Below are 57671 nucleotides of genomic sequence, written 5' to 3'. Positions count from 1 at the left end.
GAGGTCATCGATCCCGCTATCGTGTGGGAGACCATCGAGCACAAACTCGCCTCCAAGCCCAAGCTGCTGCCCCTCAACAAACAGGCCTTTGAAAAGGGCCTGGAGCTCGGACGGGGACAGCGGTAATCCGGCTGAATCATGAATGTGCCCCCTCTGTCCACGGCAGAGGGGGCACAAGAGCTTTTCGATCAAGCGGAAAAGCCGCTTTGGAGGATTGAACTGCCCCAGGTTGTGCGGACCGTACAAAAAGGGGCCCTGGCAGGAACTATTGAGTTTTATGTGGAGAGGCGACGCGCAAGCGGCGCCTCTCCAGTCTTTAGCTGAATGTGCTCATGGTTGTAAAAGTGGATATAGCGGTCAATCCTCTCGTTGGCTTCAGAGAAAGCCGCCGGTTTGCGGCGGTAAATGCACTCTGTTTTAAGAAGGGAGAAGAGATTTTCCGCCATGGCATTATCATATGGGTTGCCTTTCCTTGACATGGAAAGCGTAATGCCGTATGCTTGAGTCAGATTGAAGTATGCTTGTGGGGCGTACTGAAATCCCTGGCCGCTGTGGAGGCAGAGTCCCGCAGCGACCCTCTTTTTCTCTTTCTTCATCGCCGGACGAATGGTGTCCAGGACCAGATTTACAGTCTGCCGCCTCCCGGTCTTGCAGGCTGCAATGCCGTTATCGCAGAGGTCCCGAATCATGGAACGATACAGCACCCCCTGTTTGGTGTGGATATAAGAGATGTCCGTTACCCTGCAACTTCCCACTGCGTTTTTCCCTCTGCCGGCATAGCCTTGATTTCAGGCAGCAACGCTTGAACGTGTGTGTAATTCCGTTTCCCCATAACAAGACCCCCTGATGTAGTTTATTTCCCTACATCAGGGGGCCTTCTGTCACTGTCCGTTTTTACTGGTCCTGTTCACGTATCTCAGCTGGTCTTTTCTTTCAAACAGCGCAGGATACCGGGCAAGGCGCGCTCTGCGTTTTCCCGCAGGGCGGCGATGATGGCATCCGGATCATTCTTGAGTACACCCTGATAGATCCGTTCAAAGTCGGCCTGGTTCTTCCCGTGTCCCGCACAGGAGCAGTAAAGGTAACGCAGCAGCAGCTGCTGGCCCTGAATGGCGATCATGCTGTTGTCCAGACGCTTGTTGCCGCAGTTGTGGTAGAACACGCCCACCAGCTCGTGGACCGCTCCTACTTCTTCCTGCGGCGTTAACGCCTGCTCATAGCGCCGGATCTGCTCCCGGATCTCCAGCGCCATCCGCTGCCGGTCCCCCTGCCGGAGCGCCAAACGGACCGCCGTGACCTGAAGGGTGGCGGCCAACTCTTGGATCTCCCGTACATCGTGCTCGTCTAACATAAGGACCCGGGCGCCCACATTGTTTTCATATACCACCAGTCCCTCCTGCTGCAGGCGGTTGATGGCCTCCCGGATGGGGGTGCAGCTCACGCCCATTTGGCTTTGCAGCTCGTTGACATTGAGGTGGCTGCCCAAGGGGAGCTGCATCGTGATGATATTCTCTCTCAACCGCTGATAGATCTGATCCACCAGGGATTGCTTCTTGATCGCTGCCATGGATTCGACTCCTTTTCCGGACGGTCTGCCCTCGATGGATAAAAGACGGCACGGTCTGGCGGCGGGTTTCCCATCGGGCCGCGTTGCCCCGGTGGACAAAGGCCGAGCCTTTCTCACATCCGCCCTGCCGGGCGCTGTTCTCCCCAAATTTTCTCGGAGCTGCCGTGCCTGATCCGTTGAGGGTAATATCTTGCAATATATAAATTTATCATAACAGAACCCTCCGGAAAATGCAAGCTTTCCCCCTTCCCCGCTCCGTGATTTCCTCGGTAATTTCCCGAAAAAGAACTTGCAATTTTGCTGAAATGTGATATGCTTAATGCAGAATAAATCTTGCAAGATACAAGATGCCGGATGCATCATCTGAAAGGACTGATCAATATGGTTTTTAAGACGTTCGACGAGTTGATTGCAAAACAGAAGGGACACCCCACCATGGCCCGGATGGCGGTGGCCGCCGCCGGGGACGAACATACCGTCGAAGCCGCCCTTATGGCCCGCAGGGAGGGTATTGCCCACCCCATTCTGGTGGGTAGCAAGGCGGCCATCGACCGTGCGCTCGCCCACCTGGGCGAGCATGTGGCCGACGAGGATATCTTTGACGTGCCCGATCCGGCGGAATCCGCCCGCTATGCCGTAGGTCTGGTCCGCCAGGGCAAGGCCGACTTTCTAATGAAGGGCAAGCTGGACACCTCGGTGCTGCTCAAAGCCGTGGTCAACAAGGAGGAGGGGCTGGGCAAGGGCGGCGTTATGAGCCATTTTACCGCCTTTGAGTGCAGCGGCTATCACAAGCTGATCGTTCCGGTAGACGGCGGTATGGTCACCTATCCCTCGCTGGAGCAGAAAAAATGCATCATCGAGAACACCGTAGGCGCTCTGCGGACCATGGGCTACGACATGCCCAAGGTGGGCGTGCTGGCCTGTGTGGAAAAGCTCAACCCCAAGATGCCGGAGACGGTGGACGGCGATGCGCTCAAGCAGATGAATCAGCGCGGTGAGATCAGCGGCTGCATTGTGGAGGGCCCCATCTCCTATGACTGCGCCATGTCGAAGGAGATCGCCGACTTCAAGGGCTATCAGAGTCCCTGTGCCGGCGACTGCGACGTGCTGCTGGCCCCCAACATCCACGCCGGCAATATCATGGGCAAGATGCTCACCGTCACCTGCGGCGCCAAGATGGCCGGATTCATCGTGGGCGCCAAATGCCCCATCGTCATGACCAGCCGCGGCTCCTCCGCTCAGGAGAAATACCTGTCCATCGTCATCTCTGCCGCCGCGGCCCGCTGAGGAGGAAGCAACTATGGAAAAACTGCTGATCCTGAATCCCGGCTCCACCTCCACCAAGATCGCGGTGTTCGAGGACGAAACGCCCCTCTTTACCGAATCCATCACTCATACGCCCGAGGAGCTCGCTGCCTTCGACTGTGTGGCCGACCAGTATGAGTTCCGCCGGGACCTGGTCATCGCGACGCTGAAAAAGCACGGCGTGGCCCTGGAGTCCCTCACCGGCATCGTCTCCCGGGGCGGCCTGCTCCCCCCCATCGAGGCGGGCGCCTACGAGGTCAACGACGACATGGTATGGCAGCTCAAAAACAAGCCCCAAAACGAGCATGCCTCCAACGTAGGCGCCATGATCGCCCGCGCCCTGAGCAAGCAGTACGGCATACCCGCCTTCATCTATGACGGGATCACTGTGGATGAACTGCTGCCCATCAACAAGATCACCGGCCTGCCCGGCATGCGCCGAAAGGGCATGGGCCACAACCTGAACACCCGCGCCGCGGCCCTGCGCTACGCCCGGGAGAACGGAAAGGCCTATGCGGACGTCACCGTCATCGTGGCCCATTTGGGCGGCGGCATCTCCGTCAATCTCCATCACAACGGCAGGATCGAGGATTTTATCAACGACGAAGAGGGGCCCTTCTCCCCGGAGCGTGCCGGGGGGCTGCCCATGTTCGACGTGATCAAGCTGTGTTTTACGGGCGCGTATGACTATAAGAGCATGATGAAGCAGGTCAAGAGCCGCGGCGGCCTGATGGCCCACCTGGGCACGACCGACAGCCGCAAGGCGGAGGAGATGATCGCCGGTGGCGACGAGCATGCCAGGCTGGTCTACGACGCCATGGCGCTGAACGTCTGCAAAAACATCGGCAAGATCGCCCCCGGCGTGTGCGGCAAGGTGGACGCCATCCTGCTCACCGGCGGCATCGCCTACTCCAAGTATGTCACCGATTACATCACTGAGCACGTTTCCTTCCTCGCGCCCGTGGTCGTCTACCCCGGCGAGGACGAGATGCAGTCCCTGGCCCTGGGCGGCCTGCGGGTCCTCCGCGGCGAAGAAACCGCCAAGCGCTTCCATAAGTGCGAGAATTGAATCTCCCTTCCGCCAGAAAGAGGCTTTATCCCACAAAGGGATAAAGCCTCTTTCTGCATCGACCGGGGGGACGCTATTCCTGTACTGTGTATTTTCCGTTGATCAGGGCGACATAATACTCGATCGGGGCATCGCTGGCATCATAAACTTTGCTTTCACAGCGCAGCAGAGCGGTATGCTTTCGAATCTCCAGCTCCCGGATCTGCTCTTCCGTGTCCGCACAGCTGCATTCAAACGTCCGCACGGCATGATGCGGTATGATGCCGTACCTTTCCTCCAGTATCTGATACATGGAGGCATTGGTAAAGTGCTCCTGTTCGATCCCCTCGCAAATTTTGTAGGGCAGCCAGTCCTCCACAAACGTGTTGGCTTCGTCCCGGATATAGCGGATACGCCGCAGATAAAAGGCCCGCTCCCCCTCCTTCAGCTGAAGTGCTTCCCGCACCGGCTTTGGAGGGATCACCACAGCTTTTTCCAGAACCTTGGATGTCAGCGGGATCGTTCCGCCTTGGCTGGAGATCGCCGTAAACCCTTTTACACGGTCCTTGTAGCCCACCGTGTTGCTGAAATCCTTGACAAAGGTCCCCTTGGATTTTTCACGCACCACATAGCCGTTCCGGGCAAGATCCAAAATCGCCTGGCGCACAGTGGCCCGGCTCACATTATACTCCTCTACCAGCGACACCTCGGTCGGCAGCATGTCGCCCGGCTGCAATTCTCCCATCTTGATCCGGTTGAGGAGGATGGTATAGAGCTGATAATACAGCGGGATCGGAGAGTTTTTTTCTAATGTCGCCATCAGGCACCGCCTTCCCAAAAGAGCAATGGCACTGCCCATCTACAGACGAACCACGATGGGTACAGTAACAGTCTATTGTTATTTTATAATATTTGGAGAAAAATATCAACCTAAAATTATCCCTTACATATGTTCGTACTTATGGCGTCAGGATGCCTCCGTTGATCTCAAACGCCTGGCCTGTGATCCATCCGGACGCCCGGTCGGCCAGAAAGCTTACCGCACGCGCAATGTCGGCCGGCGTGCCCAGACGCTTGACGTGCATTTCCTTGAGCCAGATCTCCCGCTTTTCCTGCAGCGTCTCCCGGATCATATCGCTTTCCACGATCCCGGGACAGACCGCATTCACCGTCACGCCGTTTTCTGCGATCTCCTGCGACAGCGCCCGGGTAAATCCAAGCAGCCCCGCCTTGGAAGCACAGTAGTGTACATGCCTGCGTGAGCCACGCCGGGCGCTCATACTGGCGATATTGACGATCCTGCCGTATCCCTGTGCCACCATGCCGGGCACCAGACATTTGCAGGTACAAAACGCGCTCTTCAAATTAATCGCCAGCGTCTCGTCCCAGAGTTCCTCCGTCAGTGCGTCAAAGCGGCAGTGGGTCTGAATGCCCGCGTTATTGACCAGAACCGTCACCGTCCCGAACTGTTCCCGCACCGCGCGGCAATGTTCCTCCACCGCGGTAAAGCTGGATACGTCGCAGTGGCGGTAGTACAGCCGCCCTCCCGCAAACACCCGAAGAAACTCCGCCGCGCTGACGTCGTCCACATCGAAGAAAACCACGCGATAGCCATCCTTCAGCAGCGCTTCACAGCAGGCCCGGCCAATACTGCGGGCGCCGCCCGTTACCAAAGCCAGCATCTGTTCCATCATAATTCCCCCACACTATCGACCACATGGCGCAAATGGTCGGCATCCACGCCGCAGGCCCGCCCGATCTCCGCCGCCAGGCCGGTCTGGAAGGTCAAGAGCGCCAAACATTCCTCCACACTGCGAACCGCCGCTTCCAGCTTTACCGCCAGCGTCCCGGCGGGCGGCTCCGGCCCGCACCAGAGCACCCGGCAGCCATAAGACACCAGTTCTTCCGCGACGCGGCGGTCATAGGCCAGGGTCCGTACTCCCGGCACCGCTGTGACCAGACAGTCCCGGTCCGCCCAGGAGCGGGGTCCGTGACGGAATTCCAGCAGCCCCCAAACCTCGCTGAATTTCTGAGTGATCTCCCCGTTTTTCAGCATCAATTCCTTTAAAAGCGGCAGGTAAAAGGGCGCGCCCAGACAGATCATGCGGCGGATCTCCATCCCCGTCAGCGCGCTGCGGTAGATCGCTTCCGCCTGTTCGAGCGCGGCCCGCGCCAGGTCGGGCGTGCGGGGGGATACCTTCAGGCCGCAGCAGAGCGCCAGGCATAAAAGCTGCGCCGTGGAGGAATAGCTCTCCAGCACCAGCGCTTCCCGCGCAAACGGGATCACTCTGGAGCTGCCGCAAGCCAGATCCAGCGGCGAACCCGCCGTACACCCCAGGTAAAAGGTCGAAAAGCCCGCTTCCTGCGCCGCACGCTGAGCCAGCACGGTCTCCCTGGAAGCCCCGCTGCGGGAGAGAAATAAAAAAAACGCCCCCTGCTCCCTGATCCGGATTCCATCCTCCAACAGCTCTGCAGCCTCTACCGCCAACGCCCGTCTTCCCTGAACGCCGCAAAGGCCTGCCATTTGACTGCAGAGATAAAAGGAGGTCCCGCAGCCGCAGAAGACCAGAAGCGGGGCGCGGGTCAGCGCGGCTTCCTGCTTTTCCTCCATGACCCGCTCCAGGATCTGAGGGGTACGCAGCAATTCTTCCCGATAGTCCATAGTGCTCCTTTCAAAAATACCCGCTCCCGTCCGGCGGGACAGGAGCGGGTATGGGTCCGTTTGCCTCAGGCCTCAGGGTACAGCGTGGTCCAGGCGTCCTCAACCGTCATAATGGCGGGCGCGGAGAACCATGCGTTGGGATCGGTCTTCTCGATCAGAATGATGGGGGCATATGCCTCGCCGGGCACCTGGTTCCCGTTCGCAGCACTGACGGCCATCTCCACCGCCCCGGAACCAAGCCGGTCGGGGTACTGGCCCACTACCGCGGTCAGCGGAGAGTCCTCCTGCCGCATTTCCTCCAGCACGACCTGGTCGGCATCGGTGCACACAACGAATATCTGGTCCTGGAGCCCCAGTTCCCGCACAGCCTGGGAGGCGCCGACGGCCGCCAGGCCCCAGGAGCAGTAGATGGCGTCGATATCACTGTTGCCCTGCAGGTAGGATTTGACTTCTTTGTAGTAGTTGTTTACCGCATCCTGTGTACCGATGGAGATGGTCTGCACCACATTCAGATCCGGGTAGTCCATGATGACCGCATCCAGCATGCGCAGGCGGATCTCCAGCGAGTGCCAACCCGGCGTATCCAGCGCCAGAATATTGCCCTTTCCGCCCAGTTTGTTGGTCACATACAGCGCCAGCTGCTCGCCTCCGTTGAAGTTGTCGCTGGTCAGGTTGCAGGTGGAGTATTCAGAGGTGATATCCACCGTAATACAGGGAATGCCAAGTTCGGCCATCTTCTGCATGACAGGCGCAAACGCGGGGCCCTCTCCGCCGCCGATGATCACGGCGTCCACATCCATGGTGAGGAAGTTTTCGATATCGGATACCTGCTTGTTGGAGTCGCCCTGGGCATTTGCAGTGATCAGCTCAGCGCCCAGCTCGGCGGCCTTGGCCTCTACGCCGGCCAGGATGCCGCGGTTAAAATCGTTGGTCAGATGCTGGGAGGACAGGGCGATCTTCAGCCCCGCTCCGCTGGTGGAGGCGCTGCTATCCGGCGCGGCGGAGGGCGTCTCGTCCGAGGCTGGCGCGGAAGGTGCGGCGGATGGGGCGGAATTGGCCGTGTCTCCTCCGCAGCCTGCGAACAGGCCGAGCATCAGGATAAGCGCGATTGCCAGTGCAAAATGCCGTTTCAGTTTCATTTCTGTTCTCCTTTCAATCCGTATGTATTTTCTTCCAACGATGGTTGCTGGCTTACCCGACCAGATCGTCCAGCGTGAGGCTGAGTCCCTCGACGGTCTCCCATTTGCGGATGTTCTTTTCCGGCCCCATGGGGGAATAGATAAACAGGAAAACGAATTCCCCTTCCCCCGTGTTGAGGAGCTTATGCGCTTCTCCGGCCGGGACATAGGTGATGTCGCCCCGCTGAAGCTCCACCTCGCTGCCGTCTTCCATGCGCATGATTCCCTGTCCCTTGAGGTAGATCATTACCTCTTCCTCCCCCGCATGGGTATGGAACTCGGATGCCTGTTCTTTGTTGTACACGCCGATCCCCACAGAGAGATTCTGCGCCCCTTCCTGGGCGTCCACCAGGATCAGGTTGTCCCGCACGTTGGGCGCCGCGGCCCGGTAGACGGGCAGCGCGCCGATGGACAGTTTCTTCACATTTTTACCTCCGTTCATAATTATGTTTATTCGTTTAAATGTATGTACATTTCAACGCAGCAAAAATTGTTTACACCATCAGCAAATGCGGATTGCTCGCGCCCAAACGCGTGGCCCCGATATCCAGAAGCTGCTCGGCAAACTCCCGGGTACGGATACCGCCGGATGCTTTGACCTGCAGGGAATCCCCCGCCTCCTGCACCATGAGCCTGACATCGTCCAGCGTCGCGCCGGCGGCGGCAAAGCCGGTAGAGGTCTTTACGAAGTCCGCGCCCGCCCGCTTGACGATGCGCACTCCTTCCCGCTTCTGCTCGTCCGTAAGGTAATAGTTCTCCAGAATTACTTTCGTCACCTTTCCGCCGGCGGCGGCCACGAAGCGCTTGAGCTCATCTTCCAGCTCGGCATACCGTCCGCTGCGCAGCCAGCCGATGTTGATCAGGATATCCGCCTCCGTGGCGCCCTTTGCAAAGGCGTCGATGGTCTCAAAGACCTTGGACTCCGTTGTAGAATAGCCGTTTGGAAAGCCGATCGGCGCGTCGATCCCCACGTCGCTTTCCGCCAGCAGCTCCTTGGCATAGGGGATCCAGGCACAGCCGATGGCCACCGTTTTGAAGTGGAACCGCCGTGCCGCTTCCAGGTGCTGGCGCATATCCTCCTGCGTCACGTTTGGCTTCAGCAGGGTCGCGTCAATGTAGCGGGCAAATTCCTCATTCGATCTCATAAGTCTGATCTCCTTATTTTAAAATTAGAGCTTGTTTCAATCCTGGGACCGGACTGCGTCTTTTAACAGGTCCGCGGCGATGGAAGGCGCTTTTTGCCGCTGGACCGCACAGCCTCACATCTTGCTTCCCCCGCCCGGCACCGCCGGGCGGGGATGATCCGAAACGAGTGCGCCGGCCTGGCTCCTCCCCTGCCGTGAAAACGCTCTTTTTCAGAAGCGCGCTCATTTCACGCAACTGCTGCCGGGCTTGCGTCGGAAAGTCTCCCCCTCCTTCAACCAGGGCCCAGGGCGCTCAGCGCAGCTTCCATGGGTTGGCCTTCTGCGTTTCGCTCCGTGTAAGGGGCGGCTGCCACATACTTTTGACCAGCCCGCGCTCCAGCAGGTCCAGTCCGTTCTCATACAGCGCCCGCCACCGGGCGTATTCCTCCAGATAGACGGCGTGGTTTCCAAGATCCGGTTCGTAGACGCGCTCCTGCCGTACCAGCGCCTTCACCGCTTCGTCCGTGCTGTGGTAGAGCCCCGCCCCCACGGCGGCGTAAATCGCCGCGCCGATCGCCGTTCCCTCCTTTTCCACTGGCGTGATCACGGGCTTTCCCAGCACGTCGCTGAGAATTTGACACCATACCGGGCTGTGGGCCGCTCCGCCCGAGAGTACGAGCTGCCGCGGCAGGTCCGTCCGTCCGGTGATCCGCCCCACGTTTGCATACTCTCCAAAGGCCTGATAGCAGGCGTTTTCCAGGATGGCCTTGAAAAATACGCCCCGATGGCTCTTTGCGGGATCCAGGATGTCCCACCCCAGGAAGGTGGGGGCGCACATCCGCCAGTTTTGTTGGTTGGCCACATCGGAAAACAAGACCTGCAGGCCATAGCTTCCGGCCGGTACATCCAGGGTGAGCCGGTCCAGCAGATAGTAGGGATCCAGTCCGCAGGCCCGTGCGGTCTCCTTCTCGTAGGCGCCGAACACGTCGCGGAACCAGCGAACGGTGAGTCCCACATAAAAGCCAACGCCCTCATAGATCCACTCGCCCCGTTCCGAGTGGCAGCTCAGGCGGGTCCGGTACTCCGGGTCGGTATGCGCCTCATCCGCGATGTGGCAGTCCAGCCAGTAGGTCCCCCCTACGATCGCCGAGGTCCCCACCCCCATCGCGCCAACGCCCACCAGGCCGGCCTGGGTATCGGCCACGCCCGCCGTTACCAGCGTACCAGGCGCAAACCCGGTCTGCTCGGCCACCGCAGCCCCTACCCGTCCAAGCACCGTTCCAGCATCCACCACCGGCGGGAAGATCTCCTTCGGAAGGCCGCAGCGCTGCATCAGCTCCTCCGACCACTGGCGGGTATGCAGATCCAACAGGAGCGTGGAGGAGGCGTTTCCCGGCTCCACAGCGATCTCGCCGCACAGCCGATAAACCACCCAATCCGAGACCAGCATAAATTTTCCCATCCGGTCAAACGCCTTGGGATCGTGACGCTTGATCCACATCAGCCGGGGCAGGCCGTGCAGGGTGGGCCAATCCCCTGCCCGGTCGAACACCTCCCGTTCCAGACCGGCTTCCCGCAGTTCTTCGCCGTCCATGCGGCTATCCATATTGAAGCAGCCGTAAAGCACTTCCTGGCCGCTCTGGTCCATACAGAATATCCCATGGCGAAACCCGGAGGCGGTCACCGCCACCACATCGGCAGGGTCTACCGACGCCAGCGCTTTCCGGGTGCATTCGCACACCAGGGGCCAATTAAGTCTGGAATCAAAGTCATAGGCCCCGGGGATCGTACTGTTCTGAGGCACGTACCAGTCGCGGGACGCCACGCCGATCTGCCGGCCGGTCTGCATATCAAACAGGATGCAGCGCACATTGGACGAGCCGCAGTCGATGGTGGCGATATACCGCCCGGCCATCTCAACTGCCTCCTCTGCGCTTTTGCCGGACCAGCGCCAACAGGAGGATGATGACCAGCAGCGTCCCCTTGCACACATTGAGGGCTGTAACCGGGATGCCGATCATGGACAGGCCGGTCTCAAAAGAGCGCAGAAAGAGGGCGCCGAATGCGGTCGCGTAAATAGATATTCTTCCCCCTACCAGCGTTTTGCCCAGCAAAACGACCAGCAGGGAATCCATCAGGAACGAGGAGCCGTGATCCGGGGACACATATGCCTGGGAGGCGCCCAATACCAGCCCCAGCACCGCGGCCAGCAAGCTGCACAGCACATAGGACAGCAGCGTAAAGGAACGGATCTTTACGCCGGAGAGCTCACTGGCAAATTGGTTGAGTCCGGTACCCCTCAGATAGCGGCCCGCCGGGGCATATTCGGTCGCCAGAACCAGTGCCGCCAGGAGCACCAGGAAGAGGACCAGCGGCATGGGGAACGGTCCCAGACTGCCGGAACCCAGGAACTTATAGGTCGCGGGAAACCCATAGGAGATGGACATGCCCCCCTCACTAAATAAATACTGGAGCCCCTGGGCCAGGAACATTGTGCCCAGCGTCGCCACGAAGGGCGCGATGCCCAGGCGGGAGATGCAGATGCCGTTGATCAGCCCGAAGGCCAGAGCGATTCCAAGAGCGATCAGAATCCCTACCGCCAGAGGCAGCTCATCGAACACTACAGGCCACATGCCCGCCAGTGTCGATACGCCGGCCACCGCACCCACCGACATATCCACGCCGCCCGTCATCATCACCAGCGTCATTCCGCTGGAGATAATCCCCAGCATGGCGGCCTGGATCAGGATGGAGCGAAAGTTGGTCAGAGTCAGGTAATTGGGCTTGAGCAGCGTGAAGATCAGTACCATGGCCAGGTAGATCAGCAGGGTGCCAAGCTGCTTCAACCGGCCCAGCCGTCCTTTTATCAGGTCTGTTTTCATCCCGCTCCCCCCTATCTCAAGTCTTCCTGAAGCATCACGCTGCGGTTGCTGACCGAGAGGATGGCGGCAAACAGCAGTACGATGCCCTGCGCGATGAGCGTATAGTAAAACTCCATGCTGAGCAGCGTGAACGCCGTGGAAATGGAGGTGAGCATCAAAGCCCCCACCAGAATACCGGGGATATTGGCCCGCTTCGTCCCCAAGATCGTTTTGGCGATGTACGTCACGGCCAGTACCGGCAGCAGCAGCCGTTGACCGGAATAGATGATCGAACCGCTGGAGCGCAGTGCGTTGAGCATCCCGCCCAGTGCGTAGAACACCCCCGCCAGCACAAACATGACCAGTTTGATCCGCTTGACCGAGATCCCCGCAAACTTTGCCGCGTCCTGGGACAGCCCGACCGCCTGGATGTGCAGCCCCAGCTTGGTTTGATGCATCACCAGGTAGACCGCCGCGAAGAGCACCAGGGTCAGAATCACCATCACCGGCACCGGCCCCACCGAGGCGGTGACCACCTTGACCACCGGGTGATCCCGTACCCACAGGCTGCTGCCGCCGCAGTACGCATACTCCAGGCCCTGGGTCAGGAACATAATCGAGATGGTCGTAATAAAGGAGCTCAGTCCCGCGCAGGCCACCAAAATCCCGTTGAGCAGTCCGAACAGCGCCCCCGCGCCGATGCTGACCGCCGCCGCCAGCAGCGGACTGCTGCCGTTTGCAATAAAGCCGCAGAACAGGGAGGCGGAAAGCCCCACGATACCGCCCAGCGAGAGATCGCTCTCACCGCTCATGTTGACGAAGGTCACGCCCAGGGCGATAATCAGCGTCGGCGCACTCTGTGTAAGAATATTGATCAGATTGGTCCCCGTCCGGAAGCTGCCCGAGAGCAGGCAAAACACGGCGATCAGGACCGCAAAGGTAAGCAGCGAGCCCCACACATCAAAGAACTTTGCCAGCGTCATGCCGGTCCTGTCCGCTCTCTTTTTATCCATGCTCCCGTCCCCCCATCGTCAGGTATACGATCTCCTCCCGGTTGGCCTGACAGGACACCTGCCGCGATACGACCCGTCCATTGAAAAGGATCACCATACGGTCGCTGATGGAAATCGCCTCGTCGATTTCGGATGACGCCACCACGACGGCCTTTCCCTGACCCGCGAGTTCATGGATCAGGGCGTAGATCTCACTTTTGCCCCGTACGTCGATCCCAACCGTGGGTTCATCGAAGAAATAGATGCCGGAGTCCCCTACCAGCCATTTGGCCACGACTACCTTTTGGATGTTTCCGCCGGAGAGCGTTTTGACGGGGACCTCGGTCCCGGGCGTTTTTACCTGAAGCTTGGCGCAGAACTCCTCTACGGACGCCCGCTCCCGCTTCTGCCGGATCAGGCCCAGCCTTCCGGTGAATCTGCGCAGAAAGGCGATCGTCGTGTTCTCCCGCACGGTAAAATCCGGGACGATCCCGTTTCTCCGCCGGTCTTCCGGGATCAGGCAGATCCCATGCCTTTTGGCCGACCGGGGGCCGGTAAGCCGGATCTCCTTTCCATCGAGGGTGACGGTCCCCGCATCCGTCCCCCGTATGCCCATGATGGCCTCGATGATCTCCGTCTTGCGGGAACCGACCGCTCCGGTAAGCGCCAGGATCTCTCCCGGCCTTACCGCAAAGGACACGTCTTCGATCAGTCCGCGCACGCTGAGATGCTCTACCTTCAGCACAGGCTCCTTGCCTTCCAGCGCGGGGTCCATCGGCCGATGCTCCCCGCTTCCCTGTACCACGCCCACCATTTTATAGACGAGTTCTTCCTGTGTGATTTCTCCCAGCGGCCAGGTGCCGGTGTAGACGCCGTCCCGCAGTATCGTGACATGGTCACAAATTTTGAACAGCTCCTCCAGCCGATGGGATATGTAGATGATCGTGATCTCCCGCTCCGCCTTGCACCGCCGGATGGCGTCGAAAAGCGCATCGGTCTCGGAGGCGCTCAGGCGGCTGGTCGGCTCATCCAGAACCAGTATCTTGGGGTTGCGGTACAGGGCACGGACGATACAGACGATCTGCTGTTTGGCCACGGACAGCTCGGAAATCTGGGCTGAGGCGTCCACAACGCCGGGCATGAACCCATCCAGCGCCTTCTGCGCCTCGCTGGTCATCCTTGTCCAGTCGATCAGGCCGGCTTTGCTGCGGGGCTCGATCCCGATCATGATATTCTGCGCCACAGTAAAACCGGGTACCAGCTCCAGCTCCTGGAAAATAAAGTCGATCCCATAATCACGGATATTGCCTGCCGTAGACTTGGACAGGCTCTGTCCATGGAGCAGGATATCGCCGGAGGTCTGTTGGTAGACCCGAGCCAGAATCTTGATCAGTGTGGACTTTCCGGCGCCGTTGGCTCCCATCAGTGCATGGATCTCTCCCTGGCCGATCGAAAAGGATACGTCGCTCAGGGCTTTTACGCCCGGAAACTCCATACCGATATTTTGAAACTCCAGGCACGCTTTTTCCGAACTCACGATGAACCTCCTCTTCTATTATCTGACCCAGTCGAGCGACCGCTTGACCGCTTCCCTCCAGCCTGCAAGCAATTTCTCCCGCGCCGCCGGGTCAATATCCGGCTCGAAGGCTCGATCCAATACCCACAAGCTCCGAATCTGTTCCTTATCCTGCCACAGCCCGGACGCCAACCCCGCCAGATATACCGCCCCCATGGGCGTTCGATCGGTGTTGGCGGGCCGCTCGATCCGGCAGCCCAGGATATCCGCGAAGCTCTGCAGGACAAAATCACTTTTGGCCACACCGCCATCCACGCGCAGCGTGTGGATTTTCAGTCCGAAACGCTGTTTCAGCGTATCCATCACATCGTTGGTCTGCAGAGCAATGGACTCGATTGCCGCCCGGCAGATATGGCGCTTATCATGGAACCTGGACAGGCCGATGATCAAAGCCCTGGCTCCCGAATTCCAATGGGGAGCGCCCAGTCCCTGAAACGCGGGCACAAAATAGACCCCGCCCGAATCCTCCACCTGCATGGCCAGCGCATCGATTTCTTTGGGACTGTCCGCGATCCCCAACTGATCGGTGAGCCATTCATTGATGGAGCCTGCTACATAAACGCCGCCCTCCAGCTCATACGTCAGCTCTCCGGACCGGTTTGCCGCGATAGCGGGAAGAATGCCGTTGGCCGGCGGTTCGTAGCGGCCCGTATAGGTCACCAGATTGAGACAGGTGCCGATGGTGCACTTGGCCTCCCCCCGCCGGAAACACGTCTGTCCAAACAGGGCGCTCATCTGGTCCCCGATTGAGGCCATGACCGGCAGCGGTTTTTGGAACGCTTCCCGCGGCTCTACCGCAAGGCCGAAGCAGGCGTCACAGGGCCGCACTTCGGGCAGCATCTGTGGCGGGATCCCCATTTTTTCCATGAGAGCGTCGTCCCACTGGTTTTTGCGTACGTCAAACAGGAGGGTCCGTCCCGCGTTGGCCGAATCCGTCAGATGCTCCCGTCCTCCGGTCAGCTTCCACAAAATCCAGGTGTTGATATTGCCGAAACAGATCTCTCCCCGTTCCGCCCGCGCACGCAGGCCGGGGTCCTGTTCCAGCGCCCAGGCGATTTTGCTGGCGGAATAGTAGGCGTTGTTCATCAGGCCGCTTTTTTCCGAGATCTTGTCGGCAAACGGCTCCCACCGCTTTACGATCTCCCCGCTGCGCACACATTGCCAGCTGATGGCGGGCGTCAGCGCCCTTCCGGTCGCCCGCTCCCAGAGGATGGTGGTTTCACGCTGATTGGTGATGCCGATCGCACGGATCTGTGCAAAATCAAATGCTGCCGCCGCCTCCAACAGCCCATCCCGGACCGAAGCCCAAATCTCTTCCGGATCGTGCTCCAGCCAGCCCTCGTGGGGATAGTAGCTGTTGATCTTTCGATAGGCGCTGCACACCACCGCTCCGTTCCGGTCCACCACGATGACCTTCGAACCGGTCGAGCCCTGGTCAATCCCCAGGATATAGTCCCCATCCATAGTCGTGCCCCCTTCGTCCAAGTGCTTTAATGTACGTACATTCTATCTTTTGGACATATAATATCACAGTCGCCCTTTGTTTGCAAGTATCTTTTTTATATATTTTAACCAAAGCTGGCATATTTCTTGCTTACTTGTCCACTGCGGTTAGTCCTGTGCCAGGACGCAGCGCTGCAGCGGGCCTGCAGGTCCGTCCGCTGGCCCCCGCAGGCCCAACTGCAGGTACAGTCCCGGCTCGCATCACAAAAGGCAGCCCCGGCGGTATCGAACCGCCGGGGCTGCCTCAGTGTGCCGAAAATAACGCCTTCTTCGATGGCGTGTGCGCCTGCGAAAGCTCAAAACGGACCGCCGTTGGCGGCTTGTCGCCTTACGCGGTCTGCAGGGGTCGCCGTTTTTAAGGCCGCCTCAGGATGCGCCGGACACCCGGAATTGGGCCAGACGGGTCAGTTCGTTGACCAGCAGGGGGACCGCCGGGTTCTGGGTCGCCTTACGCCAGACCAGGATCACCTCATGGCTGGAGTCCAGCGTGATATACCGGAACGCGTCATTGGTCACCTCGCGCGCCCAGCCGTCCATGACGGCCACCCCCATGCCGTTTTGCACCCACAGGACCATGGACTCGATGGTCGGAACGATCTGGAGCTTTGGGATGAAGCCGTATTGCGCGCAATACTCCCGCACCAGCGCGCAGGTTCGGTTGGCGTCGTCGTCCACTACCACCACAAAGGTCTCGTCCCGAAAATCCGCCGGTTTGGGGCTGGCCAGCGCCGCCTGGGGGCTGCGTGCGGAGTAGAGGATGATGCGCGGGATTTCCGTCAGCCGCTGCACCGCCAGGGCCGGGTTCTTCTCCGCGGCATGGTCGATGGTCATGACCACATCCAACCGTTCTGCCTTGAGGGCCTCGATCAGCGCCAGGAAATCCCGGCTCTCCATAGTCAGGCCCACATTGGGGTAGGAGGATCGAAAGCGCTGAATGAGTTCCGGAAAAAAGCCGGATACGTCCCAGCCGGAGGGACACCCCACCGCCACCACTCCAGCCTGGGCATTGTTGGCCTGGCGCGCCTGCTCCACCGTAGCGGAGAACGACTCCCGGCAGCGGGTGAAATAATTATAAAACAAGATCCCCGCCGCCGTCAGGCTGGTCTTTTTGCTGGTACGGTCAAACAGGGTAAAGCCGAGTTCGGCCTCCAGGGAGGAAATCTGCCGGCTGATGGCAGGCTGCGTCACATAGAGCTCCTGGGCCGTACGCGTAAAGCTCCGGTTGCGGGCCACCGCCAGAAAATATTCGATTTGCAGCTGATTCAAGACGCTTCCTCCCCTCCTGTACCTGTCAGGCCGGATGCCGCATGTATCCTCCAAACCGCAAGGCAGGTCGTTTCTTCCTCCGTATTATAACAGAAAACGCTCCGTTGGCAAACCCCTCCGTTTCCCATCAGCTTCCCAGCGCAAGGTTCTGCCGCCGGACCGCCGCGGCCCGGCTTGCGCGGTCATGGGCGCAGAGCTCATGGACCAGATAGTCCGGTGCGATTCGTTCCACCAGTCCCCGAACCGCCCCATCGGTCCAGGGCCGGTGGGTATCAATATTCAAAATATGGCGGTAGCTGGCCGCAAACCGCTCCAGATAGTCCTCCGGCAGAGGCGGCAGCGCACCTGTGTGGGCACGGACATAGGGACCGCTGAGGGACTGATGCAGATGGACGCCCTTGATATACCGGCACAGCGTTCCGTGGGCGTCCAGCATACGGTGGATATAGGCCGCCCCCTCCGCCTGGGTACGCAGGTTCCGGTCCGTGTTCATCAGGTGTCCCGTATCCAACAGGATCCCTTTGCGCGCAAAGTGGATCTTCTCCAGCAGGCTACCGGTCAGGGCCGGGTCTGTGAAGGTGAATCCGGGCCACCACTGGTTTTCCACCAGGAACTGAAAAGGCCAGTCCCGGCCGTCCAGCAGCCGGTTGGCAAGCTCCGCCGCCGCGTCGATCACCGCCGCGTGGCTGTGTTCCCAGCGGTAGGTATATCCCTCCTCGATGGATACGTCGGACACATGGAAGACCACATACCGCGCCCCCCACGCCAACGCCCGCTTCAAATCCGCCCGATAAAGGTCCAGCAGAGTCTGCTCCCCCTCCGCCCCGCCGTAAAACGCCCTCCAGACCGGCTCAGAGCCGAATTTCCGCATCAGCGCCGCCCGGTCCCCCCGCCAGAAGTCCAGCCAGTCCGGATAAAAGGTCAGATGATACCCGAAGCGCAGTCCTTCCGGAATGCTCCAGGGCGGCTCCACGCCGCCCCATACGCCCTCCAGGCCGTCACAGCCGCAGGCTGCGACCGCCGCGGGCAATTCCGCCGCGTACTCCTCCAGTACATCCGCCGCCAACGGGAGGCTCATGAGCGTATACACATCAGTTGCCCGACGGGAAGAACGGCGCCAGCGCGGCCGCCACGCCGCTGACCGGCATGGTCTGCAAAACGATGCGTCCCGGCCCGGTGACCACGGTGTTGAACAGGCCCTCGCCGCCGAACAGCGCGTTCTTTACCCCCTTGACAGACTGGATCTCAATGGAACAGGCGGCGTCCATCATGGCCAGGTTTCCGGTATCCACCACCATCTGCTGACCGGCCCGGAGCTCGTACTCCACCGCGTATCCGTCTACCTCCAGAAAGGCCGTGCCACGGCCTGAAAGTTTCTGCATGATGAAGCCCTCGCCGCCGAAGAAGCCGGCGCCCAGCTTTTTCTGGAAAAAAACCGAAAGCTCCACCCCCGGCTCTGCGGCCAAAAAACCGCTCTTCTGCACGACCACAGGGTGCTCCGGAGTGATCTCCACCGCCCGGATCGAGCCGGGAAAACTGGAGCCGAAGGCGATCATGCCGTCCCCCTGGGCAGTATAAGTATTCAAAAAGATCGACTCCCCGGAGAACATGCGCCCAAAAGCCTTGCCCAGCCCGCCCGCCGAGGTCTGCATCTGCAGATTGGGGCTCATCCATACCATGGAACCGCGCTCCGTAATCATAGATTCTCCCCCCGCCAGATGGCAGATCACCACGGGCATGGGCTCGCCGACGATCTCATAGTTCATATCGAATGCCTCCTGTTCAAATGCCGCCCGGTCTTCTCCGGACAGTCTCCTGATCCCATGGACCGGGAAGGAAAACGGGCGCCCCCCTCCCGGTCTCCTTCCTGCATTCTAACACAGGCCCCGCTCCGCCGCAAGGGCTTTACAGGAGGGCGGCTGTTATGGTATCATGATACAAAACGGAAGCAAAGGAGCCGATTTTCATGCAGTTTACCCACGAGCAGGCCTGGGACCTGCTGAAGGAATACAACCAGGAGCCGTTTCATCTCCGCCACGCCCTGACGGTCGAGGCCGTAATGGGCTGGTTTGCCGATGCGCTGGGCTATGGAGAACAGGCGGAGTTTTGGCGTCAGGTCGGCCTGCTTCACGACCTGGATTTTGAACAGTGGCCCGACGCGCATTGCGTCAAGGTCCGGGAACTGTTGGAGGCTCGCGGCGCGGACGCCGCGCTGATCCACGCCGTCGTCAGCCACGGCTGGGGCATGACCGGGGCGGATGCCAAGCCGGAGCACCCAATGGAACAGGTCCTTTTCGCTGTGGACGAGCTCACCGGCCTCATCGGGGCCGCCGCCCTCATGCGCCCCTCCAAAAGCGTACAGGATATGGAACTCTCCAGCCTGAAGAAGAAATATAAGGACAAAAAATTTGCCGCCGGCTGTTCCCGCCAGACCATCGCCCAGGGGGCGGAAGCGCTGGGTTGGGAGCTGCCGGAACTGCTGGAGCGGACGCTTCAGGCCATGAAGGCCTGCGAGGCCGATATCGAGGCCAAGTGTGCATCACTGTAAAACCATCAAGGCCCCCGGAGCACGCAGCGCGTGCTCCGGGGGCCTTCTTATTTCTCCACAGTCTGCCTGCGCCGCTTTTTCCGGTGCAGACACAGCAGCATCCCAACGCTCACAGCCGCCAGGACTGCGGCCGCGGCGATGGCGATTTTTCCCCCCGCCCCGCCGTAGCTCACGGAAACGGTCACGGCCGATCCCGCCGCCTGAAATTGAAGATAGGCGCCGAAGTAGGAATACGCCGTATCCTGCCACACACCGTCCTCCAGCACACGGACGGCGCTCACCCGCTCGCCGGGACGCGGCAGATAGCGCACGGTATGTACTGCCGCGCCATCCGCCGGGATGGTCAGCGCCCAGGTCTCGCCGGCATCCTCCCCGGTCCCGCTCCGGACGGCGGAGAGGACGTCTTCCCCGGTAAAGCTGCCCTCCACCAGAAACACGCTGCCCCCTGACTCCCGCTGCCGGCCGCCGGCCAGAGCGGTTACGCATGGGGTATAGACCGCCTCCACCGTCTCGTCGAAGGTAAGCTGATCAAACTCGGTCCGGCTCCAGGCGGCAGAATAACCTTCCTTGGGCGGGACATCCGGAACCTCCTCCGCGGACAGCGAGCCTCCATAGTCGAATGCCACCGTTCCAACCGGCGCGCCGTCCGCCCAAAAACACAGCGAGAAGGTTCCGAACTCCGCCGGAGCTCCCTCCAGAGACAGCAGCGTATCATAGTCTACCGGCTCGGCCCGTCCGGAGTAGCTGAACCGGTCCAGGCCCGCCAGCGTATCCGATACGAACAGGTTGCCGGAAAAGGTCCCGTCCACGCTGCCGGAGATGGCCCCGGCAAACTGCACGGCATCCTCGATCCGTACCAGCGCGCGGCAGTCGGTGACCACACTCCCCGCGCCCACGATCCCGCCGGTATAGCGCCCGCCCGACAGCAGGCACTTGGCCCAGCAGCGCCGGATGGCGGAGGCGGACTGCCCGGCGATACCGCCCAGATAGCTGCCGCTGCCGGAAGAAATGGAACCGTAGCCCTCGCTGTCCACCACGACGCCCAGGGACATGAGCCCCACGATCCCGCCGGCACAATCCTTTTTCACCTCCACCGCGCCCCGGTTGACGCAGTGCTGCACCACCGCCTTGGCCTCATAGCGGGCGTTGAGAATACTGCCGCCATCGGCGGTCAGATCGTCTTCCGGATCGAAATCGTACTCCACCGCCATAGCGCCTACGATCCCGCCCACGTTGCGGTCCCCGGCCACCGCGCCATAATTGACGCAGCCGGCCGCCTTTCCGCTGGCTGCGGCGCTCCAGTCTTCCTCCGAGGTGTCTGCAAAGCGGTCCGCCGACGAGGTAGCTCCACTGCCGCGCAGCAGATCCAAAAAGCGCTCCATCACCACCAGGAATTGCCCGTTGACGGCCTGAAGGTCCTCCGTCAGCGTTCCCGCCGCGGCATGCACCGCGCCGCTGAGTCCATCCATTTCTTCCGATAGGCCCTCCATGGCCGCGTACAGGGCGTTTCCGGATGCACGCATCCCGTCGCTCAACGGCGCAAACTGGATCACACGTTCCTGAGACAAGTCCCGGAACAGGCGGTACCCGTCCCCCACCAGCCTTGTCGCGGACGCGGCCGCGTCCGCAAAGGCCCCTGCCGCGTCTGCCAGGGTCTGTACCGCCTCCTCCAGCCGTCCCGCGGCCAGACAGCCGTCTGCCAGCGTATCCCGCAGATGACCGGCGGCGGCCTCCGTGCGGTCCGCCGCCCGGCTCATCTGTAAAACAGCCGAAACCACATGATCCAGGGCATCGGACAGGCTCCGGGTATCCAGATTCACATTGTCCAGCACGGCGCACACCCCCCGGGCCACGCTATGCAGGCCGTCGGCGGCGGCTTGCAGCGCGGCGGCCAGTTCGTCCCAAGCAGGCTGAAGCGCATCCAGCCGCTCCAGCAGTTCCTTCCAGTCCTCCGTCGGCGCCAAGCCATCTCCGATCTGGCCCAAGGCCCGTCCCATGGCCTCCAGCGCCGTCCCTAGCTCGTCGATTCCCTGCGCCGCCTGCGCCAAGCCCTGACGGAGCGCGCTCTCGTCCTCCACCGTCAAGGCGTTCCCCGCCAGCGCCAGCGCAGTCTCGATCTGCTCCAGGGCGGCCTTTGCGCTCTGGTTGGCGGCATCCAGATCATCCGCCGCAAGCTGCAGATCCCCAAGTCCATCGCCGCCAAGCGCGATCACCGGGACCAGCTGCTCCAGCGTCCGCTGCAGAAATTCGATTCCGCCGTCCACCTGCCCGGATACGTCCTCCAGCTGCTCCAGCAGCGGTACGGTCCGCTCCAGGGTATCGGCCAGCAGCTGGGAAAAGCGATTGATCTCCGTCAAATTTTCATCCGACCAATCCGCCGCCCCCTCCGCCAGTCCTTTGGTCTGTGCAAGCGCGGAATCGGTATAACCGGAGATCTGTTCAAACCGGCCGGAGATGGTATCGGAGCTTTCGTCCATATCCCGCAGGGCCCGGTCCACCATGGCGTTCAGGCGGTTCAACTCCTCCTCCAGGCGCGAAAGTCCGTCCTCGTCGGCCACAAGGATGATATCCGGCTCCATCTGCCCTGCAATGCCGCCCACTTCTTTACGGCCGTTCACCCGGCCGTGGTTGATGCAGCCGCTGAGATACCCGCTGGAGCGCCCCACCACGCCTCCTACGTTGTAGCCTACATGGGGATAGCCCACACTGCCGTAATTGGAATCACTCAGCAGCAGGCCGGAGGAATATCCGGCGATGCCGCCGGTATCGGTGGCGCTGTCCACCAGTTCCGTGGTATCCGTGTCGGTGATCGCTGTGACCAGATCGCTCTCCAGCTCCGACAGGCCGCTCTGCCCGTCGGCGGCCAGCGTGTTCACACTGGCACGGTTGGTACAGCTGGAAATGCTCCCCGCATTTTTCCCGGCGATGCCGCCGGTATAGTGCTCTCCCCGGATGCTTCCGGATACGGTACAGGATCGGATGCTCCCGGACGCCTCATTCTGCCCCGCGATCCCGCCCACGGTACCGTCCCCGGACACTGCCCCGTAAAAGGTGCAGTTCAGCAGCTTTCCGCAGTTGATCCCGGCGATCCCCCCCACCTGCGTCTGCGCCCCGGACGGACAGACGCTGCCCGCCACGATCAGATTGCGGATCAGTCCGGTCTCCGCCACGATGCAGAACAGTCCGGTAATGGAATCTTCCGCTCCGATCCGCAGGCCGCTGATGGTATGGCCCTGTCCCTCAAAGGTGCCGCTGAAAATCGGGATCGGCTCAAATTCCATCCCGCTCAGATCCAGGTCGCAGCGCAGCCGTACGATTTTCCCCTCCGACCAGGTGTCCAGCGCACACTGTTCGGCAAGCTGCGCCAAATCCTGCGCAGAACGAATCTCGATCTCATTTTCCGCCGCCCGCGCCGCGGCCGCAGGCGCAGCCGGTCCCACGCACAGCACAGCCGCCAGCAGCAGGGCAAATATCCGTTCAAGTTTCTTCATGGCGGTCCTCCGTTCCCTCTGTGACCTCTCCGGGCAGAACGTTGACGTTCACGTCGCCCTTTACCCGGGCGTGGACGACACCCACAATCTCGCCGGAAATCGTACCCCGAACCAGGCCGTCCAGCCGCACGCTCCCGCTGGCGCTGCGGGACTGGAGGGGAAGGCTCACGCTGAAGGAGGTCTTCTCGATGACCCTGTCCCCCAGCAGCAGGATCTGCGGCAGCACCAGCATCACCAGGAAAATCGAGATAAAGGTGCCCCGGCCCAGACACTGTCCGATGCCCGCGATGGCAGCCTCGGAAGTCAGCCGGCCGATCAGCGTGCCGGCGATGGCCAGCATCAGCCCCGAGGTGATGATGGTGGGAAACGCCAGATTCATCGTCTCAATGATGGCGTCCCGGTGGTTCATGGTCCGCTTGAGCTCCCCAAACCGGCTGGAGATGACAATGGCGTAGTCGATATTGGCGCCCATCTGGATGGAACTGACGATCAGGTAGCAGATGAAAAACAGAGGCCTCCCCGTCAGGGCTGGCACGGCAAAATTGAGCCAGATGCTGCCCTGGATGACCAGCACCAGCAGGATGGGCTGACCCACCGATTTAAAGGTGAACAGCAGCACCATCAGCACGATGAGGATGGACACCACCCCCACCACGGAATTGTCCCGCTCGAAGGTCTTGCACAGATCGTATTGACTGGTGGACTCGCCCACCACGTAGACCGTGCCGTCGTAATACGTTCCGGCGAGCGCATGCAGCTCGTCCAGGAAGGCGAAGGTCTCCGCGCCCTCTTCCGGCAAATTCAGATAGACCAGCATGCGGCTGTAGTCCTCGCCCTGCAATTGGAGACGGGCGTTGTTCATCTGTTCATAGGCCTCTTCCAGGGTGCCGCGCAAATCGGCCTCCAGGGTGATATAGCCCTGATCCACCTCATCATAGAGGAAGCAAACCATATCGATGAGGGGAACACTGTAGGAGGCGAGCCCGTTGACAATCTTGGCATAGTCTGCGTCGCTGGCGGCATAGGCGGCGTAGAGCAGCTGGGCCGCCTCATAGTCCAGGTCCAGCAGTTCGGAAAACTGCCGGGGGGTAAGCCGGTCGGTGAGCCTATAACCGTCCATGGCTTCCACATTGGCAAGCCCCAGGGCGGAGTCCACCTCTTCCCGGTCCTCCAGCGCGCGCAGCAGCTGCCCCTCCGCCTCGTAATTGCCGGCCGGGACCACCAGCGCCACCATATTGCTGCCGCCGAAGTTGTCCTCGATCATCTGCTGGGCGATCTGGGTGTCGTTCTGGATGGGGGTCGTCAAGGTACTGTAGCCATAGACGTAGGGGCAGTCGCCCGCGATCACCGCCGCCGCGATCACCGCGGCCAGAAAGACCGGCGGGACGATCTTCCGCGTAGCATAGGCCAGCTTTCCGACAAAGGGGATCTTGGGTACGAACACCCGGTGGCCCGTGCGGTCCATCAGACCGCTGAAGAGCATCAGCAGGCCCGGCATCAGCAGGAAGACCGTCAGCAGGCTGATCACGATGGCCTTGATAAGCACGATCCCCAGATCCGGCCCGAGCTTGAACTGCATCAGCGTCATGGCAAACAGCCCGCCAATGGTGGTCAGGCTGCTGGCCGAGAGCTCCGGGATGGCCTTGCTCAGCGCCACGATCACCGCCTCGCGGGCCGGCAGCACCTCGTGCTCCTCCCGGTAGCGGTGGCAGAAAATAATGGCGTAATCCACCGACAGGGCCAATTGCAGCACGATGGTGACCGAGTTTGAAACGAAGGAGATGGTCCCCAAAAAGAAGTTTGTGCCCATCTGGATCACCGCCGCACTGACAAACGTAAGCAGCAGGACCGGGACCTCTGCATAGGTCTCTGAGGTAAACAGCAATACCGCCACCACGATTATGGCCACGTATACGATGATGACGCTCATCTCGTCCGCGATGGTCTCGGAGGCCGTATTGCCCAGGCTGGTGGAGAGGTAGGCGTCATAGCCCGAGAGGACGCCTTTCACCTGCTCCAGCGCATCCAGGCAGCGCATATCCGCTTCATCCCAGTCCAAGGTGATCTCGAAGAGCGCGGAAACATTATGGTAGTGCTCCTGCGTATCGTCAAAGGCTACGGCGGATACGCCCTCGACCGCCTCCAGGCGCTGGGCCAGCGCCTGCGCCTGCGCATAGGAGAGGTTGGCCGCCATGACCTTAGCGGTACCGAAGGTGGTAAACTCGCGCTCCATCACGCTCAGCCCCTGACGGGTCTCAGTCGTGTCCGGCAGAAACGCCGAAATGGAATTTTCCACGCCGACCCAGCCGCGGGAGACCGCCGAAAAGGCGATCGCCAGCGCAAACAGCAGGAAGAATAAATTCCGCTTGTCCACGATAAAGGCGCAGATCTTCATCATGGCCTTGTTCTCCGTGGCGTTCCGATGTTCTCCGCTCATACCGTTTCCGCCACGCCAACCACATCGATCCCGCCGACCCGGCAGTCCATCCGGAACCGGATCCCCGTTTCACTGAGCGTACCCTCCGCGTGATAATGCAGCTCAGACATCAGCGTGACCAGTACGCCCGAAAAAGAAATCGCGCCATCCTTATAGCGTCCATCCACAAAGGGACTGCACCGCTCCAGCAGATTGATGGCTCCGCTGAGGGCCCCGTTGTGCAGTTCCACCGCCATGGAGCCCCGGCGTACCCCCAGTGGAACGGCTGCTTCAATTTTGTAATGATAGGTCCCGTTTTCCATATCGTGAGCCTCCTTTTGACCCGTATACTCTACGCGTTCCGCTTCGGGGATAAAACGGGCAATGTGGATACCGTTGACTAATTTCAGACAGCAGCGGGGTATTTGCCTGGAAAAGGATCAATACAACGCGTCCACTTGACCTTTTTCTCAGACACTTGTATCATAGATCCATGGAAACCATACGCAGGAGGTGCTTCCATGACACATGCGGAACAGGCCAATCGGACCAAGGCTCAGCTTGCCGCCGCACTGAAGCAGAAGCTTCAGACCAAAGTCATCTCTAAGATCACCGTGAGCGAGCTGATCAAGGCGTGCAATATCAACCGCAACACCTTCTACTATCATTTCGAGAGCGTCTATGACCTTTTGAAGTGGATGCTGGAACAGGAGGCCATCCAGGTAGTCAAGCATTTCGACCTGCTGGTGGACTATGAGGAGGCCATTTCCTTCGTCATGGATTACGTGGAGGAAAACGAACATATCCTCAAATGTACCTGCGACGCGGTGGGGCGGGACGAGCTGAACCGCTTTTTTGCCGCTGATTTCCGGGACGTGATGCGCTCCCTCCTGGATCGGGTCGAGCAGGAGCTTGGCGTGCATGCCGAGCCAGCCTTTAAGGAATTCCTCTGCGCCTTTTACACCGAGGCCCTTGCCGGCATGCTTCTTGACTGGCTGCGCAACCGGGAACTGCGGGACCGTGCGAATACCGCCCGCTACCTGGTGCAGGTGCTGCGCTGTTCGCTCCCCGGCCTGCTTTCCTCCTCTGCGGGCGCCCCCGCACCCCCAGCCGCAAAAAACGCGCCGGGTCTCGGTTTGAACCGAACCAGTAAAAACGGACAATAGACAAAACGCCCCCTAATGAAGGAAAATGAAAGTACTACATTAGGGGGTATTATTATGGCAAGGAAGTATCAGCACACCCAGGAATTACTGCCTAAAATCAAAGAAATGCTTGAAGGCGGAATGACACAGCGAGAGGTTGCGGAGAGACTTGGGGTGACAGGAGAGAGAGCAATCCATCATCTTCTTACACGCGAAAGGAAAAAGGAGCTGCATGGCATACCGAAGCAGCGTGGTCGGAAACCCGCAAAGGCCCTGGCAGAGTACAAATACGAAAACAAGCGCTTGAAAATGGAAGTAGAGCTGTTGCGGGATTTTCTCTTGCTCACTGGGAAGGAGTGAAGATCAGCGTAAAATACAAGGTCATATATCGACACAGAAAAGAGTATCCCATCAGCGAAATATGTCGTTTTTTTGAAGTATCCCGTAGCGGTTACTACGGATATGTCAGCAGGATGGATGCCCTGGCCAAAGATTTGCCCCTTGCTGAAAAAATACGAGAGTGTCAGGCAGAGAGCCGGAACACATATCAAAAACAAAACTGACGCCTCTGGAATTGCGCCGCCAGTTTGCTGCTTGAAAATCTCATAGTCCTATATTAGGGGCGTTTTTGTGCTGTCCGCACAATCGGGGGCGGTTCAGTTGAGACCCGGCGCGTCAGCTTGTCGAAAAAGGTTGGACTTTTTAGGCCGGAGGAAGCGCCGCGCCTGCGGACACCCGCGCCTCCGCGATGTTCAGGGCGTGATCCCCGATCCGCTCAAAGTCGGTCAGCAGCTCAGAAAAGATGATGCACGCCTCGTCGGAGCAGGCTCCGGAACGCATCCGGTCCAGCTGGTTCTGCCGGTAGGCGCCCGTCATATCGTCGATCCGCTGCTCCAGCGCGGCCACGTTTTTCAGCAGTTCCATGGGTTCCGCCGTTTCACGGGCCAGCTCGTCCAGCACCGCCAGGCATACGCTCTCCATCTCCTGGAGCTCCCGGCGGGCCGCGTCGGAGAAGTGGATATGCTTTTCCTTGAGCATACCGGAATACTCGCAGATATTCATGGCGTGATCGCCCACCCGCTCAATATTTCCGGTGATCTTGAAATAGGCGCTTACCGCCGCCGAATCCCGCTCGTTGGTCTCGTGAACGATGACCTTGGAGATGAACTGAGAGATCTCCTTATTCAGATAGTCGATGTATTCCTCGGTGGCCTCCGCCCCCTCCAGCAGCTTGGGATTGCGCTCCAGCACCGCCTGGAAGCCCACCTCGGTGTTCTGCCGCGCCATCCCCAGCATCCGATCCAGCTCCTGCCGGAGCTGATTGAGGTACATGGCGGAAAAGCCGATGGGGTGTTCCTGCTTCGTGTGGATGGGGCCCGGGATCAGATACGCCAGGTGCATTCCCTCCTCCCCGCTCTCCTTCCGGTCGGGCAGGATGCGCATGGCCAGCTGCACCAGCTTTCCGCCCAGCGGGAGCAGCAGGAACGTAGTGACAATGTTAAACAGCGTATGCATATTGGCGATCTGGGCCGCCGGGTTCTCCGGCGTCAGGGACTGAACGCCGCCCACAAGAGAGAGCCCCAAAAGCGGCGTTACCAGGCACAGCGTTGTAAACACGACGGTACCGATGATATTGAACAGCAGATGGATAATCGTGGCCCGCTTGGCATTGCGGCTGGTGCCGATGGAAGCCAGCACCGCGGTGATACAGGTGCCGATGTTCTGACCGAACAGGACGAATACCGCGCTGTCGAGTCCGATCACGCCGCTGAGCGCCAGGGCCTGCAGGATCCCCACCGAGGCGGAGGAGGACTGGATGAGCGCGGTGAAGCCCGCGCCCACCAGAATACCGACCAGAGGATTGGAAAACGTGCTCACCAGTTCTACAAAGGCAGGCCAGTCCCGCAGCGGCTCCATGGCCGTGCTCATCATGTCCATGCCGATGAAAAGCACTCCAAGGCCGGCCAGGATGCTGCCGTAGTGGCGGACCTGGGGCTTTTTCACGAAGACCACCATCGCTACGCCCACAAACGCAAACAGCGGCGCCAAAACGCCCACATCCAGCGCGATGAGCTGCCCGGTGATGGTGGTGCCGATGTTGGCCCCCATGATGATCCATACGGCCTGACGCAGGGTCATCATACCGGAGTTGACAAAGCCCACTACCATGACGGTGGTGGCGGAGGAGGATTGGATGACCGCCGTGATGACGGCGCCCACCAGAACGCCCAGAAACCGGTTGGCCGTCAGCCGCTCCAGGATGCTCTTCATCCGGTCGCCGGCAGCGGCCTCCAGGCCGGCGCTCATCATCTGCATGCCGTACAGGAACAGCGCAAGACCGCCCAGCAGTCCCAGCACGATGGTATAATTCACGTTCCATCCCTCATTCTTTAGGCATCACCGGACAATTCCCCACGCACGTCTTGGCGGCCGATTTGCCCCACAAATGCGTTGCAAAACCTTGCAATACAAAAAGTATTCCTGCAGTTTTGCGCCTTTTTGCGGCACAAATTTTCGCGCCGATCCGCACGCGTTGAAGCATGCGGCAATGCCTTTACACAATGATCACAAATCCAAAAGCAGTATAGCGAATGTAAAGTTCCGCGTCAACCGGATTTACAAGAACTTTACAATTCGTTTTCTCCGCCTTTCGTCCCGGTTTGCTCCTTGCGTCTCCGGCCGGCGGCGCGCAAGCCCGGCCCGCCGCCGGCGTTTTGCCCCGGTTCCAACAAGCCTTAATCCAATTTTAATGCAGAAATACCTTGGATCGGTTGCCTTCCCTTCCGAAATCGGCTATACTATGGTTTAAGACCAAACGGCTTCCAACGGGTCAAACGGATTCTTCGGAAGTCCATGGCGTCTTGCGCTGTGCAAGGCTGCTTTCAGCGGCTTTGGTTTGGAGTGCATCGTCAATGGAACGCGCGCCGCACCGGGGCGGCAACCGTCCGCCCCTTGAAACGGATCCATTTTTCCGCTTCCTTGACGCTGCCCGTCATTGGATGGATCCGCATCCGCACCAACGGCAAAAGGAGAATGTATTTATGGATCAACAGCCTGCCAAGAAGCGCCGGGGTCCCAAAAGCAAGTTCGGCAAGATCCTGGTCAACCTGATCGTCACCGCTGTGGTCGGGTTCCTCTATTTTTACGTAGCCCTGCCCGCCATCAATCTCCAGTCCAGCGACTTTTACCTGTTCATCGGCATCCTCTGCGTGGTCTACGTGGTCTGCGCCCTGGTCACCTCCGGGTTCAACCTGGGCGGCGGCGGTCCCAAAGAGTATTTCAAGTTCATCAAGTCCCAGTGCCTGCCGATCGGCATCCTGTTTCTGGCGCTGATCCTGGTGGCCATCGTAGGCTCCGTCATCTCCCTCCCCATCTTCCGTGCGGGCGCCTACCGGGATCTGCTGGACGTGCAGGACGGCGATTTCTCCGCCGATGTGGCTCAGATCTCTTTTAACGAGATTCCCACGCTGGACCGCACCTCCGCGGAGTTTCTGGGGGACCGCCAGATGGGTACGCTCAGCGATATGGTCAGTCAGTTCGAGTATTCCAACGACTCGACCCAGATCAACTACCAGGGCCGTCCCGTGCGGGTGGCTCCCATCGACTACGCGGACATCATCAAGTGGTTCACCAACCGCTCCGAAGGCCTGCCCGCCTATGTGGTGGTGGATATGGTCACCCAGGAGGCCACGGTAGTCCGCCTGTCGGAAGGAATGAAGTATTCCTTCTCCGAGCCGCTTAACCGCAACATCTCCCGGCACCTGCGCTTCCAGTACCCCACCTTCCTGTTTGCCACGCCTCAGTTCGAGATCGACGAAGACGGCCAGCCGTGGTGGATCGCTCCCCGGGTGGTAAAGACCATCGGCCTGTTCGGCGGTACCGACATCCACGGCGCGGTACTGGTCAACGCCATCACCGGAGAGAGCACCTATTATGAGCAGGTCCCCACCTGGGTAGACAATCTGTACACCCCCAGCCTCATTATGGAGCAGTACGATTACCACGGCACCCTCATCAACGGCTTTATCAATTCCATCTTCGGCCAGCGGGACGTGACGGTGACCACCGAGGGCTACAACTATATCGCGCTGAATGACGATGTATATATGTATACCGGCGTCACCTCCGCCAATGCCGACCAGTCCAACCTGGGCTTCCTGCTGTCCAACCAGCGCACCAAGCAGACCAAATTCTACTCCGCGCCCGGCGCCACGGAGGATGCCGCCAAGCTCTCCGCCATGGGCGTGGTGCAGGATCTGGGCTATACCGCCACCTTCCCCCTGCTGCTCAACATCGCGGATCAGCCCACCTACTTCATTCCGCTGAAGGACGCCACCAACTTGGTAAAGAGCTACGCCATGGTCAACGTAGCCCAGTATCAGGTGGTGGCTGTGGGCTCCACCGTCGCCGCCTGTGAGCAGAGCTATATCGCCCTGCTCTCCGAAAAGGGCATCACTACCACCGAGGAGCTGCCCCGCACCGAGGTCTCCGGCCGGATCACCGACATCCGCAGCGCCGTGATGGACGGAAACTCCTACTACTTTATCCAGCTGCGCGGCGACGCGGTATATTATTCCCTCTCCGCCGCCGCCAATCCGATCGCCGTGATCCTGAATGTGGGCGACACCGTGACCATCAGTCACGCACCGGCGCTGGAGGGCGAGTCCTCCTCCATCCTGACCGGCGAAACTGTGACTCTGGATCGCGCGGCCCCCTGACTTCTATCTGCAGGAAAGCCCCCTGGCCCCGGCGCAGCTGCGCCGGGGCCAGGGGGCTTTCCCAATGTGTACGGAGTCTCCGGCCGCGTTAAGGCGCCGCCGCGCCTTGCGCCTGCCCTGACCCCTTGGGGATTTGATGCTTTTGACGATTTATCCAATCCATTCGTAACGCTCTTTTTTCGTTTTGTCTTGAATCCCGTCAGTTTGGTCTTATCTTTTCGCCCTTTTCTCTCTTTTGTTTTCCTTCCCAAGCATTCAGAAGATGCAGCGCTTCCGGTGCGAGCAGCAGCAGCGCACACAGATTGGGCAGGGCCATCAGGCCGTTGAAGATGTCGGCCAGCTGCCACACGGCGGCCAGCTCCCCCACGCTGCCCCCGACCACCATCAGCAGGAACACTGCCCGATAGAGCCGGCGCCAGCGGTCAGAGCCCGTCAGGTATTCCAGGCCCCGCTCCCCGTAATAACTCCATCCCAGCAGCGACGTAAATGCAAACAGCAGCAGGCACAGGGACACAAAGATGCCGCCGAAGCGGCCGAACACGGTGGAAAAGGCTGCGGCGGACAGAGGCGCGCCCACCATGACGGAGGAGACGCGTCCGCTCTGGATGGCGGCCAGGGCCGCTTTTTCATCGTAGACCCCAGTGGTCAGGATGACTAAGGCGGTGACGGAGCACACCAGCAGCGTGGCGACAAAGACCTCGAACATCCCCCACATGCCCTCCTCGGCGGGCTCCTCCACATCGGAGGCGGCGTGCGCCATGGCGGAGGAGCCCATGCCCGCCTCGTTGGTAAACACGCCCCGGGCGATCCCATAGCGCATGGCGGCGGCCACACCGTAGCCCAGCCCGCCGCCCGCCGCGGCGCGGGGTGCAACGGCCCCTGAGACGATGCGCGAGAGCGCGTCCGGGATGGCGGAGGCATGCACAAACAGCACCACGGCCCCGCCGCCCAAAAACAAAAGTGCCATACAGGGCACCAGCTTCTCGCTGAAACGCCCGATGCGCCCGATCCCACCCAGGATGACCGCCCCGGTCAGCAGCGCGGTGATCGCCCCAACCGCCAGCCGGTCCCAGCCGAACGAGGCCTCCAGCGCGGTGGCGATGGAATTGGCCTGCACCATGTTTCCGCCCCCCAGAGAGGCCGCCACACAGCAGACGGAGAACAGCGCCGCCAGAAAGCGGCTGCCCACGCCCCGCTCCATGTAGCACATGGGGCCTCCCTGCCATCCGCCGTCCCGGGCGCGTTCCCGGTAGCGCACCGCCAGCGTCTTCTCCGCACAGCTGGTCATCATGCCCAGAAGGGCGGAGACCCACATCCAGAACACCGCCCCAGGCCCGCCGTAAAAAATGGCGGTGGCCACCCCGGCGATACTCCCGGTCCCGATGGTGGAGGCCAGCGCAGTGGACAGGGCCTGGAACTGAGTCAGCCCGCCTCCCTGCCGCTTCCGCCGGGGCCGGAGGAGGGAACCCAGCGTGGTCCTGAGCCATAACCCGCACTCGAACACCTGAAAAAAGCCGGTACGCAGGGAATAAAACAGCCCCACCAGCAAAAACAGCCCCAGCAGCCACGGGTTCCAAATAAAATCGCCCAGCCGCTCCAGAAAGGTCATCGCCTCACCACCTCAAGCTACTGGTATGCGGACAAGGGACGGAATATGTAATGCCGCAGCCAAACGCAGCGCCCCGGCCTTCCAAACGGCCGGGGCGCGGAAGCTGGTCAGGTATGCCGCTGTGCCGCGGCCGCCGCGCGCCAGACGCTGCGGCGGATGCAGAACAGGGAGCCGAAGACGGTGAGGGCTGCCAGCACGATACACACCAGGATGAACAGGAACACCACGGTATAGGAACCGGTGCTGTCGTAAATAAGTCCATAGATGGTCGTCGTCAGGGCGCAGGCCGTCAGATAGGCGGTGTAGAGGTTGGAAAAAATGGTGTTATAGCATCGGTGACCGAAGGCCTCCCGCACCAGGATAGGCCCTTCCACGACCCCCAGCGCGCGCCCGCCGCCCAGCATCAGCGCAAAGACTCCGGTCAGGATCACGCTTCCGCTGCCGGTCAGCAGCAGTCCCACGGCGCCTACGCCGATGATCGTAAGAAACAGCTCCATCGTCCGCCGGATCCCCCAGCGGACGCTGAGCGCTCCCAGCAGGAACTGCGTCAGCGCGGCCCCCATCTGATAGCAGGCATTGAGTCCGCCCACTGCCATCTCGCCGTATCCCTTGGCACGAAGCATGGCGGGCACATGGGTATAGGCCCCCGATACCAGCGAGACCGCGATGAACATGCCGATGATGAGGTAAAAGACCGGCATGTGGGCCGCTTGGTCCGGTGTGACCCCGGCATCCATGGGCAGCGGGACGCTCTCCCGTCGCCCCGCCCGTACCGTTTTTTTTCCCGTACAGGGCTCCAGCCCCAGCTCCCCGGGCCGGAAGCGGATCAGGAACACCCCGGCGGGCAGCATGACCAACAGGGCGACGGCGGCAATCAGCAGATACCCCGCCTGCCAGCCGCGGCATTGGATGACCCGGGCCAGCACCGGCGAGAAGACGATGCCGCCCAGCCCACCGCAGGCGGTGGCCAGACCGATGTAGCCTCCCGGAGCGGTGAACCACTCGCTGATGACCAGCGGCACCAGGGTGTAGATGCCAAGCCCCGCCGCAAAGCCCAGCAGGGCGGCGCTGAGCATAAAGTGCCAAAACACCGTGGAGCGCGCCGTCAGGACCGCCGCGCCCGCCAATCCCAGGCACACCAGAGCCAGATACTTGCGCAGGTCGTACCGGGGCATGAGCCGTCCGGCCAGAACCGTGCCCGCCATACCGCACAACGTGCGCACCGTATGGGTCAGGGATATCTCTGTGATGGAAATATTTTGAGCGACGCTGACTGGAGAGAGAAACAGGCCGAAGCAATTGATAATCAGGCCGTAGCCGGCAAAATTGAACAGGCATACCCCCAGGAAAACCGCCGTTGCCCGGCGGCGGCTGGCCTGCTGCCGGTTCACAGCCAGTGTTTCTGCACTCATCCGGCGAAGTCCATGACAGTCAGATCCTCCGCCCGGTCCGGCTTGTCATGGTTTTCCGCAAAGATCTGCGGCAGATATTTGGCCAGGCGGTAATACTCCTGGGGCGAGTGGCGGGACAGCCCCTGTACCCGCCGGGGGTCCACGGCGAAGTCGGTGCGCACAGGCTGCTTGTTGACGATCATCCAGCCCAGCCAAAAACGGGTGCGCAGTTCGATCCCGCCCTCCACCGCGCGGGCAAAATGGATGAAGGTGGTCCGGGGGATGTCCCAGTCGGGCGGCCCGCTGTGGGCACAGATGGCCGTCACCGGCTGGGCGTTGAAGCGCTCCATATCGAATCCAAAGGACTCCGGGGAGCGGAAGGAGATGCGCAGGGCCGAGGTGCCCTCCCCCACGTTCTCCAACACGAAATCGCTGGTGTTCCAATTGCGCTCCCGCCAGCTCAGCGCTGGGTCCAGGCGGCGCTGCCGGTGGTCCGGACTGACCCGGGCCAGATAATGGTCGTTGGGGTCCCAGATCTGATAGCGCAGGCTCTCCAGTCCATGCCAGGCGAACCACCACTCGATCATCTCCAGCGTGACGCCGGGCATTCGGGTCAGGGAAGCGATGTATCCGCTGCCGTCCGGCATAACGCACCAGCCCACCTCCCTGGGCAGGTAGCCGGGGTTCAGCAGGTCGTTCCTCTCTTGGATGGGCAGGGCCAGCGCGGGGTCCATGGGCCGGGCCATCTGCTCCAGAATATCTTCGGGCACGGGGGGATATGGTTCATCAAAATATTTGGCGTAGGGCTTGCGCCGCTCCGCCTCGGAAAGGGGTTGTCTCATGGTATGACCTCCGAGCGTTGGATTTTTTGTTGGGGGAACTTCGGTTGCAAACATACCATACCCCAAGCCGGCCGGAAAGTAAAATATCCCCTTTTCATGGCCGTTATAACTTTCCCTCATGGGCCTGCTCCTGTGCGAACTCCACGAACCGCGCCGCCGCAGTACTTCGGTCCGCTCCGGCACGGGTAATGAGCGCGATGTCGATATCTACGATACCGTCCAGCAGCGCCGCGCAGGAGAGGCGGGAGTCGTGCTCAAAACGGTAGCGCCCGCCGGCGATCACGGCGATCCCCTGACCGTCGGCCACCAATTCGGCGATGAAGTCCGATCGATTGGCCACGATCTTCACCCGGGGCGCAAACCCCGCCATTGCGCAGCTCTGCCGGGTCATACGGGTCATGACGAATTCCTCGTTGAGCAGGATGAACTGTTCCTCCCGCAGCTGGGCAAAGCGCACCCCTTCCCTTCCCGCCAGCGGATGCGCCCGCGGCAGAAGCAGGAAAAACTGGTCCCGCATGATCACCGTAGCCTCCAGGCCCGGCTCCGGTTCCGGCGGGATCAGCGTGGCCCCGATGTCCAGCCGCCCGGCCAGCACTTCCTCCCGGATATGGGCCGAACCATGACCGGAGACCACCAGCTCCATTTCCGGAAAGGCACGGGAAAAATCGGCGGTCAGGCGATAAAACAGGATCTGTCCCAGCCCGTACGGAATCCCGAAGTGCAGCCGGCCCCGGTTGCGGCTGTTAGCCTCGTCCACCGCCCCCAGCAGGTCGTTGTATTCCCGGATCAGCTGCTGTCCCCGTTCAAAAAGCACCCGTCCCACATCGGTCGGCTCACTGCGCTTGTCCCCCTGGACAAGCAGCTTGGCCCCCAGCTCCTCCTCCAGATGCTTGACCGCCTTGCTCAGGGCGGGCTGGGAGAGATAGAGCTGCTTGGCCGCAGCGGAATAGGTGCCGCTTTTGACGATCTGAATAAAATACATCAGCTGTCTGATTTCCATCAAACCTACGCCTCCCGTTCCCTTGTTTTTGTTATTCTACCACAAATGCGGCCGGTCTGGAAAGACCTGCACACACTTCAGCGGTATCTCCCCCAATCCCCTGCGGCCCAAGGACTATAACCTTTCGTTCTGACGGATATGAATCATCGGTATAAGCAAAATGTCCTTTGGGGGTTGACCTTTTACAGGATTTCCTGCTATTCTTACCCTGCGTTGAGGGACGCGGCTGCAAAACAGACTGCCGGCGGGTGCATTGAGAGAACCCACCGGCAGGATATGCTGAGGAGGAAATCGTCTTGACGGAACAAAACACAGCGACTGCCAGCAAGCAGAACAACAAAGCCAACAGTTTCGGCGGCTGGGGCTGGAGCATGATCTTCATGTGCATGATCGCCTATTTTATCGGCGGCGGCATCAACACAGACGGCCTGAACATCTTTGTAGGCGCTTTGAGCGGCGCCCGCGGCTGGGACCGGGCCGCCATGCTCTCCTGGTCCACCTACGGCGGCTGGATCGCCATCCTCTTTACCTTTATCTTCGGCCATATCATCGTGAAAAAGGGCGCTAAGGTAGTCTTTGTCGGTACGCTGTTCCTCACTGCCATTGCCATTTACTTCTACGGTCATACGCAAAATTTTGCCGTCTACGCTATTTCGGTCGCCGCCTGCTCCATCCTGAGCGCGGGCTACTCCCTGACCGCGCCCAACACCATTCAGGCCAACTGGTTCCCCCGCAAAAAGGGCCTGGCCCTGGGCTGGTCTACCATCGGCTATCCGCTTTGCACCATGATCTTTCCCTTTGTCACCAACTTCCTGATGGGGAACTTCGGCGTAGAGTCCATGTTTACCGCCATCGCGGTTTTTGTACTGATCTTTGCCGTCATCTCCATCTTCTGGTGCAAAAACACCCCGGAAGAGGTGGGCTGCGCCCCCGACAACGACCCGCTGAGCGCCGAGGAAATCAAGGCCAGTCAGGCCGCCGCCAGAGCCTACAAGAGTCCCTGGACCATGAAGCGGCTGCTCAAAACGCCCCAGACCTGGCTGATCGGCATCGGCATGGGTCTTCTTTGGATGGTCACCGTCGCCATCGTCAGTCAGCTGGTCTCCCGCCTGATGGGCGCGGGCTATGAGCGCACCGCCGCCGTCGGCATGCTCTCCGTCATGGGCTTCTTCGGCATCTTCGGCTCCTACATCTGGGGCTTCATCGACCTGAAGATCGGGACCAGGAAGGCGACCTATATCTACGCCGCCTGGTATGCCGTGGCCCTGCTGCTGCTCATCTTCATGGCGAACACCGTTACGATTTATCTTGGGGTCTTCATGGTAGGCATCTCCGTGGGCGGCATCTGCAATCTGATCCCCTCCATGATCGGCTCGGTCTTCGGCCGCTACGACTTTGCCGCCGCCAGCCGCTTTATCTCCGCCGTCACCAAGGGCATCTGCGCCTGCGCCTATCTGTATAACGCACAAAGCCTCAAGCTCACCGGCAGCCTGACGGCCGGGTATGTGGGGCTCATCGTTCTCTGCGGTGTGGCCGCCCTGCTGGTCTTCCTCATCAAGCCCGTTGTAAAGCCTCAGAACTGAATTTTCTTCCAAAAGGGCCCCGTTCTCCAAGTGGAGAACGGGGCCCTCCGTCTGTTGTCAGCGGTCCACCAGGGGAATCTCCGTCCGGTCGGTCTCCTCCAGGTGGTTCAGGTAATAGTTCGTCTCTCTGGCGGTCACACCGGATAGGAGCAGTACGGCGATCAGGTTTGGAATGGCCATCAATGCGTTGAGGATGTCCGCGATGGTCCACACTAGGTCCAGCGCCAGCACCGGGCCGACTACCACCACGGCCACAAACAAAAGCTTATAGGGCAGCAGCGCCTTCTTTCCCCACAGGTACTGGGCGCAGCGCTCTCCATAGTAGGACCAGCCCAGGATGGTGGACCAGGCAAAGGTAATGATGCCCACCACCAGAATGATGGGTCCCAGCACAGGGATCTGACTGAAGGCCGCGGTGGTGAGCTGGCCGCCGTCAGCGATGGTGTCCATATTGATCTCCGGATTTTTCATGATCGTGGAGACCAGCACCAGGCCGGTCATAAGACAGACCACCACCGTATCCCAAAAGGTTCCGGTGGCGGAGACCAGGGCCTGCCACACCGGGTTGCGGGTCTGGGCGGCGGAGGCCACCAGCGGAGCCGACCCCATGCCGGACTCGTTGGAAAAGAGTCCCCGGGCCACGCCGAAGCGCAGGGCGATCATCACGCCCTGCCCCACCAGGCCGCCTGCGACCGCACCGGGGGTAAAGGCCAAGCGCAGGACCGCGCCCACGGCCGGAAGGATAAAATCATAGTTGATGCCCAGGATAATGACGCATCCCAGCACATAGAATACCGCCATCAGGGGCACCAGCTTCTCGCATACACGGGCAATGGACTGGATGCCGCCGATGATGACGATACCGGTAAGGATCCCCCCCACGACGCCCACCGCGATGGGCGGGATATTCAGGGGGACGTTGTTTTCGATGACCTCCGCGATGGCGTTGATCTGGGTGCCGCAGCCGATGCCGAAAGAGGCCAGCGCGGCCAGCGCGGCGAACAGCACCCCAAGCCACTTCATATTCAGCCCGCGTTCCAGGGCATACATGGCGCCGCCCTGCATCTTGCCGTCCGGAGTGCGTACCCGGTATTTGACGGCGATGAAGGATTCGGCGTATTTGGTAGCGATGCCGAACACCCCCGCGATCCAGCACCAGAACACCGCGCCCGGCCCGCCCAGAAAGATAGCGGTGCCCACGCCGATGATGTTGCCGGTGCCGATGGTGGAGGCCAGGGCGGTGGTGAGGGCCTGGAACTGGCTCACATCGCCGGGGGAATCCGGGTCCTTCGTCACGGACAGCTTGATGCCGGTAAGGGTTTTGCGCTGGATGAACCCGGTGCGCAACGTCATAAACAGGTGGGTCCCCAGCAGCAGGACGATCATGGGGATCCCCCATACGAAATCATCCAGCCAGGTCATGATCTGTGAAAACTGCTCCATTGCTTCTGTCTTCCTCTCTCTGATTCGTCCGGGGAATGCGCGCCCTCCGAAAGCTGCCGGAGAAACCGGTCGATGATCCGGTTCATCGCTTCCGGCTGGTCCACGTTGGCGTTATGCGCCGCGCCCGGAATGAGGAACAAGGGGTGGCCTTCCGCCCGGTGCCACGCTTCGTTATAGGCCCTGACCTTTCCCGTCCGGTCGTGCTCCCCCACGGTCAGCCAGATCGGCCCGCAGGGGGATGTATCCCGTATCTCGGGGATGAACCCGGCAAAACCAAGGTACATTAGCCGGCACAGCTCGTCCTTGGAGTATCCCTGGAGCATTTGGAGCATATTCTCCCTGCCCCGCCGGGTCCTGCCGCACATGCGCGCCATGGAAGCGCGCAGCAGCCTGTCCGGAAAAAGCCGAAACATCCATCGTGTCTGCTTCAGCCAGAAAAGGTCGGACGGGCTGTAATACCGGCTTCCATACGGACAGGTACCGATTGTGATCAGCCCCTTGACCCGTTCGGGTGCGCAGGCGAGCAGCGACTGAGCCACAAATCCGCCCGCCGACTGCCCGATCAGCACTGCCGTCCCGATTTCTTCCCGGTCCAGGATCGTTTGAAGCTCTTCCGCCAAATGTCCGTAGGAAAAGTCCTGGTAGGGCCTTGACTTCCCGTGGGCCGGCGCGTCCCACGTGAGCACGGTATGTCTGCCTGAAAAGTGTTGGATCTGGCCGTCAAACAGGCGGTGATCCGCCGTCAGACCCGGCAGGAAAACCAAGTTCTCCCTCTCCGGGCGCACGCATTTTTCGATCCAGTAATAGGTCCTGCCCCGTTCCGATACGACCGACCGCTCTTCCATTTCCCACGCCGTCCCCCTTCCGTCCGCTATTGTCCGCTTTGCTCCATTCACTTTTTCAGCTGTCCGGCCATGGCGGAGCTGCCGCGCTCCTCCTGCCGTCCCTGCTGCTCCAGGTAGCGGCGTACGGCTTTCTTGCCCGCGGACCGGTTCTCCCGGCGCTTCTTGAAGTCAGAACGCTTCTCCCGGTAGCCGCATACGCAGGCGAACATCTGCTTTTCTCCCTCGCCCGCCAGGCGGGCGGCAAATCGCCGCGTTTCCCCTGCAAAAACGCTCTCCCGCTCCTCCACTAAAACCGCTTCCATACAAAATATGGGCGATTGCGAAAAGCAAAGGAAACAGTAGCACACCTAATGAAATGTTCCGAAGAATCAAAGCGCAAAAATGTGTGTAAAAAGTTCCGGAGCAGGCATTGGAAAAGGGTACCCTTTCCGTAAAAATCACTCGTTTCTGCCTGCGGCAGATAAAGAAATGTATTCTTTAAATATTCCCTCTTGACGCATGCCCAATTTTCGGCAAAGCCGCTGAGAACTTGTATGATAGTCTTCAACATAAGCATCGATGCGCCGGGCATGCATTTGTTTGAACAGGAAATCCATATCTGCTTTTGCAGCCTCATAAGCATAACCCGGCCCGCAGTAATCAGAACGGAAATTCCAGCACACGCTGAAGGCATCCTTTTCCCGCCGGCCAAACACGGTACCTATAAATGCATCTGTTTCCTTCAAACATACCGCCAGTTCCGAATCATCCTTTTGACTCTGTTTCTTTTGGATCTCATCGCCCGCTTCTTCAATACTATCCAGCTTTTCGCCAACAAAACAATGTACTTTAGGATGTGCAAAGAGCTGGAAATATGCTTCGGCATCCTGTTCACAAAATGGCCTGATAACCAATCGGTCGGTATAGAGCTTGATCGCTCCCATTTTTGTTTTCTCCAAATCCGGATTCATCAACGTCTTCGATATCCCTATCATATTGCTTGAATCTGAATCCTTTTGCCCTTTTCCCGCCTTTTATGGAATAGCACCGTCACCCACTCTTGCCAATAGTCAGATAGCTCTTTGCGTTATTTTCTATGATACGGAAAAGCGAACGTGTTGGCAATACGAAAGATACGCGCCCATACCGTTTCCCCCGGGGCATGCCCCGCATACAAAGCCCGCGGCGCCCTGAGACCGCTGACCGCCGCAGGCTAAAAGCCTGCGGCGGTCAGCTTCGGTCCGATCCGGCGCAGGGCGGACGCCCGCTACAGCGCGATGCTCCAATTCCCCAGCGCATCCAGGATGGGGATCAGCTGCTCACAGCGGCGCGTGGCCTGGTACTCCACCCGCACAGGCACTTCAAGATACTCCCGGCGAAGAATGAGCCCGTCGCTTTCCAGCTCCCGCAAGGCGTTGGCCAATACGGTATTGGACACGCCGTCCAGGCTCTTTTTCAGACGGTTATAGCGCGTAGGTCCGTTGTTGTGGAGCGAGCAGAGGATCTGCATCTTCCATTTCCCCCCAATGAGCTCCAAGGCCCGGTTCAGGGGGCAGGCATCCATACAGGGACAATTCTCATGGGTCGGCTCCAAGGTCAGTTCCTCCTTACCTGGTACGGAATTTCTGCGTTCTTGTCAGAATCACCTGTCGGTACTATAATCATACCAGGTAGCAAGAAAAAAGAAAAGTCTTTTTCAGGAGGAATCGTCATGCCGCCTTATCTCCAGGGCCTGGCCATCGGACTGGCCTACGTGGCCCCCATTGGGATGCAGAATCTGTTTGTCATCAACTCCGCCCTGACCCAGCCCCGACGGCGGGCCTTGCTCACCGCCCTGATCGTGGTGTTTTTTGATGTGACTCTGGCGCTGGCCTGCTTTTTCGGCATCGGCGCGCTGATGGAGCGCTTTACCTGGCTGCAGCTTATCATCCTGCTGGCGGGCGGAGCCACCGTGGTGTGGATCGGCGTCGGCCTGCTGCGTGACAAGCCCACCATGGATCAGACGGTAGAGGTGAACGTCCCGCTGCCGCGGGTGGCCGCCAAGGCCTGCGTGGTCACCTGGTTTAACCCGCAGGCCCTGATCGACGGCACCATGCTCTTCGGCGGCTTCCGGGCGGGCAATCCCGGCGCGGTCAGCTCCCAGCTGATCCTGGGCTCCTCCACCGCTTCCTTTCTGTGGTTCTTCGGCGTCACTATCCTCATTTCCTGCTTCTCCGCCCGGTTCAACGATAAGATCCTGCGCGTCATCAACATCGTGTGCGGCTGTATCATCACTTTCTACGGTCTCAAGCTGATCCTGCGTTTTTTCCAGCTGATTCTGTAACGTGTTGTAACATACATATGGAAAGGAGCACGCTGCTATATGAACGAGCTTTCTATCCGTCACGCCGAACCCGGAGACTTGGATCCCCTGATGAAGATCGAAACGGACAGCTTTCCGCCAGCAGAGGCGGCCTCCTGCGCTACGCTTGCATACCGCATATCCGATCTTGCGGAGTGGTTTCTGGTGGGCATGCTGGATGGCGTGCCTGTGGGCTTTTTGAATGGGTTGACCACACGGAAAGCATTTATTGAGGATGACATTTTTGAGCCTGGAAATTCTCATCCCGATGGGAAGACTCTGGCTATTCTCAGTTTGGCCGTGTCCCCCGACTTTCGGTGCAAGGGCTTGGCGGCCGCCCTCCTGAACTCCTGTCTGGAGACCGCCCGCCAACGCGGATTGGAGCGTGTGGTGCTCACCTGCAAGGACCACCTGATCCACTATTACCAGCGCTTCGGCTTTATGGAACACGGAATTTCCCGGTCCGTACATGGTGGCGCCGTGTGGCATGACATGGAGTGCAGGCTTCTGTAACGGCGCCTCGCAAAACGCCAAAGGTGAATTGTCAAGTCAAGTGTAGCAGCAGGCCCCAAAAGACTGCAAAGGGGGAGCGTCAGGCAAGGCATTTTTGCGCACGGAGGTTCAGTAAGGCAATAATGCTGTCGATCTGCTTGTCTGAAGCCGGGCCCATATCGGATCCCTTGGGCAGGCATTTTCTGATGCGGCCGCTGGTGTTCTCGTTCGCGCCGCACTGCCAGGGGGCGTGCGGGTCCGCAAAATAAAGGGGAACCGTTCCGGCTGCCGCGGAGAACTCCCGGTACAGCGCGAATCCAGACCCGCGGTCCGGCGTGATGCTTTTTACCCGATCCGGCGTCAGGCGGCTGAGCAGAAGGATCATCGTGTCACGGGCGGACCGGGCCGACCTGTCAGGCAGCTTTGCGGCCGGCGTAAATCAGGACTTGCGGTCTACCACGGACAAAAGGCAGCTTCCTCTTTCTGCTCCGGCTGGCTGCTCGTTTGTTTTCCTCAAACAGTCCGGCGTGGACGGCGCGGCAGATGGACGCATAGCTGCGCTGCAGCGGAGTCTTCTCCTGCTTGAGCCGATTCGATATCTCATCAGGAGGCCAGTGTGCCTCCGGAAACAGCCTGCGGATGTGCTCCCGCTTCTCGGGCGCGCACAGAATATGCTTTTGCCCGCAGAGAAGGCGCCTCTTCCCGTAGCAACGCTGCGCTTTTGACGGACTGTACGGTTGCTTCTCGGCTTGTTTCTTGACCGCTCCCGGCTGAGCGTTGCTGAAGCCCGGCCCATTTCCTGGGCGATCCTCCGAAGGCTCCGCCCCTCCCCCTTTATCAGGGATCGCTTTTCTCGTTCTTCTATGCTAAGATGCCTGTAGTGGCTCACGTCCAGGCTCCTTTCTGGTTGTCCGCAAACACCATTGTGGGAGTTTCCCTGGCTTGAGTCACTTTTTTGTTGCATTTGTATCGTATATTTAAGGCATTGCCGCGTAATTCAACGCGTGCGGATTGGCGCGAAAATTTGTGCCGCAAAAAGGCGCAAAACCGCAGGAATACTTTGTGTATTGCAAAGTTTTGCAACGCATTTGTGGGGCAAATTGGCCGCCAAGACGTGCGTGGGGAATTGTGCGGTGTTGCCCTAAGTATAGAAATGGAGCAGCGCCTATCTGCCTCATTTTTTATAAAAAGGGAAAAACCCCTATATGTTATAGATCTGTCGCAACAATAAAGCCATATGGAGAGAGGACATTTTGGGAGGCCCCTTCTGAAAGGAGAATTTCTCCAAGCCCTTCTTTGGATAAAGCTACATCCTCTGTACCGAAATTACACCAGATAGAGATGGTTTTGCCTTCATAGGTTCGTTGATATGCGAAAAGCTGCGGATGCTCCGGCAAAAGGAGCTGGAAATCCCCCCATTTCAGAATCTCGCTGGCGTTTCGCAGAGCGATCAATTTTCGGTAGAGGTGAAGGATCGACCCTTCATCCTCCATGGCGCCTTCCACGTTGATGCCGGGATAGTTGGGATTTACCTCGATCCACGGCACTCCGGCGGTGAAACCGGCGTTGGCCGTGCCGTCCCACTGCATGGGGGTGCGGGCGTTGTCCCGGCCCTTCTTCCGGATGCCGTTCCAAGCCCAGGCTGTACGGCCGGCCTTCTCCGCTTCCTTCAGCAGGCTCAGGCTCTCAATGTCCCGGAGCTGTTCTACCCGTTCAAAGGGCATGTTTGTCATGCCGATCTCCTCGCCCTGGTACAAAAACGGCGTGCCCCGCAGCAGATACATGGCCACGGCCAGCATCTTGGCGCTGTGGACTCGCAGCTCTTCGCTCTCCGTGGAGCCAAAGCGGGACACGATCCGGGGCTGGTCGTGATTGCCCCAGAACAGGGTATTCCAGTCAATGGCCTGCTGCCACGCGGAGATGATCTCTTTAAATTTCATCAGGTCGAAGGGGATAGCGTCCCACTTGCTGCCCGCGCCGTCCATATCCATAATGTCGAACTGGAAGAGAAGGTCCAGTTCCCGGGCATCGCCCACCACAGAGTTGGCGTTGCGAGTATTCACAAAGCTGGTCTCCCCCACGCACATGCACTCCCGCCCATCCAAGCACGCTTGGCGCATCTCCCGCAGGTATTCGTGGAGCTTGGGCTGGAAGGCGAAATACTCCGGGGTGAACACATATCCGTCACCCGGGCCGTCGGGCAGGGCCGGATGCTTGGCGATGATACTGATCACATCCATGCGGAACCCGTCCACGCCCTTATCAAACCAGCGGTTCATCATATGGAAGACATCCCGCCGCATATTTTCGTTTTCCCAGTTCAAATCGGGCTGCTTTTCGGAAAAGAGGTGGAGATACCACTGGTCGGTCTGCTCGTCATAGCTCCAGGCGGAGGGGGCGAAAAAGGACGCCCAGTTGTTTGGCTCCCTTCCGTCTTTCCCATCCCGCCAGATGTAGTAATCCCGATAGGGATTCGTCTTGTCCTTCCGGGACTCAATGAACCATTTATGCTCGTCGGAGGAGTGGTTTACCACCAGGTCCATAATCAGCTTGATATCCCGCCGGTGAAGGCCCTCCAGCAGCGCGTCAAAGTCCTCCATGGTGCCGAATTCTTCCATAATCTTCTCATAGTCCCGGATATCATAGCCCATATCGGCGTTGGGCGAGTCGTAAATCGGGCAGAGCCACACCGCACCGATGCCCAGCCACTTCAGATAATCCAGCCGCCGGATAATTCCTCTCAGATCGCCGATACCGTCCCCGTTGGAGTCCTGAAAGCTGCGGGGATAGATTTGATAGAAAACGCGTTCTTTCCACCATTGATTCACCTGATTTATCCTCCTTCAACGACAATAACGCCGCATCGAAGCACTTGAACTTCTGCACATACCGCTAAACCCTGTTCCGTCTTTAAAAGTTGATAGGGCAGATGTCTGCGCTGTCCGTGCACTTGATCTGGAGAGGCAAACCAAACATCGTTTGGTTTGCTCATAACTTGAACCTGCATGGTCACAGTTTCCATTTTGCAGGGCTTAATTTTCCCCTCATTCCAAAGGGAATTGTTGTTAAGTAAATTAACGATGTAAATTGCTTTTCTTTTGCGATTCTGGCGGAGGTGAAACCATATCTTTCCGTCTTCGCCGTCAGCACTTCCTTCTGGAGAAAAAGCATATTCGTGATTATCCCAGCCTTGGTGCGTCATGCTGACATCTTCCATTGTGTCATCCATTAAGAGTGTTTCATACTGTACAAAAAAATCCTGGTAGACGCGTATCCATTCCAACTGCTCATCATTTAGCTTAGTATAGTCAACATAGTATCCTTGCGTTATTACTGCATTTTCCTCGCCAAAAAAGAGCTGGGTTGCGCCATACATTCCAATTACAAACGAGAGAAACAATTGGCATTCCAAGGCTCGTTCCGGGGCGTCCGTACGAAAAGGTGCTGGGTATGCTGCTAAAACAACTGGTTTTCGGCTGTTTCGAGCTTCTGAGATCAAGGCCCCCAGATGCCGGTAGCGGGTGCAAGGAGGCCATACTTCGATATAGACAGCTTGCTGACTGGTGAGCATTGTACGTGATGCAGGCCACCCCCCCACATTGTTGAACATTAGAAAAGGCGTCTTCCGTGACTCTGTTGAGATTAGATGTGCGCTTTCAATCAGCTTCGGGAATTCGTCACAAAGATATATAGCACGGCCTTGGCTATCAAAGGCAAATTTAGGCGCGCCATATGTGTCCATATGGATTCCATCAAATCCGACATCGTTTATCGCATGTTGATATTGCTCCAAAATATGGTTATGCCAACCTGCTTCCCGCTCTAAGTTCATAATGTAAAATGTATTGATAAAGCAAATCGGCTCTCCTGCGCCGTTGTACAAGCTCTGATCGGGATGTCGCTTTTGATAGGCTTCGGAAGCGGCATAAACCGCACCATATGCAAGGGTCAGCATACCATGCGACCGGCATTGCTGTATTTTCTTACGGATGATAGTCAAATTATTGTGCTTGCCCATCATATCGGTATAGTCCGGTGTAGGCGAAACGAAATCATCATGGCGATACGACCAGTCATAAAATTGAACCGCATTGATATGCATACGGGCCATGGCCTCAATATCTGTATCTTGCCCATTCTCTGGAGTAAAGTCACAAAGGAAGCCATACCGAATTACCTTACCGGCAGGGGCAACATCAAATGCTGTAAAACAGGTGGCTAACGTCACACCGTTGATGCAAAACTGCGCCTTCACACCATACCCACCCGGGCCAAAGCGGTGTTCAGAAATTGTAACAATGGGCATGCCTTCTTCAATGGCAGCAGAGCACTCGAAGGTCAAGCCGTCAATGGAAGAAACGTGTAACACTACATTAGTTGCGCTTCCGAGGTTTTGGATGCGAAAGGCAATTGGCATGCCTGGCTCAAAGCTGCCCCTGGTCGGGTAAAGATCAAACTTTTTATTCATCCCTTAAGCGCTCCGTCTGTCAGTCCTTGAATAAACTGCTTCTGAAAAACCAAGAAAATAATGATTACTGGTATCACAGCAATAACGGCTGTAGATGCCATGAGGTGCCACTTCGCTCCTCCAAATTGTTGAAAGAACACCGAAAGAGCTTGTGGTATGTTTTGTTTTGAACGTGATTGAAGGAAGAAAACCGCTTGAGCATAGTTATTCCATATCCCAAAACCATTGAGTATAATGAAAGATGCGGTTGCAGGCTTGATCGCAGGAAAAATCACACGCCAAAAGGTTGAGAAACCTGTACAGCCATCCAGCGCGGCTGCCTCATCCAATTCTTTGGGAAGCGCACGTATAAACGTTGCGTAAATAAAAACCGCCGATGGCAAAGCTAATGTAGAACAAACAAGAATCATTCCCCAAAGCGTATTGACTGCATTTATTTTTCGCATGAGTGTATAGAGCGGAACCGTGTTAATTATTCCAGGAATCATCATACACGACAGTAACAGTCCAAATACAAACTTGTTGTACCGCGTATTGTGGCGTGCTATTGCATATCCGGCTAACCCTCCCGTCATGATAGTCAACCCCAGCGTGCCAGCAGTAATGATAGCTGAATTGAGCATTGCCATCCCGATTTTAGATTTACTCCATGCATCTATAAAATTCTGCCAACAGAAATCAGGCACAAAAATGTTGCCCTCATAAAAGACCCGTTCAGGGGAATTCAAAGCAAGCACCAGCAAAACATAAAACGGAATTAAACACATAATGCAAATTGCAATAATGAGCAAGTACTTTATAAATTTGGAGATACCTTTCACATTGATTCCCCCTCAATCTTTTGCTCGGGTCAACCGCATTGAAATCAATACCGGAATTAGGATAATTAGAAACAGAATCATTGCAACAGCCGTAGAATATCCCGTCCGGCTGCCATAACACATCCGCATGATATAAATGCTTAGACTTTCTGTAGAGTATCCCGGGCCCCCTTCTGTTAAGGACATTATGACATCAAATACGGAGAGAGAGCCAATGATATTGGTTACTACATTGATTCGGATCGCAGGCATAAGTAGGGGGAGCGTCACATGCGCAAACCGCTGCCAAGGCGACGCCCCGTCAATGAGAGCGGCCTCTAACACATCGCTGGAAATGGATTGAAGGCCAGCCAAATAAATGATCATGGTCATACCTGCAAATTGCCATACATTCACAAGCACTAAAACGGCCAGAGCGGATGGATATGAGCTCATCCAATTTCCAATCGGATCAGGAAGTCCCAACTGTGAAAACGCATGATACAAAAAGCCGCGCCCAGGTTGAAGAAGAAAGTACCAAATATATCCCATGATCAATGGGCTGATAATTGCAGGGAGATAAATAATAACTCGTGCAATACTTTTGCCGCGAAACTTACTATTCATCAGAAAGGCATATCCCAAACCAACAAGATTTAGAAGGACAGCACTTCCAATTGCAAAGATCAATGTCGTTTTGATGTCATGCATGGCTCGTTCATCTGAGAAAAAGTCAACAAAGTTTTTTAGCCCTACAAATTTTGCCTCTCCCATTCCGTCCCAATTTGTCATGCTCATGCCTATCCCTTTTAGTAAGGGGTAGACAAAAAACACACCGAAAAGAATTAACGCTGGCAATGAAAGAAACTGAGCCCAATTGATTCGCTTTTTCTTCATAGTTGGTCTCCTTCAAAAGCAAACGGCGGACTCGGAGTCTTAAAATCATCTCTTGACCCCGAGCCCACCGTTATAAAATACTAAAAAGTGTTGTCGCGAGGCAAATTAAGGCAGATTATTTTAATGCGTACGGAACAAAGCCAAAAGCCTTGAATCCCAAGGCTCTCAAGGCCAATTGGCCTTGTTCGGGTGCAAGTTTTTTTGGCAAATGAGCCGGAAAACCTTGCACCTTCCGCTGGAGCAATACGGCGCTCCAGCGGAAATATGCATTGCAACAATGTCTCAACTTCATCAAACGGGCTATTCATAGCCCGTTTGATGAAATGATGCAGCCGTGGCCGCACGAATAAACCGCTTGGCGGTTGATTCAGTAGACATTATTTTAGGACGTAAAACCGGCATCCCAAGCCTTTTCATAGGCAATCGCAAATTCCTCTGCCGTGTACTTTCCGGCCAACAGATCCTGAACCATTCGTCCAGCGTCATCACCAGAGAATCCAGCAGGTTTTTCATTGGTATATCCAATATTCGCCGCAGATTCAATTGCACTATTGACGCCTTCGACGACAGCGGCGGGAGCCCAGTCAGCGTCTACATCAGTGAAAGCAGAAGGAGAACCGAGACTTTCCGCATACTTCTTCTGGTTTTCCGCTTGGAATAAGTACTCCAAAAAGTCTTTTGCCTCTGCCGAATAGGGAGTTTCAGCGCTAATGCTATAGCCGGAATCCTCGGCCACCAAAACCATCGGCGTACCGTCAGCCATCATAGAGGGATACGGCATAAAGCCGATTTTATCAGCCATAGAAGGATCCTTTTCAAGAATACCGGACAGGCACCACATACCATTGCTGAACATAGCAGCCTTCCCGGACACAAAAGCGTCCACACAGTTATCGCTTGTAGCAGTCAAGACATCGGCGTTCAGCAATCCCTTATCCTGAAGTTCCAAGAGCCCTGCGGCAAAGGTTGCCATAGCGCCGTTCGGGTCGCCGAAATTCAGGATACTCTTGTCGTTGTTCAGCATCGCAACCTTCGCTTCGGTAGCACCGTACTTGGCCTTAATATAGCCATGAGGGATGAATTCAATCAGATGGCCCAGATGCCATGCCTCATTTCCGAAGATAAACCACGGATCCACATCAGGCTTTGCCACCTTGAGCGCTTCCAGGTTGGCGACAAATTCTTCCCATGTATTAGCGGGTTTCAGCCCCAACTCATCAAAAATTTCCTTGTTATACCAGAATCCGGCCATAGTCATGTTGGTGCAAATTCGATACTGTTTTCCGCTGTTCACATCCGTGCAGTTTTCCCGCATGGAAGGAATTAAGCGATCCCAAATCTCATTCCAGTCAGACAGGTCCAGATACTTTCCCTGATTGACATACTCCTGTTCGTAGGTCGTCATGACAGCAGGGGCTTCACCAGAGGCAAACTTGATTTTGATGATGTTGCTCGCATCATTTTGATATTCTTGTTCCACAGTAATTCCGTTGCTTTGTGCATTATAGGCGGCAATGATTTCATCAAGCAGGTCAACTGTCTCGACCTTCCCGGTGAAAAAGACTAAATCAACATCCTTTTGCGCAGCGGGCTGGGTCGGATTAGCCCCTGGAGTCGGTGTCGGAGTTGTTTCTGCGGAGGGAGTGCAGCCGGCAAAAAGCGTCAGCATCATTGCGGCAGCGAGGAACAGAGAAATCTTCTTTTTCATTTTTACCTCTCCTTTTTCATGTTTGAATTGGTCTATCTAAGCGACAGCATACCATACCGGCATAAGGGAAAAGAGGGCGGGAGCAGATGTGACCTCCATATATGGTTTTTCTGCTCCCGCCAGGGTGCTTACACTTCGGAATTCCCGAAAAGCCAGGTCTGCATAGAAGAAGTAATGCGATAGTGGATATGAACAAGGTCGGAATCCTGCCAGCCAGAACCAGAATTATCTCCAATTGCAATGACCAGGTTTGCCCAGTCGTCCGCTCCAGCTACTCCGGTACTTGAAAGCTCCGAAAGCGGAATAACCATCTCAATCCGACCCGAGTTGGTTTCCCACTGAGGAGCAATCACGTTTGTGATCGCCCCGCTCTGTGACCAATTCCCGCCAGCGGCTGTAAACTTATGAAATACATCCGAATCGCTGGATCTCATGAATGCAAAGGCACAATCACGGCCAAGCAGGGATTGTTGCAGGCTCGTGTTGTTTGTCGCCATCGTTTGATGCTTAAAATCCTCTGAATATACAGCCACGCTGAACAAATCGTTCGGAGCTTGATAGACAGGCAGAGATTTGCCCGCCGTATCAATTCTAATGTACAGGTTGCTATCATCATTGCACAGATAAACTTTGTGGATGTCACGTGTTGCTTTCCCGGTATCCCCTATCTCATCCAGGTAATACGGAACATATGTCCACTGCCCCCAGTCAGAAACCGTATCATATGGGTCCGAGGTATTCGTACAACCACCGTTTACCGTTATTCCTTGGTATGCCCCCGCATTATATTGCTGCGGAACGATTCGCATATCGAACTGCTCATCATAGGCAAGGGCCGTCATAATGTACGCCGCACCAGTGATTGGTTCACACATCGTGCTAACCACGGGTTTAAACGTAATATTAGATACACATTCACCCGCCGGCATATAGCCCAGAGCCGTCCTGTCAACATACCATTGAAGCCGATCATATCCTCTCTCCTGCAATGCATGGTACCCGCTGTTCAGCTCCATCATAGCAATCCACATTGTCATTTGCGGCCAAGAGGGTTCATCATCCAACGTCTCTGCTCCACCCGGATCCCAACTGTTCTTTCCTGTATAGAACGTATCTCCCTGATATCTCGCGATTCCTGTCCCATCTCTGCTGATGGTTGCGGTTATTTTTCGATAATGGTTATATGCTCGCTTCGACGCCATGTCCAACACACCATATGTGAACAGTACATCCGAGGAGGAATCAACCGTCGTTCTCGGTGTCCCGTCAAGATTGACAGCACGGTTGTAATACCACCAATTACTGTCCCCATCTGTTGTATTATACAAGCCGGCAACTCCATCAGTCGAACTTCTCTGGATAGCGCTCCGAATTGTCCCCGCAGCACCATTATAGGAGTCAGCAAGATCCTGGAGGCCCAAATCTTTTGCCAGTTTTTGTGCCGCATCTAAGCCTGCGGCATACAACGCTTGAGTAAAAGCGTTATACTCAAACTGCTCTTCCCAAATACTACAATCTCCAGCCCCAAATCCGTTTGACTGAATCCCGTTGCAGACCAAGTCTGAGGACATTTTGTATGCAGGCCAGATTTTGTTCAGAAACGCCTGCCGAGCGGCCGCAGGCAATGCCTCGTAGTGGCGATAAACTCCAATCAAGAACATGCCAACGGAGTCATACTCAGGTTCAACAAAAGAGACAGGGCTATTGTCCCACAACCAGTAGCAGGTCCAGAAAGCGCCAGGTTGCTTCCAGTCGCCCTGATCCGACTTGATTTGTCTATCAGCCAGCCAGAGCCAGTATGCCTCGGCTTCATCCAAATGCCCAGATGCATCATACGACATCGCTGTAACGGCAGAATCACGCGCCCACACTTTATACGAATATGCAGAAGGGTTTGTTGTTGCAGGCATGGCCGCAAACTTGTGAACCGTATTCCCAGCGCTATCCTCGTATGAGCCAGGAACCGTAGACTGCTTTATCAAGACCAGAATAGAATTATAAGCGTCATTCAGTCTGCTGTCAGGCAAACTGGTCTGCTTCCCTGTACGAAGCCACGCATCATAGGCGTTTCTTGTCAGCTGAGTCCACTCAGCAGCAGTCTTTGTTCTGATTTTTGTCAAGGTCGTTTGCATTTCAGTGGCAGAGCCGCAAATTGCCGTATAGAAGCTAAACGTTTGTGTCTCATGCGCGCCCAAGGAAACGGACTTCATATATGCCGTTGAAATATCTGTTGCATTTACACTCGTATTATTTTTCAAGGTTCCATTTTGATCAAATGTAACCCACGGAGAACAGGTTGCGCTCGCGGCATTGGAATCCGCGTCGTTCGCAACCTGGAATCCATCTGCTACGCCGAAGCAGCCGTGCGCTATAACATATTGTCCCGCAGCTGTCATGTCGGTTACGATGGTGTCAGTACTTGACTGATAGCTGGATGTGATATTGGAAGTCGAGTGGTTTTCTACATGGAGCATATCAAGGATAGAGAAGTTCTGAAGTTCGCTCGTCAAATTCGTAACATCGTAAGTTACTATCATAAAATTTTCATTTGGAACAACCGAATAAGATCGCTTAACCTCAACAGGAAGAAGTCCGCCATCATAAGAGGTGTATGTTGTGTTCAACACTCCTTCTGCGTCGAAATACCCTGTGGCATCAAATTTTGAACCAGTTGTATATGATTTGTTCTCGGTATTGTTCCTTAGGAACATAGAATAGTTGCGGATCTGATTTTCATTATAGTCCCCATTCGGGGTCCCGTCATAATAACGCATCTCATAAATACCGGGGCCATCGGAAAGGGGAGCCTGCGCCGGGTTGATATCCGCAGCTTTCCAAATATAGCTTGTATCGTTCCAGTTGTTCAGATACAAAGAACGGCTACTTTCAAACAGTTCGGTCACAGTTACCTTATCCAAATTAATGAATCCACTATACTTCTCTGTAACCAGTACAACCGCTCTATGCACCCCAGCGGTCAAATATATCCCTTTCTCAACAGTTCGCCATTCATCCCAACTACTACCATTTGGGAAAGTAGTCTTCCCCCGGCTCTCACCATCTATGAAGAGTTCTCTGCTACACTCAGAATCCGTCGCATTCGCATAACTAAATATTAAACTATAGTAACCGTCCGACGGAGTAACAATATCGAAAGTAACGCTGTCGTACAAGTCGCCGTACCCATCAACGAACCCCGTCCCAGAGAAACCCGCATGATCCGTATTTGTTCCAACTCCAGAAAGAATCATGTTCTCAGCTTCTATGGTAGTAGTGGAACCCTGAGCGGCCCACTTAATGAAAACCATGTCCCAGTACTCCAATTTAGGCACAGTGAACATTATGTAGTGACCCGTTGAATCGGAGCCAAGCGTATAACTCAGATTTTCGCTCAGGCACGCGTTATAGTCCGGAGATGCAACATAGACGCCGGCGACAGTCCGATCATTTGTATAATAGTACTTGACGGAAAGATTGTTCTTAGCCGTCGGTGCAGTTGTAGCATTTCTCCAGTTGGTATCTTGTTCCGAAGTAAGGTTAATCAGATGTACTATGGAATAGTCCTCACCCTTATCCTTGGGAATAAACCAAATCTTCCCAGGCTCGCCGCTTCCAGATATTGATTCACCAGCAATGCTTAGGTTTTGTAATCCTCCATCGCCCGGAGTGACATCAGGATCATACAAAAGGTTCTCATAACCAGTGATAAAATCATAATGAGACTTCATTGCTTCCCGCAGATTGGAGGACATGGTCTTGAATGCCTTGGGGTAATAGGGATGTCCCAACATAACAGCATCGCTGTAATTATCGCTTCCGTTCGCCGCGCTTAAGCCTGTACCCATTTCAATATGGTAGGCTCCACTCGCTGCAACGGCGGCATCGGTAAGCCGGACAGATGCATCGTTAAACATGGAGACCGTCAGCTTATCCAGCTGAATATCTCCACCGGTCGAAGTCGCATCCTGTCGGATTTCAATTGAGTGATTACCTGCGGATAGATAAAGCATTTTAGGGGCAGTAAATGCATTTTCTCCAGAGAATACACCCCAACTGGGTTCTGCGGGCATCACACCAGTACGCGTCGGATCAAAGCTCACCGTCATACACGGTGCATCGTCTACAATGATTGACTTCGTGCTTCTGGTTTCAGTGCCATTCGAATAGGTCATTACCAGAGAATAATACCCTGCCTCGGGTACAGAAACAGAAAAGGTCAGACTATCCCCAATCTGGTCGAACCCAGACACATAGGTAACACCCTCCGGGTTGGTAGCAACATACACCCCATCGCCAACAGCATCTTCCGCTTGAATGGTGGTTCCGAGTGTGTCATATTGGTTCATATATGCTGCTAACACCATTGCTTTTCCATCAGAGTTGTCTCTGGACCACTCGATGAATGACTTAAGGTCATTATAGGTATTGGAGTTTTCCCAAATCTCACTGAATGAAAAATCTGTGTCAGCATATTTGGTAATATATTCGGAGGAAAACGAGTCATTCGCCGGCGTTCCACCATTGACCATATTCATAGTCACGTAGGCACCTGCTGAATATTTATTTTCCAACCCGGCTTTGATCGTGTCAACGTATCCCGGGAAGGTCTTGCCTAGGTCGACATAGTTCCCATTATAGTCATAGTAATCAATATTTCCCCAATAACTTCCCATTTGGTCAATATGGATTCCATCAAACCCCAGAAGATCTATGGCATCTTCGTATTGGTTCAGCATAAACTCCTGCCACGCCTTATTCTCAGGATTGAAAACATGCAGAACCGGTGCCGGATCACCCTCCAACGGGAAAATCAGCTGATCGATATCGTTTATTGTGCTGTTGTCAGTTTCGTTATATGAGGTATTATAGTCCTTGTTCTTATATAGGCCCCACTCTTTCTTTACTGCATAATCTTCATAATCCTCACGTGCCATATACGCCATTTGATACGCCATAGCACTTTGATTTAGTAAATGCCCAGCATTAATCCTTTGAGTTATGCTATCCTTGGAAATCGTATTTCCAAACATATCGATCCAGGAATCTGCTGCGCCAGATGGGACAACCTTTTCGTGCCGCCACATCCAATCATAATACTGAACAACATTAATGTGGTAGTCTCGAACTAATTCCTCAATAAGAGCCGTGCTTTCCTGCAAAGTTTCGCCAGCATCAAAATCTACAGAATAACCATACCGGGGAAAACGAGAAAAATCCGAGGAAACATCAATTGCCACGCTATCAAACTCTCCATTATTGAGGGAAACCTCAACAATATAGCCAGTGTAATCATTTGTTGGGCAATTCCAGGTATAGGTAATATTCGTTGTTTCGTTTGCATTCACTGAAACAGGAAGGGAATCTGTCGCGAGGCAATTTTCGAGATGATACGTCTTGAGCGTAACAACTTCAGTTGCGTTTGTGCTGGTCGGATTGCTCAGTTGAACTGTGATAATTGCCTCGCCTCCGGGGGCATAAGCCGCTTTGTCGGTGTAGACATCTTCGATTTGCAAGTTTCCATTGGTGGTAGCCATTGCATTTGATATCGGAAGCAATGTAAAGAGCATTACCGCGCATAGGAAAGTGCTTATGAGTCTTGTAAGCCGTGATGCCTTTTTCATTTTTACCCCTTCCTTTACTATTACCGTCTCACCCTTTTGGACATTCCGCCTATTCTTCAAGCACATTAATTATAGCATTTGTGTAAACTGCATTGAATTCTTTCTTTATTAGATTTTGTACTCGTTTTTTTAGGTGTCACTAATCTTGACGGGCGGAAAGATGTTCTGGGAATGTGGGTTTGGGAAAATGAAAGCGCCAAGTTCTGGGCACCGGCGCTGAATGGTCTGCGTAACCGCGGTCTGGAAGATATCTTCATTGCCTGCACGGACACTCTGACTGGATTTTCTGCTGCCATCGAGGCGGTTTTCCCCCAAACGGAGATCCAGGCCTGTGTTATTCACCAGATCCGAAACCCTGCCAGATACGTTTCCCGCAAGGATCTGAAGGCCCTGATGGCAGACCTGAAAGCCCTGTATGCCGCTGAGGAGGGGACCTCTGCGCCGAAAGCTCTGGGGGCGTTTGCCCAGCGGTGGGACAAGAAACACCCTGAAATTTCAATATTCTGGTCGGATAACTGGCCCGATCTGGGCATCTATTTCAAGTTTCCGCAGGAAGTTCGGAGACTGATTTATACCGCCAATGCCATTGAGGGCTTTAACCGGCAGCTTCGCAAAGTGACCAAAGCCAAGTCTGTTTTTCCGACAGACGACGGCCTCCTGAAAATGCTGTATCTGGCGATGATAAACATTACGAAAAAGTAGACTGGCAGACGCCAGGACTGGAGCATGATCCACGGGTAGTGTCAAGGATTTTGCGCAAATTGGTTTGCAGGCTCTGGAATGAATGAAGTCAGCCAGCAATGGAGGCGTCCTCAACGGCAGCCTCCAGGTGCTTCATGTTCATGTACTTTTTGTTGCCCCACTGGGTGCCGGCCACATGGCGCAGGCGGGCACAGACCAGCATGAGGGCGGAGTTACCATCCGGGAAACTACCCACCACACGGGTGCGGCGGCGGATCTCCCGGTTGAGCCTCTCAATGACATTGTTGGTGCGGATGCGAGTCCAGTGTTCGCTGGGAAAATCGCAGTAGGTAAGAGTCTCCTCAATGCCATCCTCTACCTTCCTGGCAGCCTCCTTCAGTTTCATTGCCCGCAGCTCTTCCACGACAACTTTGGCCTTCTCGCGGGCCGCTTTCTTGCTCTCCTGGGCGTGGATCGCCTTGAGCATCTTGGCCACCAGCTTTACCTTGGAGCGAGGCGTGACTGAGAACACATTGCGGTAAAAATGGACGGTACACCGCTGGTATTTGGC

48 protein-coding genes and 1 pseudogene (1 of these 49 running past the window's edge) are annotated in these 57671 nt (G+C 57.2%); 11 read left to right on the top strand and 38 right to left on the bottom strand.

Annotated elements, in window-relative coordinates:
* Window positions 1-126: the 3' end of a 2-oxoacid:ferredoxin oxidoreductase subunit gamma family protein gene (locus H8S57_RS02010; protein ID WP_186906402.1), read on the top strand. 420 nt of this gene lie to the left of the window's left edge; 126 of the gene's 546 nt are visible here — the last part of the coding sequence; its start codon lies off the left edge, out of view; it ends in the stop codon at window positions 124-126.
* Window positions 127-275: 149 nt separating this feature from the next.
* Here H8S57_RS02010 and H8S57_RS02005 read toward each other — a convergent pair whose 3' ends face one another.
* Entirely contained in the window at window positions 276-704 is a 429-nt protein-coding gene (locus H8S57_RS02005; protein WP_369807583.1) for an integrase core domain-containing protein, read from the bottom strand.
* A 212-nt stretch (window positions 705-916) separates the two neighbouring features.
* Window positions 917-1567 (bottom strand): GntR family transcriptional regulator, encoded by a 651-nt coding sequence (locus tag H8S57_RS02000; protein ID WP_186906401.1) that lies wholly within the window; start codon window positions 1565-1567, stop codon window positions 917-919.
* 354 nt (window positions 1568-1921) lie between these two features.
* Here H8S57_RS02000 and H8S57_RS01995 point away from each other — a divergent pair, with 354 nt between their 5' ends.
* Both H8S57_RS01995 and buk read left to right on the top strand, forming a co-directional pair.
* The gene (locus tag H8S57_RS01995) at window positions 1922-2854 is read left to right on the top strand and encodes a phosphate acyltransferase (RefSeq protein ID WP_243204643.1); all 933 of its coding nucleotides are present in this window, start codon (window positions 1922-1924) and stop codon (window positions 2852-2854) included.
* Window positions 2855-2867: 13 nt separating this feature from the next.
* Window positions 2868-3941 carry a butyrate kinase gene (gene buk / locus H8S57_RS01990; RefSeq protein WP_186906400.1) on the top strand — a complete coding sequence of 358 codons (1074 nt, stop codon included), beginning with the start codon at window positions 2868-2870 and terminating at the stop codon, window positions 3939-3941.
* A gap of 73 nt (window positions 3942-4014) precedes the next feature.
* Here buk and H8S57_RS01985 read toward each other — a convergent pair whose 3' ends face one another.
* From H8S57_RS01985 to H8S57_RS01920, 14 genes are all read right to left on the bottom strand, one after another.
* The gene (locus tag H8S57_RS01985) at window positions 4015-4740 is read right to left on the bottom strand and encodes a GntR family transcriptional regulator (protein ID WP_186906399.1); all 726 of its coding nucleotides are present in this window, start codon (window positions 4738-4740) and stop codon (window positions 4015-4017) included.
* Between the two features lie 139 nt (window positions 4741-4879).
* Window positions 4880-5611: an SDR family NAD(P)-dependent oxidoreductase gene (locus H8S57_RS01980; protein ID WP_186906398.1), complete on the bottom strand. Its 732-nt coding sequence runs from the start codon at window positions 5609-5611 to the stop codon at window positions 4880-4882.
* The gene (locus H8S57_RS01975) at window positions 5611-6582 is read right to left on the bottom strand and encodes an SIS domain-containing protein (protein ID WP_186906397.1); all 972 of its coding nucleotides are present in this window, start codon (window positions 6580-6582) and stop codon (window positions 5611-5613) included. The genes H8S57_RS01980 and H8S57_RS01975 overlap by 1 nt, the downstream gene beginning before the upstream one ends.
* Window positions 6583-6647: 65 nt before the next feature.
* Window positions 6648-7721: a sugar ABC transporter substrate-binding protein gene (locus H8S57_RS01970; RefSeq protein ID WP_186906396.1), complete on the bottom strand. Its 1074-nt coding sequence runs from the start codon at window positions 7719-7721 to the stop codon at window positions 6648-6650.
* 52 nt (window positions 7722-7773) lie between these two features.
* On the bottom strand, window positions 7774-8184 hold the full coding sequence (locus H8S57_RS01965) for a cupin domain-containing protein (RefSeq protein WP_186906395.1): 411 nt from the start codon (window positions 8182-8184) through the stop codon (window positions 7774-7776).
* A 70-nt stretch (window positions 8185-8254) separates the two neighbouring features.
* Window positions 8255-8905 carry a deoxyribose-phosphate aldolase gene (gene deoC, locus H8S57_RS01960; protein WP_186906394.1) on the bottom strand — a complete coding sequence of 217 codons (651 nt, stop codon included), beginning with the start codon at window positions 8903-8905 and terminating at the stop codon, window positions 8255-8257.
* A 292-nt stretch (window positions 8906-9197) separates the two neighbouring features.
* The gene (locus H8S57_RS01955) at window positions 9198-10799 is read right to left on the bottom strand and encodes an FGGY family carbohydrate kinase (protein WP_186906393.1); all 1602 of its coding nucleotides are present in this window, start codon (window positions 10797-10799) and stop codon (window positions 9198-9200) included.
* Window position 10800: 1 nt separating this feature from the next.
* Entirely contained in the window at window positions 10801-11766 is a 966-nt protein-coding gene (locus H8S57_RS01950; protein WP_186906392.1) for an ABC transporter permease, read from the bottom strand.
* Between the two features lie 11 nt (window positions 11767-11777).
* Window positions 11778-12758, bottom strand: a complete 981-nt coding sequence (locus H8S57_RS01945; protein WP_186906391.1) for an ABC transporter permease — start codon at window positions 12756-12758, stop codon at window positions 11778-11780.
* On the bottom strand, window positions 12751-14274 hold the full coding sequence (locus H8S57_RS01940) for a sugar ABC transporter ATP-binding protein (protein WP_186906390.1): 1524 nt from the start codon (window positions 14272-14274) through the stop codon (window positions 12751-12753). The genes H8S57_RS01945 and H8S57_RS01940 overlap by 8 nt, the downstream gene beginning before the upstream one ends.
* Window positions 14275-14292: 18 nt before the next feature.
* On the bottom strand, window positions 14293-15777 hold the full coding sequence (locus tag H8S57_RS01935; protein ID WP_186906389.1) for an FGGY family carbohydrate kinase: 1485 nt from the start codon (window positions 15775-15777) through the stop codon (window positions 14293-14295).
* A 405-nt stretch (window positions 15778-16182) separates the two neighbouring features.
* Complete coding sequence (locus H8S57_RS01930) at window positions 16183-17082, bottom strand: LysR family transcriptional regulator (protein WP_186906388.1); 900 nt, start codon at window positions 17080-17082, stop codon at window positions 16183-16185.
* A 127-nt stretch (window positions 17083-17209) separates the two neighbouring features.
* Window positions 17210-18160, bottom strand: coding sequence for a TIM barrel protein (locus H8S57_RS01925; RefSeq protein ID WP_186906387.1), 951 nt, complete (start codon window positions 18158-18160; stop codon window positions 17210-17212).
* A gap of 13 nt (window positions 18161-18173) precedes the next feature.
* Window positions 18174-18848, bottom strand: coding sequence for a TIGR00266 family protein (locus tag H8S57_RS01920; protein WP_186906386.1), 675 nt, complete (start codon window positions 18846-18848; stop codon window positions 18174-18176).
* Between the two features lie 200 nt (window positions 18849-19048).
* Here H8S57_RS01920 and H8S57_RS01915 point away from each other — a divergent pair, with 200 nt between their 5' ends.
* Window positions 19049-19630, top strand: a complete 582-nt coding sequence (locus H8S57_RS01915; protein ID WP_186906385.1) for a hydrolase — start codon at window positions 19049-19051, stop codon at window positions 19628-19630.
* Window positions 19631-19677: 47 nt separating this feature from the next.
* Here the strand turns inward: H8S57_RS01915 and H8S57_RS01910 are convergent, their stop codons facing one another.
* The 3 genes from H8S57_RS01910 to H8S57_RS01900 are packed head-to-tail and all read right to left on the bottom strand — an operon-like array spanning window position 19678 to window position 25860.
* Entirely contained in the window at window positions 19678-23121 is a 3444-nt protein-coding gene (locus tag H8S57_RS01910; RefSeq protein ID WP_186906384.1) for a GLUG motif-containing protein, read from the bottom strand.
* On the bottom strand, window positions 23108-25558 hold the full coding sequence (locus tag H8S57_RS01905) for an efflux RND transporter permease subunit (RefSeq protein ID WP_186906383.1): 2451 nt from the start codon (window positions 25556-25558) through the stop codon (window positions 23108-23110). Before H8S57_RS01905 ends, H8S57_RS01910 begins: the two co-directional genes overlap by 14 nt.
* Entirely contained in the window at window positions 25555-25860 is a 306-nt protein-coding gene (locus H8S57_RS01900) for a hypothetical protein (RefSeq protein WP_186906382.1), read from the bottom strand. The genes H8S57_RS01905 and H8S57_RS01900 overlap by 4 nt, the downstream gene beginning before the upstream one ends.
* Before the next feature lie 198 nt (window positions 25861-26058).
* Between H8S57_RS01900 and H8S57_RS01895 the strand changes: the two genes are divergently transcribed.
* The gene (locus H8S57_RS01895; RefSeq protein ID WP_186906381.1) at window positions 26059-26703 is read left to right on the top strand and encodes a TetR/AcrR family transcriptional regulator C-terminal domain-containing protein; all 645 of its coding nucleotides are present in this window, start codon (window positions 26059-26061) and stop codon (window positions 26701-26703) included.
* Window positions 26704-26718: 15 nt separating this feature from the next.
* On the top strand, window positions 26719-27042 hold the full coding sequence (locus tag H8S57_RS01890) for an imidazolonepropionase (RefSeq protein ID WP_207723666.1): 324 nt from the start codon (window positions 26719-26721) through the stop codon (window positions 27040-27042).
* 342 nt (window positions 27043-27384) lie between these two features.
* On the opposite strand, the gene H8S57_RS01885 is transcribed toward H8S57_RS01890, so the two are convergent.
* Window positions 27385-29055 (bottom strand): Na/Pi cotransporter family protein, encoded by a 1671-nt coding sequence (locus H8S57_RS01885; protein ID WP_186906380.1) that lies wholly within the window; start codon window positions 29053-29055, stop codon window positions 27385-27387.
* A gap of 668 nt (window positions 29056-29723) precedes the next feature.
* On the opposite strand from H8S57_RS01885, the gene H8S57_RS01880 reads away from it, so the two are divergent.
* Window positions 29724-31400, top strand: a complete 1677-nt coding sequence (locus H8S57_RS01880; protein WP_186906379.1) for a CvpA family protein — start codon at window positions 29724-29726, stop codon at window positions 31398-31400.
* Window positions 31401-31599: 199 nt separating this feature from the next.
* Here H8S57_RS01880 and H8S57_RS01875 read toward each other — a convergent pair whose 3' ends face one another.
* From H8S57_RS01875 to H8S57_RS01860, 4 genes are all read right to left on the bottom strand, one after another.
* A complete protein-coding gene (locus H8S57_RS01875) occupies window positions 31600-33009 on the bottom strand; it encodes an alanine/glycine:cation symporter family protein (RefSeq protein WP_186906378.1) in 1410 nt (469 codons plus the stop codon).
* Between the two features lie 107 nt (window positions 33010-33116).
* Window positions 33117-34400: an MFS transporter gene (locus H8S57_RS01870; protein ID WP_207723665.1), complete on the bottom strand. Its 1284-nt coding sequence runs from the start codon at window positions 34398-34400 to the stop codon at window positions 33117-33119.
* A gap of 17 nt (window positions 34401-34417) precedes the next feature.
* Window positions 34418-35242 carry a DAPG hydrolase family protein gene (locus tag H8S57_RS01865; RefSeq protein WP_186906376.1) on the bottom strand — a complete coding sequence of 275 codons (825 nt, stop codon included), beginning with the start codon at window positions 35240-35242 and terminating at the stop codon, window positions 34418-34420.
* A 103-nt stretch (window positions 35243-35345) separates the two neighbouring features.
* Window positions 35346-36242: a LysR family transcriptional regulator gene (locus H8S57_RS01860; RefSeq protein ID WP_186906375.1), complete on the bottom strand. Its 897-nt coding sequence runs from the start codon at window positions 36240-36242 to the stop codon at window positions 35346-35348.
* A 296-nt stretch (window positions 36243-36538) separates the two neighbouring features.
* Here H8S57_RS01860 and H8S57_RS01855 point away from each other — a divergent pair, with 296 nt between their 5' ends.
* On the top strand, window positions 36539-37825 hold the full coding sequence (locus tag H8S57_RS01855; protein WP_186906374.1) for an MFS transporter: 1287 nt from the start codon (window positions 36539-36541) through the stop codon (window positions 37823-37825).
* A 57-nt stretch (window positions 37826-37882) separates the two neighbouring features.
* Here the strand turns inward: H8S57_RS01855 and H8S57_RS01850 are convergent, their stop codons facing one another.
* From H8S57_RS01850 to H8S57_RS01830, 5 genes are all read right to left on the bottom strand, one after another.
* A complete protein-coding gene (locus tag H8S57_RS01850) occupies window positions 37883-39268 on the bottom strand; it encodes an alanine/glycine:cation symporter family protein (RefSeq protein WP_186906373.1) in 1386 nt (461 codons plus the stop codon).
* A complete protein-coding gene (locus H8S57_RS01845; RefSeq protein ID WP_186906372.1) occupies window positions 39244-40113 on the bottom strand; it encodes an alpha/beta fold hydrolase in 870 nt (289 codons plus the stop codon). Before H8S57_RS01845 ends, H8S57_RS01850 begins: the two co-directional genes overlap by 25 nt.
* Before the next feature lie 47 nt (window positions 40114-40160).
* Window positions 40161-40415: a hypothetical protein gene (locus tag H8S57_RS01840; protein WP_243204642.1), complete on the bottom strand. Its 255-nt coding sequence runs from the start codon at window positions 40413-40415 to the stop codon at window positions 40161-40163.
* A 135-nt stretch (window positions 40416-40550) separates the two neighbouring features.
* Window positions 40551-41036, bottom strand: coding sequence for a GNAT family N-acetyltransferase (locus H8S57_RS01835; RefSeq protein ID WP_186906371.1), 486 nt, complete (start codon window positions 41034-41036; stop codon window positions 40551-40553).
* Window positions 41037-41359: 323 nt separating this feature from the next.
* Window positions 41360-41686, bottom strand: coding sequence for a winged helix-turn-helix transcriptional regulator (locus H8S57_RS01830; RefSeq protein ID WP_243204641.1), 327 nt, complete (start codon window positions 41684-41686; stop codon window positions 41360-41362).
* A gap of 117 nt (window positions 41687-41803) precedes the next feature.
* On the opposite strand from H8S57_RS01830, the gene H8S57_RS01825 reads away from it, so the two are divergent.
* Together H8S57_RS01825 and H8S57_RS01820 are read left to right on the top strand one after the other, a co-directional pair.
* Window positions 41804-42415, top strand: coding sequence for a LysE/ArgO family amino acid transporter (locus H8S57_RS01825; RefSeq protein ID WP_186906370.1), 612 nt, complete (start codon window positions 41804-41806; stop codon window positions 42413-42415).
* Between the two features lie 39 nt (window positions 42416-42454).
* Window positions 42455-42946: a GNAT family N-acetyltransferase gene (locus H8S57_RS01820; RefSeq protein WP_186906369.1), complete on the top strand. Its 492-nt coding sequence runs from the start codon at window positions 42455-42457 to the stop codon at window positions 42944-42946.
* A 79-nt stretch (window positions 42947-43025) separates the two neighbouring features.
* On the opposite strand, the gene H8S57_RS01815 is transcribed toward H8S57_RS01820, so the two are convergent.
* From H8S57_RS01815 to H8S57_RS01780, 8 genes are all read right to left on the bottom strand, one after another.
* Window positions 43026-43346 carry an IS30 family transposase gene (locus H8S57_RS01815; RefSeq protein ID WP_256413533.1) on the bottom strand — a complete coding sequence of 107 codons (321 nt, stop codon included), beginning with the start codon at window positions 43344-43346 and terminating at the stop codon, window positions 43026-43028.
* Between the two features lie 18 nt (window positions 43347-43364).
* Window positions 43365-43889 carry a helix-turn-helix domain-containing protein gene (locus H8S57_RS17985; protein WP_369807582.1) on the bottom strand — a complete coding sequence of 175 codons (525 nt, stop codon included), beginning with the start codon at window positions 43887-43889 and terminating at the stop codon, window positions 43365-43367.
* Between the two features lie 244 nt (window positions 43890-44133).
* Entirely contained in the window at window positions 44134-45753 is a 1620-nt protein-coding gene (locus H8S57_RS01805; protein WP_352408361.1) for a glycoside hydrolase family 13 protein, read from the bottom strand.
* 5 nt (window positions 45754-45758) lie between these two features.
* Window positions 45759-47393, bottom strand: coding sequence for a glycoside hydrolase family 66 protein (locus H8S57_RS01800; protein ID WP_186906367.1), 1635 nt, complete (start codon window positions 47391-47393; stop codon window positions 45759-45761).
* A complete protein-coding gene (locus H8S57_RS01795) occupies window positions 47390-48214 on the bottom strand; it encodes a carbohydrate ABC transporter permease (protein WP_256175222.1) in 825 nt (274 codons plus the stop codon). Before H8S57_RS01795 ends, H8S57_RS01800 begins: the two co-directional genes overlap by 4 nt.
* A gap of 12 nt (window positions 48215-48226) precedes the next feature.
* Window positions 48227-49090, bottom strand: coding sequence for a carbohydrate ABC transporter permease (locus H8S57_RS01790; RefSeq protein ID WP_186906366.1), 864 nt, complete (start codon window positions 49088-49090; stop codon window positions 48227-48229).
* A 382-nt stretch (window positions 49091-49472) separates the two neighbouring features.
* Window positions 49473-50798 carry an ABC transporter substrate-binding protein gene (locus H8S57_RS01785; RefSeq protein ID WP_186906365.1) on the bottom strand — a complete coding sequence of 442 codons (1326 nt, stop codon included), beginning with the start codon at window positions 50796-50798 and terminating at the stop codon, window positions 49473-49475.
* Window positions 50799-50926: 128 nt separating this feature from the next.
* Window positions 50927-56332, bottom strand: coding sequence for a glycoside hydrolase family 66 protein (locus tag H8S57_RS01780; RefSeq protein WP_207723664.1), 5406 nt, complete (start codon window positions 56330-56332; stop codon window positions 50927-50929).
* 204 nt (window positions 56333-56536) lie between these two features.
* Between H8S57_RS01780 and H8S57_RS01775 the strand changes: the two are divergent.
* Window positions 56537-57118, top strand: a pseudogene (locus H8S57_RS01775) (IS256 family transposase); the annotation flags it as partial.
* A gap of 91 nt (window positions 57119-57209) precedes the next feature.
* On the opposite strand, the gene H8S57_RS01770 reads toward H8S57_RS01775, so the two are convergent.
* Window positions 57210-57671 (bottom strand): transposase (locus H8S57_RS01770; protein WP_186906363.1); only part of this gene is annotated, 462 nt, incomplete at its 5' end.

Source organism: Lawsonibacter hominis, assembly GCF_014287895.1.
Taxonomy (GTDB): domain Bacteria; phylum Bacillota; class Clostridia; order Oscillospirales; family Oscillospiraceae; genus Lawsonibacter_A; species Lawsonibacter_A hominis.
Note: the sequence above shows the minus strand (reverse complement) of the source record. Positions and strands in the feature narration are given on the sequence as shown.

Bases quoted from the DNA above. Each gene is read 5' to 3' on its own strand.
- H8S57_RS02000 (WP_186906401.1), bottom strand. From the start codon at position 1,567: ATGGCAGCGATCAAGAAGCAATCCCTGGTGGATCAGATCTATCAGCGG.
- H8S57_RS01995 (WP_243204643.1), top strand. From the start codon at position 1,922: ATGCATCATCTGAAAGGACTGATCAATATGGTTTTTAAGACGTTCGAC.
- buk (WP_186906400.1), top strand. From the start codon at position 2,868: ATGGAAAAACTGCTGATCCTGAATCCCGGCTCCACCTCCACCAAGATC.
- H8S57_RS01985 (WP_186906399.1), bottom strand. From the start codon at position 4,740: ATGGCGACATTAGAAAAAAACTCTCCGATCCCGCTGTATTATCAGCTC.
- H8S57_RS01980 (WP_186906398.1), bottom strand. From the start codon at position 5,611: ATGGAACAGATGCTGGCTTTGGTAACGGGCGGCGCCCGCAGTATTGGC.
- H8S57_RS01975 (WP_186906397.1), bottom strand. From the start codon at position 6,582: ATGGACTATCGGGAAGAATTGCTGCGTACCCCTCAGATCCTGGAGCGG.
- H8S57_RS01970 (WP_186906396.1), bottom strand. From the start codon at position 7,721: ATGAAACTGAAACGGCATTTTGCACTGGCAATCGCGCTTATCCTGATG.
- deoC (WP_186906394.1), bottom strand. From the start codon at position 8,905: ATGAGATCGAATGAGGAATTTGCCCGCTACATTGACGCGACCCTGCTG.
- H8S57_RS01955 (WP_186906393.1), bottom strand. From the start codon at position 10,799: ATGGCCGGGCGGTATATCGCCACCATCGACTGCGGCTCGTCCAATGTG.
- H8S57_RS01950 (WP_186906392.1), bottom strand. From the start codon at position 11,766: ATGAAAACAGACCTGATAAAAGGACGGCTGGGCCGGTTGAAGCAGCTT.
- H8S57_RS01945 (WP_186906391.1), bottom strand. From the start codon at position 12,758: ATGGATAAAAAGAGAGCGGACAGGACCGGCATGACGCTGGCAAAGTTC.
- H8S57_RS01935 (WP_186906389.1), bottom strand. From the start codon at position 15,777: ATGGATGGGGACTATATCCTGGGGATTGACCAGGGCTCGACCGGTTCG.
- H8S57_RS01925 (WP_186906387.1), bottom strand. From the start codon at position 18,160: ATGAGCCTCCCGTTGGCGGCGGATGTACTGGAGGAGTACGCGGCGGAA.
- H8S57_RS01920 (WP_186906386.1), bottom strand. From the start codon at position 18,848: ATGAACTATGAGATCGTCGGCGAGCCCATGCCCGTGGTGATCTGCCAT.
- H8S57_RS01915 (WP_186906385.1), top strand. From the start codon at position 19,049: ATGCAGTTTACCCACGAGCAGGCCTGGGACCTGCTGAAGGAATACAAC.
- H8S57_RS01910 (WP_186906384.1), bottom strand. From the start codon at position 23,121: ATGAAGAAACTTGAACGGATATTTGCCCTGCTGCTGGCGGCTGTGCTG.
- H8S57_RS01905 (WP_186906383.1), bottom strand. From the start codon at position 25,558: ATGAGCGGAGAACATCGGAACGCCACGGAGAACAAGGCCATGATGAAG.
- H8S57_RS01900 (WP_186906382.1), bottom strand. From the start codon at position 25,860: ATGGAAAACGGGACCTATCATTACAAAATTGAAGCAGCCGTTCCACTG.
- H8S57_RS01895 (WP_186906381.1), top strand. From the start codon at position 26,059: ATGACACATGCGGAACAGGCCAATCGGACCAAGGCTCAGCTTGCCGCC.
- H8S57_RS01890 (WP_207723666.1), top strand. From the start codon at position 26,719: ATGAAGGAAAATGAAAGTACTACATTAGGGGGTATTATTATGGCAAGG.
- H8S57_RS01880 (WP_186906379.1), top strand. From the start codon at position 29,724: ATGGATCAACAGCCTGCCAAGAAGCGCCGGGGTCCCAAAAGCAAGTTC.
- H8S57_RS01875 (WP_186906378.1), bottom strand. From the start codon at position 33,009: ATGACCTTTCTGGAGCGGCTGGGCGATTTTATTTGGAACCCGTGGCTG.
- H8S57_RS01865 (WP_186906376.1), bottom strand. From the start codon at position 35,242: ATGAGACAACCCCTTTCCGAGGCGGAGCGGCGCAAGCCCTACGCCAAA.
- H8S57_RS01860 (WP_186906375.1), bottom strand. From the start codon at position 36,242: ATGGAAATCAGACAGCTGATGTATTTTATTCAGATCGTCAAAAGCGGC.
- H8S57_RS01850 (WP_186906373.1), bottom strand. From the start codon at position 39,268: ATGGAGCAGTTTTCACAGATCATGACCTGGCTGGATGATTTCGTATGG.
- H8S57_RS01845 (WP_186906372.1), bottom strand. From the start codon at position 40,113: ATGGAAGAGCGGTCGGTCGTATCGGAACGGGGCAGGACCTATTACTGG.
- H8S57_RS01840 (WP_243204642.1), bottom strand. From the start codon at position 40,415: ATGGAAGCGGTTTTAGTGGAGGAGCGGGAGAGCGTTTTTGCAGGGGAA.
- H8S57_RS01835 (WP_186906371.1), bottom strand. From the start codon at position 41,036: ATGGGAGCGATCAAGCTCTATACCGACCGATTGGTTATCAGGCCATTT.
- H8S57_RS01825 (WP_186906370.1), top strand. From the start codon at position 41,804: ATGCCGCCTTATCTCCAGGGCCTGGCCATCGGACTGGCCTACGTGGCC.
- H8S57_RS01820 (WP_186906369.1), top strand. From the start codon at position 42,455: ATGAACGAGCTTTCTATCCGTCACGCCGAACCCGGAGACTTGGATCCC.
- H8S57_RS17985 (WP_369807582.1), bottom strand. From the start codon at position 43,889: ATGCAACAAAAAAGTGACTCAAGCCAGGGAAACTCCCACAATGGTGTT.
- H8S57_RS01800 (WP_186906367.1), bottom strand. From the start codon at position 47,393: ATGAATAAAAAGTTTGATCTTTACCCGACCAGGGGCAGCTTTGAGCCA.
- H8S57_RS01790 (WP_186906366.1), bottom strand. From the start codon at position 49,090: ATGAAGAAAAAGCGAATCAATTGGGCTCAGTTTCTTTCATTGCCAGCG.
- H8S57_RS01785 (WP_186906365.1), bottom strand. From the start codon at position 50,798: ATGAAAAAGAAGATTTCTCTGTTCCTCGCTGCCGCAATGATGCTGACG.
- H8S57_RS01780 (WP_207723664.1), bottom strand. From the start codon at position 56,332: ATGGCTACCACCAATGGAAACTTGCAAATCGAAGATGTCTACACCGAC.